The 57,671-nt window shown below is 71.0% G+C and carries 46 protein-coding genes, 1 tRNA gene and 1 pseudogene (2 of these 48 cut by a window edge); 18 read left to right on the top strand and 30 right to left on the bottom strand.

Translation table 11 applies throughout. The features are described from left to right. The 3 genes in view from DV20_RS41715 to DV20_RS41705 are tightly spaced (each overlapping or abutting the next) and all read left to right on the top strand, a layout consistent with a single transcriptional unit that may run on beyond the window. Positions 1–373, top strand: partial view of a TIGR04282 family arsenosugar biosynthesis glycosyltransferase gene (locus DV20_RS41715; RefSeq protein WP_043789337.1) — the 3' portion only. 308 nt of this gene lie to the left of the window's left edge; 373 of the gene's 681 nt are visible here — the last part of the coding sequence; the start codon falls outside the window, past its left edge; its stop codon occupies positions 371–373. Beyond that, positions 373–1,005 carry a methyltransferase domain-containing protein gene (locus DV20_RS41710; protein ID WP_043789335.1) on the top strand — a complete coding sequence of 211 codons (633 nt, stop codon included), beginning with the start codon at positions 373–375 and terminating at the stop codon, positions 1,003–1,005. The genes DV20_RS41715 and DV20_RS41710 overlap by 1 nt, the downstream gene beginning before the upstream one ends. Then, entirely contained in the window at positions 1,002–2,117 is a 1,116-nt protein-coding gene (locus DV20_RS41705) for a molybdopterin-dependent oxidoreductase (RefSeq protein ID WP_043789333.1), read from the top strand. The genes DV20_RS41710 and DV20_RS41705 overlap by 4 nt, the downstream gene beginning before the upstream one ends. Before the next feature lie 842 nt (positions 2,118–2,959). Here DV20_RS41705 and DV20_RS41695 read toward each other — a convergent pair. From DV20_RS41695 to DV20_RS41665, 7 genes are all read right to left on the bottom strand, one after another. Beyond that, entirely contained in the window at positions 2,960–4,378 is a 1,419-nt protein-coding gene (locus DV20_RS41695) for a S1C family serine protease (protein ID WP_043789329.1), read from the bottom strand. 71 nt (positions 4,379–4,449) lie between these two features. Further along, the gene (gene galT / locus DV20_RS41690) at positions 4,450–5,532 is read right to left on the bottom strand and encodes a galactose-1-phosphate uridylyltransferase (RefSeq protein ID WP_043789328.1); all 1,083 of its coding nucleotides are present in this window, start codon (positions 5,530–5,532) and stop codon (positions 4,450–4,452) included. Beyond that, positions 5,529–6,329, bottom strand: a complete 801-nt coding sequence (locus tag DV20_RS41685) for a DeoR/GlpR family DNA-binding transcription regulator (protein ID WP_043789326.1) — start codon at positions 6,327–6,329, stop codon at positions 5,529–5,531. Before DV20_RS41685 ends, galT begins: the two co-directional genes overlap by 4 nt. A gap of 150 nt (positions 6,330–6,479) precedes the next feature. Beyond that, positions 6,480–7,889, bottom strand: a complete 1,410-nt coding sequence (locus DV20_RS41680) for a sensor histidine kinase (protein WP_043789323.1) — start codon at positions 7,887–7,889, stop codon at positions 6,480–6,482. Continuing rightward, complete coding sequence (locus DV20_RS41675) at positions 7,886–8,578, bottom strand: response regulator transcription factor (protein WP_043789320.1); 693 nt, start codon at positions 8,576–8,578, stop codon at positions 7,886–7,888. Before DV20_RS41675 ends, DV20_RS41680 begins: the two co-directional genes overlap by 4 nt. A gap of 66 nt (positions 8,579–8,644) precedes the next feature. Further along, positions 8,645–9,253, bottom strand: a complete 609-nt coding sequence (locus tag DV20_RS41670; protein ID WP_043789318.1) for a trimeric intracellular cation channel family protein — start codon at positions 9,251–9,253, stop codon at positions 8,645–8,647. After that, a complete protein-coding gene (locus DV20_RS41665) occupies positions 9,254–9,907 on the bottom strand; it encodes a response regulator (protein ID WP_003087851.1) in 654 nt (217 codons plus the stop codon). It lies immediately after the preceding gene. Between the two features lie 261 nt (positions 9,908–10,168). On the opposite strand from DV20_RS41665, the gene DV20_RS41660 reads away from it, so the two are divergent. Continuing rightward, positions 10,169–10,244: transfer RNA gene (locus tag DV20_RS41660), tRNA-Arg, on the top strand. Positions 10,245–10,684: 440 nt separating this feature from the next. Here DV20_RS41660 and DV20_RS41655 read toward each other — a convergent pair. Continuing rightward, positions 10,685–11,224: a hypothetical protein gene (locus DV20_RS41655; RefSeq protein ID WP_043789315.1), complete on the bottom strand. Its 540-nt coding sequence runs from the start codon at positions 11,222–11,224 to the stop codon at positions 10,685–10,687. After that, a complete protein-coding gene (locus DV20_RS41650) occupies positions 11,221–12,321 on the bottom strand; it encodes a helix-turn-helix domain-containing protein (RefSeq protein WP_200876612.1) in 1,101 nt (366 codons plus the stop codon). Before DV20_RS41650 ends, DV20_RS41655 begins: the two co-directional genes overlap by 4 nt. Before the next feature lie 81 nt (positions 12,322–12,402). On the opposite strand from DV20_RS41650, the gene drmD reads away from it, so the two are divergent. The 5 genes from drmD to drmC are packed head-to-tail and all read left to right on the top strand — an operon-like array spanning position 12,403 to position 25,900. Continuing rightward, positions 12,403–15,582, top strand: coding sequence for a DISARM system SNF2-like helicase DrmD (drmD, locus tag DV20_RS41645; protein ID WP_043789313.1), 3,180 nt, complete (start codon positions 12,403–12,405; stop codon positions 15,580–15,582). Positions 15,583–15,635: 53 nt separating this feature from the next. Next, positions 15,636–19,496, top strand: coding sequence for a DUF4192 domain-containing protein (locus tag DV20_RS41640; protein WP_235191161.1), 3,861 nt, complete (start codon positions 15,636–15,638; stop codon positions 19,494–19,496). Then, entirely contained in the window at positions 19,493–23,164 is a 3,672-nt protein-coding gene (drmA, locus tag DV20_RS41635; RefSeq protein ID WP_043789309.1) for a DISARM system helicase DrmA, read from the top strand. Before DV20_RS41640 ends, drmA begins: the two co-directional genes overlap by 4 nt. After that, positions 23,164–25,200, top strand: coding sequence for a DUF1998 domain-containing protein (drmB, locus tag DV20_RS41630; protein WP_043789306.1), 2,037 nt, complete (start codon positions 23,164–23,166; stop codon positions 25,198–25,200). The genes drmA and drmB overlap by 1 nt, the downstream gene beginning before the upstream one ends. Further along, complete coding sequence (drmC, locus tag DV20_RS41625) at positions 25,175–25,900, top strand: DISARM system phospholipase D-like protein DrmC (RefSeq protein ID WP_051736350.1); 726 nt, start codon at positions 25,175–25,177, stop codon at positions 25,898–25,900. The genes drmB and drmC overlap by 26 nt, the downstream gene beginning before the upstream one ends. A 182-nt stretch (positions 25,901–26,082) precedes the next feature. On the opposite strand, the gene DV20_RS41620 is transcribed toward drmC, so the two are convergent. The 3 genes from DV20_RS41620 to DV20_RS41610 all read right to left on the bottom strand — a co-directional run bounded on the left by DV20_RS41620 (position 26,083) and on the right by DV20_RS41610 (position 28,480). Beyond that, positions 26,083–26,757 carry an SWIM zinc finger family protein gene (locus DV20_RS41620; protein ID WP_160169784.1) on the bottom strand — a complete coding sequence of 225 codons (675 nt, stop codon included), beginning with the start codon at positions 26,755–26,757 and terminating at the stop codon, positions 26,083–26,085. 228 nt (positions 26,758–26,985) lie between these two features. Then, positions 26,986–27,831 (bottom strand): hypothetical protein, encoded by an 846-nt coding sequence (locus tag DV20_RS41615; RefSeq protein WP_051736349.1) that lies wholly within the window; start codon positions 27,829–27,831, stop codon positions 26,986–26,988. Next, complete coding sequence (locus DV20_RS41610) at positions 27,818–28,480, bottom strand: vWA domain-containing protein (protein WP_043789301.1); 663 nt, start codon at positions 28,478–28,480, stop codon at positions 27,818–27,820. The genes DV20_RS41615 and DV20_RS41610 overlap by 14 nt, the downstream gene beginning before the upstream one ends. Positions 28,481–28,626: 146 nt before the next feature. On the opposite strand from DV20_RS41610, the gene DV20_RS41605 reads away from it, so the two are divergent. Further along, the gene (locus DV20_RS41605) at positions 28,627–31,539 is read left to right on the top strand and encodes an AfsR/SARP family transcriptional regulator (RefSeq protein ID WP_235191160.1); all 2,913 of its coding nucleotides are present in this window, start codon (positions 28,627–28,629) and stop codon (positions 31,537–31,539) included. A 41-nt stretch (positions 31,540–31,580) separates the two neighbouring features. On the opposite strand, the gene DV20_RS45705 is transcribed toward DV20_RS41605, so the two are convergent. Together DV20_RS45705 and DV20_RS41600 are read right to left on the bottom strand one after the other, a co-directional pair. After that, positions 31,581–31,757, bottom strand: a complete 177-nt coding sequence (locus DV20_RS45705) for a hypothetical protein (RefSeq protein ID WP_160169783.1) — start codon at positions 31,755–31,757, stop codon at positions 31,581–31,583. Positions 31,758–31,839: 82 nt separating this feature from the next. After that, positions 31,840–33,114 (bottom strand): MFS transporter, encoded by a 1,275-nt coding sequence (locus DV20_RS41600; protein WP_043789297.1) that lies wholly within the window; start codon positions 33,112–33,114, stop codon positions 31,840–31,842. Between the two features lie 83 nt (positions 33,115–33,197). On the opposite strand from DV20_RS41600, the gene DV20_RS41595 reads away from it, so the two are divergent. Continuing rightward, a complete protein-coding gene (locus tag DV20_RS41595; RefSeq protein ID WP_043789295.1) occupies positions 33,198–34,100 on the top strand; it encodes a LysR family transcriptional regulator in 903 nt (300 codons plus the stop codon). Here the strand turns inward: DV20_RS41595 and DV20_RS41590 are convergent. After that, on the bottom strand, positions 34,028–35,023 hold the full coding sequence (locus DV20_RS41590) for an aldo/keto reductase (protein ID WP_235191159.1): 996 nt from the start codon (positions 35,021–35,023) through the stop codon (positions 34,028–34,030). The two genes, DV20_RS41595 and DV20_RS41590, sit on opposite strands and share 73 nt — an antisense overlap. 47 nt (positions 35,024–35,070) lie before the next feature. Here DV20_RS41590 and pdxR point away from each other — a divergent pair, with 47 nt between their 5' ends. Both pdxR and DV20_RS41580 read left to right on the top strand, forming a co-directional pair. After that, positions 35,071–36,393: a MocR-like pyridoxine biosynthesis transcription factor PdxR gene (pdxR, locus tag DV20_RS41585; protein ID WP_235191158.1), complete on the top strand. Its 1,323-nt coding sequence runs from the start codon at positions 35,071–35,073 to the stop codon at positions 36,391–36,393. 92 nt (positions 36,394–36,485) lie between these two features. Beyond that, positions 36,486–39,725, top strand: a complete 3,240-nt coding sequence (locus DV20_RS41580; protein WP_043789286.1) for a GH92 family glycosyl hydrolase — start codon at positions 36,486–36,488, stop codon at positions 39,723–39,725. Here the strand turns inward: DV20_RS41580 and DV20_RS41575 are convergent. The 4 genes from DV20_RS41575 to DV20_RS41560 form a co-directional block, all read right to left on the bottom strand. Then, positions 39,712–40,638: an RNA polymerase subunit sigma-70 gene (locus DV20_RS41575; RefSeq protein ID WP_043789284.1), complete on the bottom strand. Its 927-nt coding sequence runs from the start codon at positions 40,636–40,638 to the stop codon at positions 39,712–39,714. The two genes, DV20_RS41580 and DV20_RS41575, sit on opposite strands and share 14 nt — an antisense overlap. Positions 40,639–40,701: 63 nt before the next feature. After that, positions 40,702–41,760, bottom strand: a complete 1,059-nt coding sequence (locus DV20_RS41570) for a glycosyltransferase family 4 protein (protein WP_043789282.1) — start codon at positions 41,758–41,760, stop codon at positions 40,702–40,704. 124 nt (positions 41,761–41,884) lie between these two features. Next, on the bottom strand, positions 41,885–43,363 hold the full coding sequence (locus DV20_RS41565) for a serine/threonine-protein kinase (protein WP_043789280.1): 1,479 nt from the start codon (positions 43,361–43,363) through the stop codon (positions 41,885–41,887). Between the two features lie 138 nt (positions 43,364–43,501). Continuing rightward, positions 43,502–44,302 (bottom strand): inositol monophosphatase family protein, encoded by an 801-nt coding sequence (locus DV20_RS41560; protein WP_043789279.1) that lies wholly within the window; start codon positions 44,300–44,302, stop codon positions 43,502–43,504. A 28-nt stretch (positions 44,303–44,330) separates the two neighbouring features. Between DV20_RS41560 and DV20_RS41555 the strand changes: the two genes are divergently transcribed. Then, positions 44,331–45,029, top strand: a complete 699-nt coding sequence (locus DV20_RS41555; protein WP_043789277.1) for a creatininase family protein — start codon at positions 44,331–44,333, stop codon at positions 45,027–45,029. Here the strand turns inward: DV20_RS41555 and ribA are convergent. Genes ribA through DV20_RS41525 form a run of 6 tightly spaced genes read right to left on the bottom strand, consistent with a single transcriptional unit; the run spans position 45,018 to position 49,965 of the window. Continuing rightward, positions 45,018–45,671 carry a GTP cyclohydrolase II gene (gene ribA, locus DV20_RS41550; protein WP_043789276.1) on the bottom strand — a complete coding sequence of 218 codons (654 nt, stop codon included), beginning with the start codon at positions 45,669–45,671 and terminating at the stop codon, positions 45,018–45,020. The genes DV20_RS41555 and ribA overlap by 12 nt on opposite strands. A gap of 12 nt (positions 45,672–45,683) precedes the next feature. Next, entirely contained in the window at positions 45,684–46,682 is a 999-nt protein-coding gene (locus tag DV20_RS41545) for a lysylphosphatidylglycerol synthase transmembrane domain-containing protein (protein WP_043789274.1), read from the bottom strand. Next, positions 46,679–47,512: a class I SAM-dependent methyltransferase gene (locus DV20_RS41540; RefSeq protein ID WP_043789271.1), complete on the bottom strand. Its 834-nt coding sequence runs from the start codon at positions 47,510–47,512 to the stop codon at positions 46,679–46,681. The genes DV20_RS41545 and DV20_RS41540 overlap by 4 nt, the downstream gene beginning before the upstream one ends. Further along, positions 47,509–48,576: a glycosyltransferase family 4 protein gene (locus tag DV20_RS41535; protein WP_043789268.1), complete on the bottom strand. Its 1,068-nt coding sequence runs from the start codon at positions 48,574–48,576 to the stop codon at positions 47,509–47,511. Before DV20_RS41535 ends, DV20_RS41540 begins: the two co-directional genes overlap by 4 nt. Then, positions 48,573–48,971 carry a 6-pyruvoyl trahydropterin synthase family protein gene (locus DV20_RS41530; RefSeq protein WP_043789265.1) on the bottom strand — a complete coding sequence of 133 codons (399 nt, stop codon included), beginning with the start codon at positions 48,969–48,971 and terminating at the stop codon, positions 48,573–48,575. The genes DV20_RS41535 and DV20_RS41530 overlap by 4 nt, the downstream gene beginning before the upstream one ends. Before the next feature lie 31 nt (positions 48,972–49,002). Then, entirely contained in the window at positions 49,003–49,965 is a 963-nt protein-coding gene (locus DV20_RS41525; RefSeq protein ID WP_043789263.1) for a zinc-dependent alcohol dehydrogenase, read from the bottom strand. Positions 49,966–50,032: 67 nt separating this feature from the next. Here DV20_RS41525 and DV20_RS41520 point away from each other — a divergent pair, with 67 nt between their 5' ends. Beyond that, positions 50,033–50,770, top strand: a complete 738-nt coding sequence (locus DV20_RS41520) for a CDP-alcohol phosphatidyltransferase family protein (RefSeq protein ID WP_043789262.1) — start codon at positions 50,033–50,035, stop codon at positions 50,768–50,770. Positions 50,771–50,850: 80 nt separating this feature from the next. Here the strand turns inward: DV20_RS41520 and DV20_RS41515 are convergent, their stop codons facing one another. Together DV20_RS41515 and DV20_RS41510 are read right to left on the bottom strand one after the other, a co-directional pair. Beyond that, on the bottom strand, positions 50,851–51,810 hold the full coding sequence (locus tag DV20_RS41515; RefSeq protein WP_043789260.1) for a DNA polymerase domain-containing protein: 960 nt from the start codon (positions 51,808–51,810) through the stop codon (positions 50,851–50,853). A gap of 76 nt (positions 51,811–51,886) precedes the next feature. Next, positions 51,887–52,771, bottom strand: a complete 885-nt coding sequence (locus DV20_RS41510) for a LysR family transcriptional regulator (RefSeq protein WP_043789258.1) — start codon at positions 52,769–52,771, stop codon at positions 51,887–51,889. A 70-nt stretch (positions 52,772–52,841) separates the two neighbouring features. On the opposite strand from DV20_RS41510, the gene DV20_RS41505 reads away from it, so the two are divergent. After that, positions 52,842–54,134: an FAD-binding oxidoreductase gene (locus DV20_RS41505; protein WP_043789256.1), complete on the top strand. Its 1,293-nt coding sequence runs from the start codon at positions 52,842–52,844 to the stop codon at positions 54,132–54,134. Positions 54,135–54,213: 79 nt separating this feature from the next. Further along, on the top strand, positions 54,214–55,374 hold the full coding sequence (locus tag DV20_RS41500) for an acyltransferase family protein (RefSeq protein WP_200876617.1): 1,161 nt from the start codon (positions 54,214–54,216) through the stop codon (positions 55,372–55,374). Between the two features lie 15 nt (positions 55,375–55,389). On the opposite strand, the pseudogene DV20_RS44600 reads toward DV20_RS41500, so the two are convergent. After that, positions 55,390–56,256: pseudogene (locus DV20_RS44600) on the bottom strand (IS5 family transposase). 185 nt (positions 56,257–56,441) lie between these two features. Continuing rightward, complete coding sequence (locus DV20_RS41490) at positions 56,442–56,864, bottom strand: nitroreductase family deazaflavin-dependent oxidoreductase (RefSeq protein WP_043789250.1); 423 nt, start codon at positions 56,862–56,864, stop codon at positions 56,442–56,444. 96 nt (positions 56,865–56,960) lie between these two features. On the opposite strand from DV20_RS41490, the gene DV20_RS41485 reads away from it, so the two are divergent. Beyond that, entirely contained in the window at positions 56,961–57,425 is a 465-nt protein-coding gene (locus tag DV20_RS41485) for a MarR family winged helix-turn-helix transcriptional regulator (protein ID WP_043789248.1), read from the top strand. On the opposite strand, the gene DV20_RS41480 is transcribed toward DV20_RS41485, so the two are convergent. Further along, positions 57,422–57,671: the 3' portion of a PLDc N-terminal domain-containing protein gene (locus tag DV20_RS41480; protein WP_043789246.1), read on the bottom strand. The gene runs 110 nt beyond the window's last position; only the last 250 of its 360 coding nucleotides appear in the window; its start codon lies off the right edge, out of view — the gene reads right to left on this strand; the stop codon is at positions 57,422–57,424. The genes DV20_RS41485 and DV20_RS41480 overlap by 4 nt on opposite strands.

Here is a 57,671-nt window from a genome sequence, read left to right as displayed (position 1 = left end):
GCACGCCGGCCTGCCGATCCTCCAGATCGGCATGGACACCCCGCAGGTCACGCCCGAGTCCCTCGCCGCGGCGGCCGCACCCGTCGTGCACGGCGGCCACGACGCCGTGCTCGGCCCGGCCGCGGACGGCGGCTGGTGGGCGCTGGGGCTCGCCGATCCGCGGCACGCGCAGGTCCTCGCGGGCGTCCCGATGTCCCGCGAGGACACCGGCGAACGCACATTGCGGGCCCTCACGGCGAGCGGTCTGCGGCCACGGCGAGGAGCCGTTCTGTCCGATGTGGACACCATGGCGGATGCCCGTTCGGTGGCGGAGTTGTGCCCGCACGGCCGCTTCGCCCGCGCCGTCATGGCCGTCGGAAAGGCGGTGGCGTGATGACGGCCCCCGTGATGACCGGCCACGAGTTCGACCGCGGCCTGCTCGGCCACCGGTGCTGGCTCGAGCTGGCGAACGGCGAGCGGATCGAGCTGGCGGTGGAACGCTGGGCGGAACCGTCCGAGGGCGACGACGTCCTGCTCGGCGCGTGCTCCGGCCCGACCGTCGACCTCGGCTGCGGGCCCGGCAGGCTCACCGCGGCGCTGGCCGCGCGCGGGATCGCCGCACTGGGCGTGGACAGCTCACGCACGGCCGTCGGGCTGACCCGGCGGCGCGGGGCGAGCGCGTTGCAGCGCGACCTCTTCGACCGCCTGCCCGGCGAAGGGCGATGGCGGCACGCGCTGCTCGCCGACGGCAACATCGGCATCGGCGGTGACCCGGCCGCGCTGCTGCGGCGCACAGCGCGGCTGATCGCCGCCGACGGTGACGTCCTCGTCGAACTGGACCCGCCCGGCCGGGGCCTGCGGCACGAGCGCGTCCGGCTCCGGCCCGGCCACGCCGACGTCGCCTGGTTCACCTGGGCCTGGGTCGGGGTCGACGCGATCGCCGAGGTCGCCGCGCGCGCCGGGTTGCGCGTCGACTGGACCACCCGGCGCGGGCACCGCTGGTTCGCACGATTGGAGCGACCGTGAAACTCCCGATCCCGGCGGAAGAGCAGTTCCGGGCCCCGGCGCACCACGAACGGGTGACGTCGAAAATCGGCCTGGCCCTCGCGGTCACGTTCACGACGTGCTTCGTGACCGGATTGCTCAGCCACCTCATCCAGCACCCACCCGGGTGGTTCTTCTGGCCCAGCCGTCCGATCGGGCTTTACCGCCTCACGCAGGGGCTGCACGTGATCTCGGGCGTGGCGTCGATCCCGTTGCTGCTGGCGAAACTGTGGAGCGTCTACCCGAAACTGTTCGGCCGGCCGCTCGTCCGCTCGCTGCCGCACGCGCTGGAGCGGCTGTCGATCCTGGTGCTGTCCGGTGCGGCGTTCTTCGAGCTGACGACCGGGCTGCTGAACGTCGCGCAGAACTACCCCTGGGGCTTCTACTTCCCTCAGGTGCACTACGCGGTCGCGTGGCTGGCGATCGGCTCGATCCTGGTGCACGTCGCGGTGAAGCTGCCGATCATCCGCCGCGCCCTGAGCCGGGCCACCATCGAGGAGCCGCCGGCTGAGGGGCTGTCGCGGCGGGGTTTCCTGATGACCACCGGCCTGGCGACCGGCGTCGCGGTCGTGGCCACCGCGGGCGCGACGGTCCCGTTCCTGCGCGGCGTCTCGGCGCTTTCCTGGAGGACCGGCAAGGGCACCCAGGACCTCCCGGTGAACCGCACGGCGGCCGCCGCGGGCGTCACGTGGTCGCCGGCCTGGCGGCTGTCGGTGGTGACCCCGCGAGGCACGACGAAGTTCTCGCTCGACGAGCTGCGCGCCCTGCCGCAGACGACGGCGGAGCTCCCGATCGCGTGCGTCGAGGGCTGGAGCCAGTCCGCCACCTGGCGCGGAATCTCCCTGCCCACGCTGCTGAAAACCGTCGGCGCGGCACCGGGTACGGCGGTCCGGGTGTCCTCTTCGGAGCGTGGCGGACTGTACGGCGTCAGCATGCTCCCGGGCGAACACACGGCCGACGAGCTGACGCTGCTGGCCCTGGAGCTGAACGGCGAGGTCCTCGCCCCCGACCACGGCTTTCCCTGCCGGATCATCGCGCCGAACCGTCCCGGGGTGCTGCAGACGAAGTGGGTCACGAAACTGGAGGCGCTGTGAAGACCGCCCGTGCGCTCCTCGCGCTGCCCGGCCTCGCGGCACTGGCGTGGGGCGTGGTGCTGTTCGCCGAGTACGCGCTGCCCCTGCGTCCCGACGTCTTCGGCACGGTCGGCTGGATCATCGGCGGCCCGATCGTCAACGACGCGGTCATCGCCCCGCTGACGGCAGTCCTCGGCGTCGCCTTGGCCCGCCTCCTCCCGTCTCGCTGGCGAACCCCCGTCATCGCGGGCACGGTCATCACCGCCGCGCTGGCCATCTTGGCGTTCCCGCTGCTCTGGCGGCCGTACGGAACCCCACCGATGCCCGGCCTCCACGACACCAACCCGGCCCCCGCCCTGGCCCTCACCTTGGCCGCGGTCTGGCTGGCCGTGGCCCTGACCGCCCTCCGCCCCCGTGTCGTCCCCCCAATCACACGTGATGCCCCTCCAATCACGAGTGATGCCCCGCCAATCACACGTGATGCCCTTCCAATCACGCGGGATACCCGTCCCGACACGCCAACCGACCCTCCAGACAAACCGGCCGCCCCATCAGACACACCGGCTGACCCTCCGGCCTCGCCGACCGCCCCTCTAGACACACCGGCCGACCCTCCAGACACGCGAGCCGACCCGCCGGCCTCACCGGCCTCACCGGCCGACCCTCCCGGTACGCGAGCCGACCATCCAGGCCCACCGGCCGACCGCCACCGTCCCGGTCCCTGACCCGGGCACAAATGCGGCCACGCGCGACCGGCATCGAGTGCCTGGTCGCGCGTGGCCTTGTGGGTCCGGCCCCGGGAACGGGGGTCGAGCCGAAGCTGGTCTCGGCCGCGCCGAGGCGGCCGAGCGTCTGGAACGGGATCAGTTGGGCTGGACCGGCTGTCCGCCGAACGTCACCTCGACCGTGCGGCCGTCGGCGAGCGTGAAGGTCGCCTTCTCGTCGGGGGCCCGGGTGCGGACCGCCGCGACCAGCGTGTCGGCCGAGTCGATCGGGCGGTCGTCGATCTTGGTGACGATGTCGCCCGCCTTCAGGCCGGCCTTCTCCGCCGGGCTGCCGGCCTTGATGGCACCGAGCTCGGCGCCGCCCTGCGGGGCGTCCTTGACCTCCGCGCCGATGTAGGTCTGCACCGCCTGGCCGGTCTTGATGATCGTGTCCGCGGTGCGGCGCGCCTGGTCGATCGGGATCGCGAAGCCGATGCCGACGTTGCCGCCTTCGGACGCGCCCTGGCCCTGTCCGCCCGCCGACTGCGGGCTGTAGATCGCCGAGTTGATGCCGATGACCTGGCCGGCCATGTTCGCCAGCGGGCCACCCGAGTTGCCCGGGTTGATCGCCGCGTCGGTCTGGACGGCGTCCATCACCGTCGTCTGGTCGCCGCTGCTGCCGCCCGCGCGCACCGGCCGGTGCAGCGAGCTGACGATGCCCGAGGTGACCGTGCCGGCCAGTTCGAAGGGCGAGCCGATGGCGACCACCGACTGGCCGACGCGCAGGTCGTCGGACCGGCCGAGCTCCACCGGGGTCAGGTTGCCGACGCCGTTGACCTTGACGACCGCGATGTCGGTCGTCGGGTCGCGGCCGATGACCTTGGCGGCGGCCTTCTTGCCGTCCTGGAACACCGCCTGGATCTGGCCGCCGTTCGCGCCGACCTCGACGACGTGGTTGTTCGTCAGGATGTAGCCGTCGGTGCTGATGACGAACCCGGAGCCCTCGCCCGCGCCCTGCTGGCCGCTGACCTGCAACTCGACCACGCTCGGCGACAGCTTCTGCGCGACGGCCTCGACCGAACCGGCGGGTGCGTTGCCCGTCTGCTGGGCCGGCTTCGGCGCGTTGAGCGCGTTGCTGGCCGGGCCGGACGACCCGCCGGTGAAGTACCCGACCGTTCCGCCCGCGATGCCACCGACCAGCAGCGCGACCAGCGCGACGCCGGCGAGCAGCTTCCCGCCGGACCGCTTCGGCGTCGGCTCCGGCGCGGCCGCGGGGTACACGCCCGTGCCGGACGGCCCGTACGGGTTCGCCGGCGGGTAGACGCTCTGCGGGTTCTGGCCGGATGGCATCTGCGCACCCGGGGCGGACCACGGGTTCGCGGTCTGCCCGCCGTACGCCGGATCGGCCCCGGTCACGGCGTGGTACGACGGCTCGGAGTACTGCGGCGCACCGCCGGACTCGGGCTTGGCCTGGTCACCGTACGGGCTGCCCGCCCAACCGCCCTGAGCCGGCTGCTGGCCGGTCTCGGGGTGCCGCGGCGCCGCGGGGTCGTGCGCGCTGGGGTCGTTCTCGGTCATGTCCTCACCTTGCGCGATGGTCCTGAGAGGTTCCTGAGCCGAACCTGTGCATCGGAGATGAGTATGGCCGCTCAGCCCGCCGCGCGGAGCCGTTCCGCGATCTGTTCCGGGGTCGCGTCGTTGATCCACACCGCCATGCCCGACTCCGACCCCGCCAAGTACTTCAGCTTGTCCTTCGCGCGCAGCACGGAGAACAGTTCCAGGTGGAGCCAGCCGAGCTCGCGGTCGCGGCGCACCGGCGCCTGGTGCCACGCCGCGATGTAGGGCAGCGGCCGGTCGTACAGCGCGTCGCAGCGGCGCAGCACGTCGAGGTAGACGTCGGCGAAGTCGTCGCGTTCGGCGTCGGTCAGCTCGGGGATGTCCGCGACCTGCCGGTGCGGCACGACGTGCACCTCGACCGGCCAGCGGGCCGCCGGCGGCACGTACGCCGTCCAGTGCTCCCCGGACGCGACGACGCGCGCGCCGGACTTCTGCTCCGCGGCCAGCACGTCGCCGAGCACCGGGCGCCCGTGTTCGGCCTGGTAGGCGCGGGCGACGTCGAGCATCCGCTCGGTCTTCGGCGTGACGAACGGGTAGCCGTAGATCTGCCCGTGCGGGTGCGACAGCGTGACGCCGATTTCCTCGCCGCGGTTCTCGAACGGGAAGACCTGCTCCACCCCGGGCACCTCGGACAGCGCGGCGGTGCGATCGGCCCAGGCGTCCACGACGGCCCGCACCTGCTTCGAGCTCAGCCGCGAGAAAGCGCCGTCGTGGTCGCTGGTGAAGCAGACGACCTCGCAGCGGCCACGTCCCGGCCGCGTCGGCACCAGCCCCAGGCCATCCACAGTGGACGGCGCGCCGACGACGTCCTCGGCGAAGGACGGGAACCGGTTCTCGAAGACGACGACGTCGTAATCGCTTTCCGGGATCTCGCTCGGTTTGCCGGGCTTGCTCGGGCACAGCGGGCAGAGGTCCGCCGGCGGCTTGTAGGTCCGCGTCTGCCGGTGCGCGGCCATCGCGACCCACTCACCGGTCAGCGGGTCACGCCGGATCTCCGACGCGGCCGAAACCGGCGGCAGGTCACGGGTGTCCTCGGCGACGCGGTCGGGCGCTCCGGGCTGGTCGAAGTAGATGATCTCCCGGCCGTCGGCCAGGTGTCGTACGGTTCGCTTCACGCTTCTTCGGCCTCGACCGTCTCCGCCGTTTCGGCGATCATGAGTTCCCCTGCCCTTTCGGCGAGTATTTCCTTGGCCTCGTCGGGAATCCCGTCATCGGTGACGACGACGTCGGCCTCGTCCAGGTCGGCGATCGTCGAGATCCCGACGGTGCCCCACTTCGTGTGGTCGGCGAGCACGACCAGCTTGCGCCCGGCCTCGACCAGCGCGCGGTCGGTCTCGCTCTCGGTGAGGTTCGGCGTGGTGAACCCCGGTCCGTCGGCCATCCCGTGCACGCCGAGGAAGACGGCGTCCAGGTGCAGCGACCGCAGGCTGTGCACGGCGACCGGCCCGACCAGAGCGTCCGACGGCGTCCGCACCCCACCGGTGAGCACGACGGTGCGGTCCGGCTGCGTCGAGGAGCGCAGCACGTCGGCGACCTGGATCGAGTTGGTCACGATGGTGAGCCCGGGGATGGCGTCGAGCGCCCGCGCCAGCGTCCACGTGGTGGTGCCGGCGGAGATGCCGATCGCGGTGCCGGGCCGGATCAGCGTCGCGGCGAGCTCGGCGATGGCTTCCTTCTGCGCCCGCTGGCGCACGGACTTGGCTTCGAAGCCGGGCTCGTCGGTGCTCTTGCCGACGACCGAGGTGGCACCGCCGTACACCTTCTCGACGAGCCCTCGCCCGGCGAGGACGTCGAGGTCGCGACGCACCGTCATGTCGGACACGCCCAGCCTGGTCACGAGGTCGCTCACGCGGACCGCACCGGTCCGGCGTGCCTCTTCCAGGATCACCGCCTGTCGCTGACGCGCCAGCACCGTTCACTCCGTCCGTCGCAGCTCAACCACACAAAATCCTACACGATTCAACACGGACTCCGCTGCGTAGAGGTGGGTGAACTTCGAAACACCAGGTCACGGCCTGAGCAACAACGCACGCACGATGTCCCAGACGAACATGGCTCAGCGTCAGCCGGGTGCCCCCGGCAGCCGGATCGTCATCAGCGCGCCGCCCTCCGGCGCCTGCGAGGCGTACACCGCGCCGCCGTGCCGCTCGGCCGCGTGCTTCACGATGGCCAGCCCGAGTCCCGAGCCCGGCAGGGTCCGCGCCTCCGACGAGCGGTAGAAGCGGTCGAACACCTTGGGCAGGTCCTCTTCGGCGATGCCCGGCCCGGCGTCCGCGACCTCGACGACGGCGGTCCCGTCCCCGAGCGGGTACAGCCGCACCCAGACCGTCGCGTCCGGCGGCGAGAACTTCACCGCGTTGTCGAGCAGGTTCAGCACCGCCCGCTCGAGCGCGCTGTTGTCGCCGGTGAGCACCCACGGCTGCAGCGAGACGTCGAAGTTGATCTCGCCCGCGCGCCGCCGCGCCCGGTCGAGCGCCCGCTCGACGACCTCCAGCAGCTCCACGCGCTCGAAGCGCTCGCGCGGCTCGTCCTGGCGCGCGAGCTCGACCAGGTCGCCGATGAGCTGCGTCAGCTCGTCGAGCTGGCCGCTGATGTCCGCGACGATGTCGATCCGGTCCTCGTCCGGCAGCGGCGGCGCGCCCGGCTTGCTCGCGGCGAGCAGCAGCTCGAGGTTGGTGCGCAGCGACGTCAACGGTGTTCGGAGCTCGTGCCCGGCGTCCGCGACCAGCTGGCGCTGGCGTTCCTGCGAGTCCGCGACCGTGCCGAGCATGGTGTTGAAGGTCTGGGTGAGGCGCGCGAGTTCGTCGTCGCCGCTGACCGGGATGGGCCGCAGGTCGCCGGTCCTGGCGACGCGTTCGGCCGCGGACGTCAGCCGGTCGACCGGGCGCAGGCCGGCCCGCGCGACCGCGGTGCCCGCCGCGGCGGCGACCAGGATGCCGGCGCCGCCGATCAGGAAGAGCACCAGGGCGAGCTCGTTCAGCGTGCGCTTGGTCGGGCCCATCGACTGGGCCAGCACGATGGCCTCGCCGTGCCCGGTCGGCAGGGCGACCACGCGGCTGTCGGTGCGGAAGTCCGTCCGCAGCGACTCCGCCGAATCGCCGTTCGCGACGGCCAGCTCGTCCTGCCCGAACGGCGGCGGCGAGCTCGACAGCGGGTAGGTCATCACGGCGTGCTGGACGTCGGGCGCCGCGTTGAGCTGCCCGATCTGCAGGTCGGCGCTGGCCAGGAAGGCGCCGGGGACCTGCCGGAGCTCGGTCTGCACCTGCGGCGAGTTGGCCGCCGCCTGCGCGCGGGCCAGCAGGCTGTCGTCGAGCTGCTGGTAGAGGTTGCTGCGCACGACCATGTACGCGCCGATCGACACCAGCGCGACGGCGCCGGCGACACAGGCGGCGGCCAGCAGCGTCACCCGGCCGCGCAACGAGAACCGGCGGGCTCCCCAGCGTGTGCCGCGGGGGTCGCCCGGTTCGGTCACGGCGGGGTTTCCCGCAGGACGTACCCCACTCCCCGCACCGTGTGGATCAGCCTCGGTTCGCCCTCCGCCTCCGTCTTGCGGCGCAGATAGCCGACGTAGACCTCCAGCGCGTTGCCCGACGTCGGGAAGTCGTAACCCCATACTTCCTCCAGGATCCGGCCCCGCGTGAGGACGTGCTTCGGGTAGGAGAGGAACAGCTCCAGCAGAGCGAATTCGGTCCGGGTCAGGCTGATCTCGCGGCCGCCGCGGCGGACCTCCCGCGTGCCGGGGTCGAGGGTCAGGTCCGCGAAGGACAGGACCTCCGACGCCTGGCCGTTCGGCCCCTCCGGGATGGCGCGGCGCAGCAGCGCCCGCAGCCGGGCGAGCAGCTCTTCGAGCGCGAAGGGTTTCGGCAGGTAGTCGTCGGCGCCGGCGTCCAGCCCGGACACGCGGTCGGAGACGGTGTCGCGCGCGGTGAGCACGAGGATCGGCAGGTCGTCGCCGGTGCTGCGCAGGCGGCGGGCGACCTCCAGGCCGTCGAGCCGGGGCATCATGACGTCCAGGACCATCGCGTCCGGCCGGTCGGCGATGATCGCCTCCAGGGCCTGCGCACCGTCGCTGGCCAGCTGGACCTGGTAGCCGTTGAACTCCAGGGACCGCCGTAGCGACTCACGGACGGCGCGGTCGTCGTCCACCACAAGGATGCGCATGGCGCTAGTTTTACGCAGCGTGCTGAGACCCGCCTAAGAACACACGGAGAACTCACAAAGGATTTGTCACTCGGGACCGCGCGCGACCGGCGCGTTCCAGCGCCGCCAGAGCGCAACCATCCGGACGCCGACCACCACAGCGGCCGCGGCGACGGTCACGGGCCCCGCCGGCAGTCGCACAGCGTGACCGGCGGCCACGAGCGCCGAGCCGGCCAGCGCGGCCACGGCGTAGATCTCCTTCCGCAGGACGAGCGGGATTTCCCGGAGCAGCAGATCGCGCACGGCCCCGCCCCCGATGCCGGTCGTCATCCCGATCAGACACGCGGCGTAGACGGTGGCACCGGCGTTGAGCGCGATGGTCGTCCCGGCGGTGGCGAAGACGCCGAGCCCGAGCGCGTCCGCGAGGAGGACACCCCGCCGCAGCCGCGCGACCTGCGGGTGGAAGACGAAGACGGCCAGCGCGGTCCCGGCGCAGACGGCGAGCGAGGGCCAGTTCCGCAGCGTCGTGGGCGGGTGGATGCCGAGCAGGACGTCCCGGATGACCCCGCCGCCGAGAGCGGTGGTGAGCCCGACCACGACAACACCGAAGACATCGAGCCGCGCCCGCACCGCGGCGAGCGCCCCGGACGCGGCGAAGGCGACGAGCCCGACGAACTCCAGCGCCGTGAGCAGCATTTACTGGTCGAGCAGCCCACCGCGGTAGGCCAGCAGCGCGGCCTGCACCCGGTTCGCCGCACCGATCTTGGAGAGCACGGCGGAGACGTACCCCTTGACGGTGGCTTCGGAGAGGTGCAGCCGACCCCCGATCTCGGCGTTGGACAGTCCCTGGCCGATCAGGGCGACCACCTCACGTTCGCGTTCGGACAGCGAGGCGAGCAGCTTCCGGGCGGGCTGAGCGGCGCGTTGTTCGTCCCGGTGCGACTGAACCATCCGCGCGGCCACACCCGGGTCCAGAACAGCCCCGCCCCTCGCCAGGTCCCGAACGGCCCTGAGCAGCGCGGCCGGGTCGATGTCCTTGAGCAGGAACCCGTTGGCGCCGAGCCTGAGCGCAAGGCTGACGTACTCGTCGATGTCGAAGGTGGTCAGCATGGCCACGGTGGGCGGATCGGGGAGGGCGAGGATGGCCCGGAGAGCGCGAATGCCGTCGTCAGGAGCCCGCATCTTGATGTCGAGCAGGGCAACATCGGGGTGATACCGCCGGGCGACCTCCACGGCGGATCTGCCATCGCTCGCCTCGCCCACGATCTCGATGTCCTGGGCCCCGGACATCATCGCGCGCAGTCCCGAGCGCACCAGTTCCTCGTCGTCGGCGAACATGAGCTTGATCAACGAAGCCCTCCGCAACAGCCGGTGGGAGCGGCTCCCCGCGTCCCGTTAACGAAGGTTACCTACTGTTGTTCAGCAGTTCGAAACCAGACACGACCAGGTGACGGGCTGGTCCGTCCAGGTCAGGTTCAGTAGAGCCCGCGCTGCGGTGTATCCGCCATGTGGGAGGCGAGTGAGAACCACTCACCTGGGTGACGACGAGAGTCGGGTCGCCCCAGGCGCCCGGTGCGGGTGAGGCCCGCTAAGCTGACCCGGTAGTAGCACGCCCTCGTAGCTCAGGGGATAGAGCACCGCTCTCCTAAAGCGGGTGTCGCAGGTTCGAATCCTGCCGGGGGCACCAACATGATCAAGGGCTTCCGCTGGTCAGCGCTGTTCCCTCGCGAGCCCAGCGCGGAGTAAAGCACATAAGCCCAGGTCAGCACTGTTCCCGTTGGTCTCCTACGGGGTACGACCTGTGCTAGACGTTCGCGCGACGTCGCTTGAACTTCTGCGCACGCGTTGGATTTCAGCACTCACTCGGTCGCTTATTGACTGGTGCCACGACCGGTGCCCGGCCAGGCTCGGTCGAGGTGACCGTCGGAGCGCTTTCTCAGCGGCCGCCACCCGGGTCCGGGCGTGGCTCACTCATGGCGTGCGTCCCGTCGGTCGCAAAGCCCGCCGCGTCGAGGAGAACACCCGGGCAGCTGGATTCGGTCCCGAGCGTGACCACCCGATCCCATGCCCGAACCCCACATCGGTGTCCTGCGGCGGCGGCACCTCACCGGTCCGCTCGCGGTAATGTCAGTGGCGAAGCTGCGCTGTTGTGCGTGGAAGGTGGGGGGACCTACCGGCCTGCACCATCTTGTGCATGAGGTCGAACGCTTGGGTTTCGGCGATGTCGCCTTGGGCCACCGCGATGGCGACGATGTCGATCGTTTCCCGGGTCGTTATGCCTTGGAACCGGGCGTAGCGCAGGGCCTCGCGGTCGTCTGATATCCACCACGAACCGGTGAACCGGTCATCGTTCAGGATGAGATGGCATGTCTCAGCCTCCCCGAGGTGCTTGAGAGGTTCATGATCCATGCCACCGAAGACCGCTCGTCGTAATCGGTTGACCTCCTGGATGTCGGACTCGGCATCGATCCTGATCGGCTCTCCGAGCCAGCCGTCGCTGACAACACTTGCCAAGACGGGGAGCGACGAAACAGACCTCGATGCCTCGTAGGCGACTGCTTCCGTCCACCTGCCACGGTGGTTCAACGCCGATTCGAGCAGGTCGAGGCGATCGACGGCGGCGAAGTTGCACAACACGGTGTTGTCCGGGAACAGGAACGTGGTCACAGGGCGCCGTCCACTGCTGTGTCGGCCTCGATCGAGTCGCGGAGGACGTCGACGTCGACGCCCAGGAGGTTCGCGTACGGCCTGAGCGTGGTCTTCCCGGTCTCGTAGGCGGCATAGGCGTCTCTCATCAAAAGGCCGGGTGGCCGGGGGGTGCTCGATGCGGCGACTTGTCGGGCGAACTCTTCACCACGACCCGCCATGTGCGCGGCCTTCGCGGCTGTGATCACCTTGTAACGGTCACAGGTCCCCGCGTCGATCAGTCTCAAGTGAAGCAGGCGGTAGGCGAGCGCGGAGGGGCTGACGACCAAGTCCCACGCAAGCGAGGCGAAAGCCGCTTCCGTGATGCCTGCTCGCGCGGCACTGCGGAGCACGGCCTCGGGCATGAGGAACGAGGAAGCGAAGGCGTTGGCTCGTGCCTCGCCTGGTTCTCTGGCTTGCGCGCGGTCGAAGACGTCCCGGTCGAGGTGGACGCCTTGGTCGTCGCCTGCGAGCAGGTGCCCGAGCTCGTGGGCGAGCGTGAATCGCTGCCTCGACGGAAGCGGGTTGGTGGCGAGCAGGATGAGCTTGACGTCCGCCGAGGAGACGGCAAGGCCGTCGAAGTCGGCGTCGAGGTCCACCACGGCCACATCGACGCCGAAGACCGCCTCGACCAGGCTGCTGAGGTCCTCGGAGGTGGAGGGAGAGCCGAACCCGTCGCACGCCTCGGTTGCCCAGTGCGCCAGGTCTCGGCCTTCGTCCGCGTACCGGTCCGTGACACGGCGGGACGGCGGGGTTCGCCACTGTTGGGAGTAGCCGAGCGTCGCCAGGTCGGTGCGGGTAGCGCTGAAGCCGGCTGCGGCGTCGAGGGCCGAACGCGCGCTGCCGCCGGTCGTCCTGGCGGCCATGCTTACCGCGGGCGTGTCTCCCGTGAGCAGCCAGTCCACGGTCACGTGGCAGGTCTCGGCGATACGGGCGAGGTCGACCGAGGAGAAGCGTCGTGTCCCGCTCAACGACTTGGACAGCTTGGACTCGTCGAGACCGATCCGCGCCCCGAAGGCACGGCGGGTCAGGCCCGACGCTTCGATCAGATCGCGTACGCGGTTCGGGACGCTCGTCACGGGGCCGAGCCTAGCTGACCTTGCGATAATCGCAAGAGAGCATGATGATGACTTCGAGCGACTTCCGGAGAGGGGAACCACGTGACGGTCGTGGCGGACGATCCACCCAGGTCGGCGGCGTTGCCGCCGGTGCCCGAGCCTGGGCAGGTCGTCAACGTCCGAGGTTCGACGTGGGCCGTGGCGTCGGTCCGTCGGCAGGGCCTGCCACGCAGCCCTGCAGACGAGGGGGTCGCCGGCATCACGCACGCCGTCAACCTCCAGTCGTTGGAGGAGGACCGCCTGGGGCAGGAGCTCACCGTGGTGTGGGAGCTGGAAGTCGGGCACACCGTCGCGCCGGACCAGGGGCTGCCGGAGACCATCACCCCCGACGGGTTCGACGACCCGACCACGCTGGCAGCCTTCGTGGACGCCGTCCGCTGGGGCGCCGTGACGTCGGCCGACGCGGATTCCTACCAGTCGCCGTTCCGCAGTGGCGCGAACGTGGAGGCGTACCAGCTCGAACCGCTGCGACGCGCACTCCAGTCGTCGCGGACGAATCTGCTACTCGCCGACGACGTCGGCCTGGGCAAGACCATCGAGGCCGGGCTTGTCGTCCAGGAGCTGCTGCTTCGGCACCGCGCGCGTTCGGTTGTCATCGTCTGCCCGCCCAGTCTCGCGCTGAAGTGGCAGGACGAGATGCGGGAGAAGTTCGGCCTGGAGTTCGTGATCGTCAACAGCGCCCTGATGGCGCGGGTCCGGCGCAGCCACGGGTTGGCAGCCAACCCCTTCCGGCTGTTCCCCAGGGTGATCGTCAGCATGTCGTGGTTGCCCACCCTCCGGGCGCAGCGCCTGCTGCGCGACGTGTTCGCCGATGTGTCGGACACCAGGTCGGCGCGCCGCTTCGCCTTCGACGTGCTGGTGGTCGACGAGGCGCACCACGTCGCACCCGCGAGCCCGACCACTGCCCCCGGAGGGCGGGGCTACGCCGTGGATAGCCAGCGCACCATCGCGACGAAAGCGCTGGCCGAGAAGTGCGAGCACCGCCTGTTCCTCAGCGCGACCCCGCACAACGGCTACTCGGAGTCGTTCACCGCGCTCATGGAGATGATCGACGGCCGCCGGTTCACCCGGGGCGCGACACTGGACAAGCGTGCGCTGCGGGAGGTCGCGGTGCGCCGGTTGAAGTCAGAGCTGCCGGAGAAGGGGTTCCGCGCCCGGGAGCTGAAGGAGATCCCCTTCACCCTCGACGAGCAGGAGGAGCGCCACTTCGCCCTGCTGGACCGCATCCTCGCCGACAGCGCCCGTGCGAACGGCCGAGGGCATTCCGGTGGGCTGGTGGCGATGCTGCTAAAGAAGCGCTTCCTGTCCAGCCCTTGGGCCTTCGCGCGCACGCTGGAACTGTATGAACAGGCTGCGGACACGGGGCGTCAGCTCGACTTCGACGACGAAGACCAGTACTACACGGAGGTGCTGGGCAGCGGACAGTCCGACGAGGAGGAGGGCGACGCCGAGCACCCCGAGTTCACCGCTCTACGGCAGAGCAAGCGCTCGGATCCGCTGGTCGCCGCGACCGGCCGGGAGGTCGAGACCCTGATCGCCTGGGGTGGCCGGTACGAGAAGCGGCCGGATTCGAAGCTGGAGGCGCTGATCGGCTTCCTCGACGCGGTGTGCCGCCCCGATGGCCGCACGTGGACCAACGAGCGGGTGGTGGTGTTCACCGAGTACGCGGTCACCCTGGAGTGGATCGCGGACGTGCTGACCCAACGCGGCTACGGCGATGTGCTGGCGACGATCCAGGGCTCCACGCCTACCGAAGAGCGGGAGCTCATCCGCGCCCGGTTCACCGCCCACCCGTCGAAGCACCCGGTGCGCGTGCTGGTGGCGACCGACTCCGCGGGCGAGGGCATCGACCTCCAGGACCACTGCCACCGGCTGGTCAACTTCGACATCCCGTTCAACCCGTCCCGGCTCGAACAGCGGATCGGCCGGATCGACCGGTACGGGCAGCGTGAGACGCCACAGATCTTCCAGTTCGTCCCCGACACCTCCGACGGCAGGTACGCGCGGGATGCCCGGTTCCTGGTCGAGCGGGTCGTGAACAAGATCGGGACGGTGGCCGCCGACCTCGACTCGGTCAACCAGGTCGTGCAGGACCATTTCGCGCCTGTGCCCGGCGGGCGCAAGGCGCGGCGCACGGCCCCTGACGACGGCAACGCCGTCATCAACTCCACGCTTGCCGGCGGGCAGGAGCTCAACCGCAGGCTCACCGAGCTTTCCAGGACGTACGACGCTCGGAAGACGGAGATGCACCTGACTCCCGCCAACGCCCGCCGCGTGGTGGACACCGCTCTCACCCTCACCGCCCAGCCTCCCCTGATGGAGGACTTCTCCTTCGCCGAGGACACCGACGCTCCGGTGTTCACGGTGCCGAACCTGGGTGCGGCATGGCAGGTCGCCCTGCGCGGTCTGGACACCCGGTTGGAGCCGGGCAAGCCCCGTCCGATCACGTTCGACGACACGGCCGCGCGGGGAAGGCCCAATCTGGTGCACGTCCACCTCGGTCACGGGCTCATGCAGCGCGCCACGAGGGTGCTGCGCAGCGCGCTGTTCGGCGTGGACTCGCCGGTAAACCGCGTGACCGCGGTCGTCGCCGAGGACCTGCCGGAGTCGTGCGTGGCCGCGGTGTCCCGACTGGTCCTGGTCGGCAGGGGTGGGCTACGGCTGCACGAGGAGGTCTTCCTGACCGGCATCCGAATGCACGGCAACGCGATGGCCGAGCAGAAGGTGGAGGACGTGCTCGACGCCACCCTGGACGCCGAGGACCTCTCGCTGGCCGGCGAAGAGGTGCGCGCGGCGCTGAGCGAGATGTGGAACGCGGAGGGTTCCCGGCTGCGCACGCGGTTGGAGGCCGCGATGAAGCGCAAGGCGGAGACGCGGCACACCCGGGTGACCGAGGACCTGGAACGCCGTCGGAGCTCCGACATCGCCCGCGTGCACGAGATCTTCGCCGCCTTCCGGGAAAACCTGCGGGAGTCCCGCGACCGACTGGCGGGCGAGATCCGCGCCGAGGAGCAGAAGCTGTTCACCGACGACCAGCAAGCCCAGCGCCGCCGCGACCTGCGCGCGATGGAGGACCGGCTCGCGGGCTTGGACGAGGAGGAACGGCGTGAGGTCGCCTCGATCGACGAGCGCTACCGGGACATCCGGCCGCACGTCTCCGCAGCCGCGGTCGTGTTCGCGCTGACCCCGGCGGACGCCGAGACCGGGTTGGTGCGGGCATGACGCGCCCCGCTCGCAAGTCGCCGCCCAACGGAGCCGACCTGCACCGCCGGTGGTTGGAGCTGGTCGACACCGACGGACCCTTCCTGGCGCTGCCCGCGTTGAAACGGGTCTGGCCGCAGGGGATGCCACGACCGGACGCGGGTGCGGTAGCGGCCTTGAAGGACGCCAAGCCGGCGTTCGAGAAGGCGTGGGAGGACTGGGACGTCCGGCGGGACGACCAGGCCACGTTGGAGCTGTACCGGAAAGAGCGCGACGTCTGGGTGGAGACCGTCCTTCGTGACGTGTTCGGCTGGGGCGAGTCCTACCGGGCGGACTCGACCGCTGAGGTGCGCTCCCCCGACCACAGCGTGACCGTGCGCGCCGGCGGCGAGCTGGTCCGCGAGGAGGCTGTCGGCGCGCTGGTGCTCGTGGTCGACCCGGTCGAGTCGCTGCGCGATCCGCTGGACGACGGGTGGGCCGCGTCTCCGGTCGATCGCATGGAAGAGCTGCTGCGTTCCTCCGGTGTGCCCATCGGTGTGGTCACCGACGGCCGCTGGTGGGCGATCGTCAGTGCCCGCAGGGAGACGATGGCCGCCTCGGGCATCGTGGACGCGCAGACGTGGATCGAGGAAGCCCAGACGCGCGACGCGGTGATCGCGCTGCTCCAGCGCCGCAGACTGGTCGGCGGCAAGCCCGAGGACCGGCTGACCGAGCTGTTCGGCGAGTCGGTCGCCGCCGCCGAGGAGATCACCGAGGCCCTGGGCACCCAGGTGCGCCGCGCGGTCGAGCTGCTCGTGCAGGCCCTGTCCGAGGCGGCGTTGAGCGCCGAGGACGACCCGCTGCCCGAGGATCGGGGCCAGGTGTACGAGGCGGCGGTGACTGTGATGATGCGGGTGGTGTTCCTGCTGTTCGCCGAGGAACGCGGCTTGTTGCCCCAAGGCGAACTGTTCTCCCTCGGCTATGGGATCAGCGAGGAGTTGGACGCGCTCGACACCCGCGTCCGCGAGGAGAGTGCCGAGGCCCTCGACAACACCTACCTGACCTGGCACCGCCTGCTCGCCACCTCCCTGGCGCTGTACCAGGGTGCTTCCTTCGAGGATGTCCGTCTGCCGTCCTACGGCGGCTCGCTGTTCGACCCGGGCCGCTTCCCGTTCCTAACCGCGCGGGGCCGGTCCGGTGGGCTTGCGATCACCGTGTCCGACCGGGTGATGTTGGAAGTGCTGCGGGCCGTGCAGGTCGCCAAGATCAAGGGGCAACCCGCCCGGCGCATCTCGTTCCGCGATATCGACGTGGAGCAGATCGGCTACATCTACGAAGGCCTGCTGGGCTACTCCTGCGCCGAGGTCGACGAGGTGATGGTCGGCCTCATCGGGAAGGAGGGGGAGGAACCCGAGATCCCGTTGGCCGTGCTGGAATCCCTGGCCGAGACAAAACACACCGACACGGCACTTGCCGAAGCCCTGCTCGCTTGGGCGAAGGAGAACCAGCCCGCCGCCACCCCGCCGTCCAAGGCCGCGCTGGTCAAGGCGATTCGGGAGAGCTCGCAGGTCGAGGACGCGGAGCGGGCACTGCGCGCGGTCACGACGGACGAGAAATTGCGCGGCCGGCTGCGGCCGTTCGTCGGGATCATCCGCCGGGACCTGCGCAACCGACCGCTGGTAGTCCTGCCGGGTGGTGTGCTGGTGGTGGAGACACCGTCGCGCGCTTCCGCGGGAGCGCACTACACGCCCAAGTCGTTGGCCGAGGAGGTGGTGCTGCACGCGCTGGAGCCGTTGGTCTACGACCCGGGGCCGCACCAGATGGCGGATCGGGACGCCTGGGTGCCGGTGTCGTCGGACCGCATCCTCGACCTGAAGATCGCCGACATCGCGTGCGGCTCAGGCGCGTTCCTCGTGGCGGCAGCGCGATACCTCGCGGCGCGGCTGGTGGAGGCGTGGCGGCGTGAGGGCGTCGCCATCGGCACCCCGCACGACCAGCAGACCCACGCCATTCGAACCGTGGTGGCCAACTGTCTGTACGGGGCGGACATCAACGGCATGGCCGTGGAGATGTGCAAGCTCTCGCTGTGGCTGGTGTCGCTGGACGCCAGGCTGCCGTTCTCGTTCGTGGACGACAAGATCCTGCATGGAAATTCGCTGCTGGGGATCACCGACGTGCAGCAGTTGAAGTTCCAGCACATCGACCCCGACTCCGTGCGCCAGATGCCGTTGTTCCAGCCCGCCGTGGACGGTGTCCTGAGCCGGGCGGTGCGCTTGCGGGAGAAGCTGGCCAGCGAGGTCGACAACGTCGACCCGCAGCGGTCCGTGACCACTAAGCGCCGCCAGTGGGGCGAGTACCGGGAACTGGTCGCCCGCCTGAACGAGATTGGTGACGCCGTGATCGCGGCCGGACTGCGGCACGGCGGCAAACCGGGCAAGAAACTAAACGTCGAGTACGAGAACCTGCGCCAAGCTCTCAGTGACGCCTACGCACCAGATGGTGACCGTGCCATGCTCGATAGCGTCCTGGAGGCTGGTCTTACACCGACCGAACACACTGACTACGACCGCTGGAAGCCGTTGCACTGGCCAGTCATGGTTCCGGATGTGATGGCACGCGGCGGCTTCGATGCAGTGGTGGGCAACCCAGCATTTCTTCACAGCAAAAAGATCACAACGGCCTACGGAAAGAACTATCGCGATTATCTTCGGAACGTTCTAGCGAAAGGGGTTGCGGGCGACGCCGACCTGGCAGCGTACTTCCTTCTGCGACAATTCGAGCTTCTTTCTGGCGATGGTGGAATTGGAATTGTTGTAACTAAATCGATCATTCAATCTCATACAAAAGAGGTCGGACTCGATCAAGCCCTAGCATCCGGCGCGACCTTGACAGAAGTCTCAAACACCTTCGACTGGGGGTCTAGTGGCGCTTCCGTTTCGGTAATCAAAATTTGGCTAACGAAGTCCGCTGCCACATATGGACGCAAGCCGTTGGTAGGTGATCCCGTCCGACCCGTAGGGCGACCTGTTCGATCCTACGTGGGCACTTACCCGAATGGTGACGGGTTTAGAGTGCCAGCGGATCGTGCACGTGAATGGCTCACCAGATATCCGGATTTGCAGTCATCGCTGATTCCCTATATCCGTGCAGTCGATCTCTCAATGGGCGACCCGAAATCGCCCGAAGAGTTCCTGATTGACCTCCACGGCTTGCCAGAAGATGAGGCTCGCCGGACAGGACCGCTATGGCAACACCTGGAGCGCACTCAGCGACTGTGGCGCGAGAAACCCACAACCAAGGGAAAGCGTGATAGATGGTGGGACTTTGAGCGTTCCGCAGATGCGCTCTATAGAGAGTTACGCGAAACGGATAGCGCCATTGCAATTCCGCGCACTAGCAACTTGTTGATGCCTCGGCGAATACCGGCCAGTTCGCGGGTCGACATGGGCGTAGTAGTGTTTCCGACTTCCGACTGGTCGGTGTACGCACAGATTGCATCTAGCCTTCATTATCATTGGACTCTTAGCTACGGTGCGACAACGCGGGACGACCCGAGCTATGCGCCTCGCCGACTTACGGACACCTTTCCATGGATTCTGGCCGGCTCGAATATCGAAGCAGTAAAGGAGTTTGAAGCGGCGCTAGAAAAAAATTGCCAAACCATGGGTGGGCTTAGGCCGGTGATGAATTCATTCAATGATAAGGGGAACCACGACTCGGCGATCTCGACGCTGCGTGAGTTGTTTATCGAATTGGACTCCGAGACGCTTTCGATGTTCGGATGGTCCGACGTCAAACCTGTCTATGACTTCCATGTCCGTAACAACTTGATGCGTTTCACCGTGGACTCGGCGTCGCGTGATGAAATCCTGTACCGATTGCTTGAAGAGAATTACCATCGCGCCGCTCAGGGCGAAGCCTCATCCTCCGCCGAGGACGTAAAGGACGACGAGTGACCGGGCCGCACGAGCGAGAACAGCAATACCGGTTGGCGCAAGAGCCGGATGGGACGTCGCTGATAGTTCGGGAGAACCTGGTCGACATCCTCAAACGGGAACTCCTCGGGCCTGCCAACGGCCCGGAGGAGGTGCTCGACGGCCCGCCGGACGTGGTGTACCTGGTCGGCCGGATCGCGCCGTTCAAGCTCAAGGCGGGCCGTGACGACCCTGCGGACGCCGACGAGGACGAAGCCGCCACCGATGTCGGCGACGCCTTCGACGCCGAGCAAGTGCAGGGCGTGCCGGTGACCGCCGTGGACGAGAGCGGCGCGGGCGCCGACGAGGACGAGGTCGAGGACCACCCGCAGCAGCGCGGTCTGATGATCCCGGCGTCGATGGGTCTGCGCTGCCAGATTCCCGTCGACCTCGCCGAGTTCACCGTCACCGCCTCGTGGGGCCAGTACGAACCGGTGAAGGACAAGGAGATCAAGGCCCGGCGGTACAAGCGCACGCCGATCGAGTTCGTCAAGAAGGTCGTCGTCGCGGACCTCGACCCCACCCGGACGACGACGATCCACCTCCGCGACACCGTGGTGCTGCGCATCGACCGGTACGACGACGTCACGGACGGCAAGCGGCTCATCGAGGTGGCGCTGTGCAACGACCGGGTGGCGCCGCGCAAGATCCCGGTCAACGCCTGGCTGTACCAGACGAAGGTGCGTGTCGACGCGGGTGGTGCGGAGGTGTTCCTGCCGGTGACGGACCGGCTCACCGACACCCGCGAGGAAAGCGACGACGAACTTCGAAGGCTCAACCTCCAGTACCGCGACCGGTTGGAGTTCGCGATCGGCCGCACCTGCTCCGTGGACTGGGCATCGTCCGTTGAGAGCAGGCGGGCGAGCGCTGTGTGGACGACCTGGCTACCGACCGCCGAGACGCCGCAGACCACCGCCGAGGAGATCGAGTCGGCCCTGCTGGACATGCGCGCGTTGAGCACCGCGACCGAGGACGAGTTGCGCGCCGGGCTGAGGCCCATCGTCAGCGGCTATGCGACTTGGCTCGACGGTGAACTTACCCGCGCGAAAGCACTGCCGGAGCACCTGCGCGAGGACGGGATCGAACTGGTCGAGGAGGCGCGGCAGGTACAGGCACAGCTCGCCGCCGGGCTGGAGCACTTGCTCTCCGACGAGGAGGCGCTGCGCTGCTTCCGGTTCATGAACCAGGTCATGGCCGATCAGCGAATCCAGTCGCAGGTCGCGCAACGGCGGGCTAAGAACCCGAGGGAGACGATCGAGCAGGCACGGGCCGCTGTGCTCGCGGAAGGCCCGAAGGCACACTCCTGGCGGACATTCCAGCTCGCGTTCGTGTTGATGCAGTTGCCGATGCTCAGCGACCCCGCCGCCGAGCGCCGCTCCGGCCGTGACCCGAAGGCGCAGTTGCTGTTCTTCCCGACCGGTGGTGGCAAGACCGAGGCGTACCTGGGGCTGGCCGCATACACGTTCGCGATCCGCCGCCGGCAGGGCGTGGTGTCCACTCCGGACGGGCCGTTGGACGGCAACTCCGGCGTGGCGGTCCTGATGCGCTACACGCTGCGGCTGCTCACCGCGCAGCAGTTCCAGCGCGCTACGGCCCTTGTCTGCGCGGCGGAGGTCGCCCGCCTCGCCGATGTGGGCACATGGGGCGCCGAGCCGTTCCGGATCGGGTTGTGGGTTGGGACGGACGTCAGCCCGAAGCGGTTCGACGAAGCCGAGGAGCAGCTCACCCGCGCCAACAACGCCGGTGCCGGGTACCGGCTGACGGTGTTGCAGATTCAGCGCTGCCCGTGGTGCGGAACCAAGATCTCGTCCAAGGACGTCGTGGCCAGGGCCGAGACGCGACGGGTGCACGTGTATTGCGGCGACGACCTCGCCGACTGCCCCTTCGCCGAAGGCGGCGACTCGCCCGAGGGTCTGCCGGTGCTGACGGTGGACGAGGAGATCTACCGCCTGACCCCGTCCTTCGTGATCGCGACCGTCGACAAGTTCGCACGGCTGGCGCGGGAAGGCGAGGCGGCGTCGCTGTTCGGGTACGTCTCGCGGCGGTGCGAGCGGCACGGGGTGGTGCACCCCGACTACAAGTACTGCGAGATCAAGGACGGCAACAAACACCCCGCCAAGGATGGTCTGCCGGCAGCGGCCGTGCGCCCCGCGAACCGTCTCCGCCCGCCGGACCTGATCATCCAGGACGAGCTGCACCTGATCACCGGCGCGCTCGGCACCACGGTCGGGCTCTTCGAGGTCGCGATCGACGTCATGAGCACGTGGCGCACGGCCGGAGGGCAACCGGTCCGCCCGCTGCTCGTCGCCTCGACCGCCACCGCGCGCAACGCCGCCGACCAGGTCAAAGCACTCTACGGGCGCGACGTGACGATCTTCCCGCCGCAGGTGCTCGACGCGGGGCGGACGTTCTTCTCCAAGGAGGAGGAGATCTCCGCCGAGTTCCCGGGGCGGCGGTACATCGGGCTCTCCACCGCGGGTGTGCGTCTCACCACCGCCGAGATCCGGGTCGCCGAGGTGCTGATGGCGGCGGGCCAGTTGCTGATCGACCGGTCCGGCGAGGCCGCCGATCCGTACATGTCGCTGGTGGGCTACTTCAGCGCGACCCGCGAGTTGGCCGGCATGGCGCGGTACATGGGAGACGACATCCAGACGGCGCTGTCGAAAGGCCGTCCGTGGTCGGCGCTGCCGAGGCGGTCCGGGACCAACTTCGGGGCGCTGCACGTCGCCGAGCTGACCTCGCGGGTGGCGAGCGCGGACATCACCGCCACCTTGGACCAGATGGCCGTGGGTTTCTCCACCGTGTTCGACTCCACCGCGGGCAAGCGGGAGATCGTGGCTCTGCGCGAAGCGAAGAAGCCCGTGCCGACCCGCGAGGTCAGCCCGTTCGACGCGGTGCTCGCGACGTCCATGCTGCAGGTGGGTGTGGACGTGACCAGGCTCGGGCTGATGCTGGTGGTAGGGCAGCCGAAGAACACCGCCGAGTACATCCAGGCGTCGTCCCGCGTCGGGCGCGACGCCGCTCGCCCCGGTCTGGTGGTGTCCCTGGGCAACTGGGCCCGGCCGCGCGACCTCGCCCACTTCGAGCAGTTCCGGCACTACCACGAGACGTTCTACGCCCAGGTCGAGGCTTTGTCGGTCACGCCGTTCTCCGCGACCTCCCTGGACCGAGGCCTGGACGGTGTCCTCGTCAGCGCCGTGCGCGTCCTCCAGGCGGCTGAGGCGCAAGGGCTCTCCCCCGAGCACAACGCCGGTGCTGTCGGCAGACGCCGGGACGTCGTCGCCGAGATCATCGACGCCTTGGTGGACCGGGTGCTGCGGGCCGCGGACGAGGAGACCGCGCTGAGGACGTCCCACCTGCTGCGCAACCGGCTGGACAACTGGGAGAAGCGCCGCCGGTTCCTGGCCGACCACCGCAAGGCCCTCGTCTACGAGCGGGTCACTGACGACACCAGGCACGACGCGTTGATGATGAGCGCGGAGAACGCCAAGTCCCGGACCGGCTCGCGAGACGCGCCGCCGTTCGTGGTGGCCAACTCGATGCGGGAGGTGCAGCCGGAGATCAACCTCCTGGTGAGCCCCGTGAAGGAGAACCTCGTCTACATCGCGCCGCCCGGAGCGCCGCGCTGGCAACCGCCCTCGGAGCCCTGATGACCACTGACACCAGGTTCGTCTACGACCCCGCGACGGCCGTCGACCCGTTGGGCGACGCCGAGAAGGAGGCCGAGAAGGCGACCAAGTACAACCGCGCCAAGGTCGGCTCCGGCCGCCCGTCGTCGTTGCTCTACACCTACGGCCCCGGCGCGATCATGGACCTGCCGCAGTTCACGATCATGCCCACCGGCTTGGACGACTGGGACCGGATCTGGAGGCGGCGCGACAACCCCCCGGAGATCCGCGCACCGCGCCTGCGCGACGTGGTGGCGAAGCTGCTCCGCTCGAGGGACGTGCGGCTGCGCCCGCACCCCAACCAGGCCAAGAAGATCAGCTTTTCCACCGAGGGCAACGACCTCGGCGTACCCGCGCGGGTCTTCCCGCAGTGGATGCGGTGCACGGGTTGCGACATGCTCGGCAGCCTGTCGCAGTTCGCCTACACCAACACCCACCCGTTCCGGGCTGACCTCGCGTGCTTCGAGCACGCCAAGTGCACCGGACGCGCGGGCAACCGCAGCCGCAAGCCTGTGCGGCGCACGGCCGTGCCGGCCCGGTACCTGCTCGCCTGCGTAGACGGCCACCTCGACGAGTTCCCCTACGACGAGTGGGTCCACCACTGGTCGCCCTGCCCGAACGCGGAGTTCCCCGCGCTGAAGATGGTCGATCGCACCGCGGGCAAGGGCGCGTCCGCAGTCATCGGCTGCGAGTCGTGCGGCGCGCGGCGACCGATGAACGAGGCCCAGGGCGAGGCGGGGCGCGCCAAGCTGCCCGGCTGTCGAGGTCGTCACCCGCACCTGGACGCGTTCGAGCCGAACGGTTGCCGCAACGAGACGCGGCTGATGCTGGTGGGCGCGTCGAACCTGTGGTTCCCGGCGACGCAGTCGATCATCGTCATGCCGGAGTCCCAGCAAGAGACCACGGGGGACCTCGCCGTCCGCATCCGCACCGTGCTCGGCGACAGGCTCGCCAAGTACGCCGACGACCTGGACACCTTGCGCGACGTGCTCGAAGGCAAGGCGGGCAGTCCGCCAGACCTCGCGACGATTCCCGACGACAAGCTCGCCCAAGCGGTCGCCGCCGCGCTGGCGCCTGGCGAGTCCGACGAGGAGCTGGACCGGTGGCGCGAGGACTGGGACCCGGTGGACCTCCTCGTCCCGGAATGGCAGTACCTGCTCAAGGATCCTCTCGGGTTGCGGCACGAGGATGAAACGAGCGGCCTGACACTGTCCCGGCGCGAGCGTGACCCGTCGCTGCGTCCGCAAATCACGCGGGTGCTGGCGGTCGAGCGCCTGCGCAAGGTCAACGCCCTCGTCGGCTTCACCCGCATCGACGACATGGACCGCGTCGGCGACCTCTCGCGACGGCTCGTCCCACTCACCAGGGCGGAGCGGCCCGCGTGGACGGTCGCCACCGAAGACCGGGGGGAGGGTGTGTTCCTCCAGTTCGACGAGTCCGCGGTGGCCGAGTGGGAGGCGAAGGTCAAGCGCGACCCGGTCTGGCTCGCCCACAGCGAGGCGCACCGGCGCAACTTCGAGCGCCGCTTCTCCGAGACCGCGAAGGTGGTCGACCCCGACACCCGCCTGCGACCGCCGCGCTACTGGCTCGTGCACACCTTCGCCCACGTCCTGATCCGCGAGATGGCGATGAAATGCGGCTACTCGGCCGCGAGCCTGTCCGAACGTCTCTACGCCTGGCCGGAGACGGACAGCCGCCCGGCGGCGGCCGGGCTGCTGATCTGCACGACAGCCTCCGACAGCGACGGAACCCTCGGCGGACTCGTGCAGCTCAGTGAGCCGGAGCGCCTGGAACGTGTGGTGTCAGGAGCGCTCTACCGGGCTCAGCGCTGCTCCTCCGACCCGATCTGCGCCATGCGCACTCCACAGGACGCGGAGGACTTCCTGCACGGCGCCGCCTGTCACTGCTGCGCGATGGCGTCGGAAACGTCGTGCGAACGAGCCAACCGGTTCCTGGACCGGCGATTCCTCGTCGACCTCCCCGGGAGCGGTCTTGGGTTCTTCGGCCGAGTGGATTGACCCGGCGTCGGCCCGCGAGCTGGGAGAACGGCTCACGGGTACAGAGGCCGGTCTGGTCGCCGACCGCCTCTCCCGGGGCGACACGCTGACCAGTGCTGTGCGCGCCGTCGCGCAGGGCCAGCGCGGACGTGTTCGGGAGTTGCTGCGGGAAGGGTCCACACCTGCCCGAATCGCCGTACTGCGCGCTGTCGAGGGCGCGCGGTCGGCACCGACCGCGGCGACGCCCCTGTGGACGATGCCAGGCCACCTGGCCCGAGTCGGGCCGCTCACCGCTTCGTCCCCGCATCTGGTGGAAGCCGCCCGTCATTCCGTGACGTGCTCGACGTACAACTTCCAGCGGACCTCCGGTCTGTGGGCGGCACTGCGCCGAGCGACGCAGCGTCCCGGCGTCGCGGTCCGGGTATACCTCGACGCGTCGGCCTCCGGCCGGGGCGCGCCGACCGCCGCCGAGGTGGCGGCCCACCTCGCTCCCGCCGTGATCCTGCGAACAGTCGAGTTCAGCGGCGCGGTGGTGCGCAACCACGCCAAGTTCGTCGCTGTCGACCACCGGTTCCTGCTGGTGTCCAGCGCGAACTTCTCGTGGAGCGCGGAGCACGGCAACGTCGAGTTCGGGGTCCTGCTAGACGATCGCAACCTCACGGAGGCTGTGGAGCGGCAACTGCATGATGTCGAGGACACCCTCTACGAGGTCGTGCGTTGACGGCCGTGCCCACGCAGAATCCTCTCCGTCCTACCGACCCGCGGACCCTGCTCCGGCCGCGAGGTCCGACAGCAGCAGGGCGAGCACCCGCTCCTCGTGCACCGGCGACCGTGCGAGGTCGTAGGCGACCCGTAACCCGGTGACAGCAGCCGCGAGATCACTGGGGGCGTCGTGGTGACCGCTCAGGCCGCACTCCTCGGCAAGCCCACGATCCCCCAGCACGTCCGCGTAAGCGGGAAGTGCCTCGAGGAACACCTCGTATTCGCTGTCGAGCGCGCGGCCGACCAGGCGCTCGGCCAGGGCGACGACGTCAGGCGTCCCGGTTTTGCAGGCTTCCAGGTGGATCTCCTCGGCATGCGCGATCGCCTCGCCGAGCCCGCCGTCGGAGTCGTCGACTTGCCCGGCTGCCCCCTCAGTGTGATCGCCGCGTCGGGGAAGCCGCCCTCGATCAGGCGGGCCACCGCTTCCAGGGCCGCTTCGACGTGCTGGAAGTAGCCGTAGGCATCGCCGTAGTCGACGTAGTCGACGATCTCGGTGGCACCTTCCAGCTGCTCCCGAAGCTCTCGATCGTCGAAGGCCACCGAGGGATCTGCGCCGGCTGCCACGTCCAGGCGGGCGCGCACCATGGCGTCCGAGCGTGCCGCCGCCATCAGCTGGTCCACCAGCCACGTCTGGTCGCACTTCAGCAGGAACGACCGCAACCGCCTGTCGGAAACCGGTTCCCGGCGTGGCTCACCCGGCTTTCCGCCTTCGGCGAGCAAGGCGAGAGCGGTTGCCGCGCAATGCTTGCAGAACACGCCTTCAGCGCCGTAGGGGCAGGAGCACTGGCCACGCAGACCACTCCGGAGGATCTCCAACCGGACTCGGTAGGCGTACGTGCCGTCCACCGTGGGCCGTCGATCCGCACACGCCGCACCCGGCCGGACGTGAAGTACTGCTCACCACACTCGAACGAGCTGGGGTCAGTCAGCTCCGCAGGAAACTCTCGCTCACCTGGATCATGCCATCACCGACCATTGTGCCAAGACGGTCCCGCCACCGGTCGGGGCAGCGTGCCGAGGGGGGGGAAACACGGCGGCCGCTGCTCACGGCTGATCCGCCCACCGGGCCCCGTACACCAGTCCCGGCGTGAGGTGGCGGAACTGCAGGTGGACCTCCCCCGCCGCATCCACCTGCAGTGTTCGGCCCCGGTACCGCGGGTCCGACACGTCCCTCTCGAACGCGCCATCCAGCGCCAGCACCTCCGGTGGTCCCTCCTTTCCGAACCGGAGGCGCAGGTTGAACGCCTCGCACCGGTGCCGAGGGACGTACACCAGGTGCGACGGCGGCTCCACCGGGAACACCGCCGCGAACTCCCACGATTCGCCGCGCGACAGCGGGGCCGGCAGCTCCACCGTGCCCTTCGCGAGCGTTCCTCCGTAGAGCACCATTCCCTCGGCAGCGCCGACCGCCAGGTCGAACGACCGGAAGCCGTCCTGGTCTGCCACTACCCGGTGCTGCTCGAACACGCACGGCTCGTCGAGGACCAGTGCCAGTGTCAACGACGTGACGTGCCAGCTGCCCGATGCCGCGGCCGGTAGTGCCAGCTCCGCCAGCAGCTCGATCGCCTCGTCGACGCGGCGGCGGACCGTCCGTGGATCACGGTCGGCGCGAAGGGCCGCCCACTTGACGCGGTCCTGGTACAGGGGGTGGCGGGCCTCCGGCGTTATCGCGAAGGCCGCCAGGGCCACCTCCCGCAGGTCCTCCGGGAGGTGGGCCGCCAGCTCGGACAGCCTGTCCGTCACCTTTGCCCGGATCGTCACCATTCCGTCCGACTCCGACACGTGGCACGCCGACCGGAGCGCCGGGCCCACCCGGTCCTCGACGCGGCCCGTCAAGGCCCGGCCCTTGCGCAACGCCTTCAGCTCCCGAACCAGCTCAGCGCGGTCCACCGGCTTCTCCTTCAGTGCGTTTCCATGGCAACCCCTTCGCGAGCCCCCGTGCCGACAGGGTGCGGTCGGCCGGTGGACGGGAAGTGGACAGAACGTGCATCACCGAGGCGATCAGCGCCGTCCCCATCCGGACGCCGTCGCGGCCCAGGTACGTGCGGAACGTTCCGATGCGGCCCAGCGCCTCCTGGTCCGCGTCGCCCAGGCCGAACGTCACCACCCGGGGGCAGAACGGCCAGGCCGGGTTCGCCAGCGAGGCGAACGCGGACGGCCAGGTCACCGGGTCCGTCGGCTGGCCGTCGGACAGGAAGAACACCAGGGGGCGGTGGACGACCAAGCGGTGGCGCTTCAATGCGGAAACATCGCGGTCGATCGCTGACCTGAGGAACGTGAACAGCGGGCCGAAGTTCGTGCCCGCGCACGGGCCCGGTTCGGGCAGCTCGGCCAGGTCGTCCATCGGCAGCAACGACTGGATGACCTGCGGATGCTCGCCGAAGCCCACCACGCTGCAGAACACGCGGCCGGCCACCGACGGGTCCGCGTGGACCGCGCCGCGGAACTCGCGCAGCCCCGTGTTCAGCTCGTCCATGTGGTCGGTCATCGACAGCGAGACGTCGCAGGCCACGTAACACGGCAACACGTCGGACCCCATACTCGTTTCTCCTTCACCCCTGAACGACCGGCGGAGTGTGCCGAGCCCGTGTGCACCGAACGTGGAAGAAATGCGGATTCGCGAAACCCGGACGGCCGATTGCGCGACATCAAAAGAGGACAGCAAGCTGACGCCGGGGAGGCCGCGTGGAGTTTCGGATGCTCGGCCCGCTGGAGGCGTGGCACGACGGCGTGCCGGTGCCGCTGGGCGACCAGCAGCAGCGGTTCGTCCTCGTCGTGCTGCTCCTGCACGCGAACAAGCCGGTCACGCCCGCGCGGCTGGCCGAGATCGTCTGGGCCGATCGCGAAGCCAAGCCCACCCTGGTGCGCAGCTACATCAAGCGGCTGCGGGACGTCCTCGGGGACGCGACCATCGAAACCACCCCGACCGGCTACCTGCTGCGGGTCGGCGAGGACCAGCTCGACACCATGCGATTCGATCGGCTGCGTGCCGAAGCCGCGGACGCCCGCGCCGACGACCCGCGCCGGGCGATCGCGCTGCTGCGCGAGGCCGCCGGCCTGTGGCGGGGGAAGTTCCTCGAGGACATCGACATCGACCGCGTCGGCGGGCCCGAGGTCATCTCGCCGGACGAGAGCTACCCCGACGTCGTCGGTGACCTGGCCGAGCTGGAGATCGAAGCCGGTGCGCACCGGTCGGCCCGCGACCGGCTGCGGCCGCTCGTCCAGGCCGATCCGGCCAGCCAGAAGCACGCCGAACTGCTGATGCGCGCGCTGCTCGCCGGCGGCGACCGGGTCGCGGCCCTGCGCGTCTACCACGGCACCCGCGACGCCCTCGCCGCGCTGCGCATGGCGCCCGGGCCGGTGCTGCGCAAGCTCGCCGCGCGCGCCGAACAGGGCGATCCGCCCAGCTCGCTGCCGTTGCGGCCCGGCGAATTCACCGGCCGGGCCGCGGAGATCGCCACCATCGAGGCGGCCGCCGCGGCCGGGCGACGGGCGGTCTGGATCAGCGGCGCGCCGGGCGCCGGCAAGACCGGCCTGGCGATCGAGGCGGCCCACCGGCTGCGCGACCGCTTCCCCGACGGCCAGCTCCTCGCCCGCCTCAACGGCTTCACCCCCGGCGTCGACGCGACCGACGTCGGCGACGCCCTCAGCGAGCTGCTCGTCGAACTCGGCGTGCCCGCCGAGCAGATCCCGGCCACCGTGGGCCGGAAAGTCACGCTCTACCAGGCAACCCTCTGGGGTACGCGGACGCTGGTCGTGCTCGACAACGCCGCGTCGCCGGAGCAGATCCGGCCGCTGCTGCCCGAGGCGGACGGCTGCCTGGCCGTCGTCACCAGCCGGCGGATGGGTGACGCCGATACCGGCGAAAACATCCGGCTCGCGCCCCTGTCGCCCGAGGAGGCGGCCGAGCTGTTCCACGCGCTCGCCGGGCCCTCGCGGCTGCGTGGCCGGGCCGCCGACGTCGCCGCGGTGGTCCGGCGGTGCGGCTACCTGCCGATGCCCGTCCGGGTGGCGGCCGCGCTGTTCCGGCGGCACGACCGGTGGCCGCTGGAGCACCTGCTGCGCCTGCTGGAGGAAAACGGTCCGTGGGGCGAAGACGACGGGATCGCCGCCGTCCGGGTGTCCTACCGGCAGCTCGGCGAGCCGCAGCGCGCCCTGTTCCGGCTGCTCGGCAGCCTGCCCGGCCCGGACGTCGACGTCGCCGGCGGGGCCGCGCTGGCCGGCTGCGACGTCGCCGAGGCGCGGTCGCTGCTCGACGACCTGCACGAGGTCAGCCTGCTGGAGGAGGCCGCCCCCGAGCGGTACCAGATGCTCGACCCGCTCAAGGAGTTCGCCGCCGACGAGCCCGCGCCCCGGCCCGCGCTCGTGCGGCTGCTCGACTACTACCTCGTGACGCTCGCGGCCGCGGTCCGCGCCGCGTACCCCTTCGACCGCGCCCAGCTGCCGTCGACGGCGGACCGGTCCTGCGCGGTGACGCCGGTCTTCGCCGACGCCGACGCCGGGCTGCGGTGGATCGTCGCCGAACGCGACAACCTCGTGGCCGCCATCCGCTACGCCGCCGCGCACGCGCTGCCCGAGCACACCTGGCGGCTGGCCGTGCTGCTGTGGCGGTACTTCAACACGACGAACCAGTTCGAAGACTGGATCGGCACGCTCGAGCTGGCCTGGCGGATCGTCTCCGCCGACGCGGGCAACGACTACGGCCAGGCGCACGTCCTGCTGCGGCTGGCCACCGCGCACGACCGGCGCGGGCAGCTCGCCGAGGCGCTGGAACTCGCCGCCAAGGCGCTGCCCAAGTGGCGCCGCCTCGGCGACCCGCGCGGCGAAGCGGCGACGCTGTGCGCGCTCGCCATCCCCACCATGGAACTGGGCCGGCACGAGCAGGCGATGGCCCACCTCGAAGCCGCGCTGGCCAAGTACGAGCAGACCGAGGACCGGCGGGGCGAAGCCCACGCGCTGAGCATGCTCGGCTACCTCAACGAGCTCCACGGCAACCTCCGGATCGCGTTGGCGCAGCACGAATCCGCCGCGCGGATGCTGCGGGAGATCGGGCACGTCCAGGGCCTGGCGCACACGCTGAACAACCTCGGCTCGGTGCAGGAAAACCTGGATCTGCTCACCGAAGCGCTGGCCAGCTACACCGACGCGCACGCCCACGCCGCCGAAGTCGGCGACCACTGCGTCGAGGCCTACGCGCTGAACAACATCGGCAACGTGCACCGGCAGCGCGGCCGGTACGCCGAAGCCGTCCGCTACCACGACAAGGCCCGGGAAGTGGCGGCGAACGTGCCGGACGCCGACCTGCGCACCCAGCTGTACCTCGACCGCGGCGCGACGGCGCTGGCCGGCGGCGCGCCCCGGGAAGCGCTCACCGCCGGCAAGGCCGCACTGGACCTGGCCGAGGGCAGCGGCAACCGCGCTTACCGGGCGCGGGCCCACCGCGGTGTCGCGGAGACGCTGCACGCGATGGGCGACCACGAAGGCGCCGTGACGCACTGGGCCGCGGCCGAGGCCGAGTTCGCCGCGCTCGACCTGCCGGAGGCCGGTGAGGTGCGCGAAGAACGTTCGGCGCTGGGTTGCGCCTGCGGCCCGCGGTGAGCCGTGAGCGGCAGCGAAGGCTGCCGCTCACGGCGGGGCCGTCAACCGTGCCAGGGGTTGCCGTCGGTGGTGGGGGTCGGCGTCGGCGTGACGACCGGAGCGGCCGGCGCCCCGCCGTCGTCGCTCGCGTACGCGGTGGTGGAGCCGATCACCGGCAGCGCGGCGAGCGCACAGATCGCGAGCACCGGGCCGCCGATTTTGGCCAGCTTTTTGAACATGGCGAATTCCTCCTCGGAAATGGTTGTTTCGAGCGCTTCGGATGATTTCCGCGCCCACCACCGAGGATTCGCTTCACCACATTCAGCGACAAGGGGTTTCCTGTTTCATAAACGAACAGGAAACAGTGACCGCCCCGGCCAGCAGCACGCCGGCGGCCGCGACCAGCGCGATCGACGTCGTCGCGTGGGCCAGGAGGGCACCGAGGATCGCCACCCCGAGGGCCGCGCCGGTCTGGCGGGAAGCGTTCAACGCCCCGCCCGCGATGCCGGTCAGCTCCGGCGGGGCCGCGGCGACCACCGAAGCCAGCAACGACGGGATCGCCAGGGAAACGCCGAAGCCCAGCAACGCCAGTGCGACCACCGAGAGGGCCGCCGAGGCCGAGGCCGCCTGGAGCAACGTGCCGCCCGCCATCACCACGAATCCCGTTACCGCCGGGATGCGCGGCCCGATCCGGGCCACCAGCCGGCCGGTGAAAATCGGGTTGAACGCCGTCGGGATCGTCAGCGGAAGGAAGGCCAGGCCCGTCGCCGACGGCGGATAACCGCGGCTTTCCTGGAAATACAGCGACAGCACGAACAACACCCCGGACAAGCCGAAGTTCACGATCGCGCCCGCCGCCAGCCCCAGCGGGAACGCGCGGTCGCGGAACAGGCGGGCCGGGAGGATCGCGGCCGGATGACGCTGGGAGCGCACGAACACCGCGGCCGCGGCGGCGGAGAGCAGCAGCGCGCCCCACGACCTCTCGATCAGTGCGTACGTCAATGTCGACAAAGCGACTACCGCCGAAAGCCGGCCCACGACGTCGATGCGGCCGGGCCTCGCCGGGCTCGGCGGGGCCGAGCGGGCCAGCGCCCACGCGACCGCGGCCACCGGGACGTTGGCGAGGAAGATCGCCCGCCAGCCGAACGCCTCCGTCAGGAGGCCGCCCAGCAGCGGGCCCGCCACCAGGCCGGTTCCGCTCACCGCGGCCCACACCCCCATCGCCTTCGCGCGCGCGGCGGGCACCGGGTAGGCCGCCGCGATCAGCGCCAGTGAGGAGGGGACCAGCAGTGCGCCCGCGACGCCGAGCAGCGCCCGGAGCGCGATGAGCAACGGCGTCGAGAACGCCAGCGCCGACAAACCGGACAGCACCGCGAACGAAAGCAGGCCGGCGGCGAACACCCGGCGGGCGCCGAAGCGGTCCGACCACGCTCCCGCCGTGAGGAGGAAGGCCGCGAACGTCAGCGTGTAGCCGTTCGAAATCCATTGCTGCGCCGGCAAAGACGGCGAGAGGGCCGGAAGGGCGACCGTCACGATCGTCGTGTCCAGCATGACCAGGAAGTAGCCCAGCGAAAGGCCGATGAGGAGTCTTGCCACACCGAAAAGCCTGGACGTTGGGTGACTTCGGCGAAAGCAGGCAGTTACGATGACGGGTATCGGGACCGCCGATGGGGGATGCCATGGAACTGCGCCACCTGCGCACCTTTCGCGTCGTGGCGCGGACGCTCAACTTCACCCACGCCGCCGCCGAGCTGCACTACGCGCAGTCCAGCGTCACCGAACAGATCCAGGCCCTGGAAGCCGAACTCGGCGCGAAGCTGTTCGAACGCGGGCGGCGGCTGCGGCTCACCGGTGCCGGGGACAGGCTCGTCGGGTACGCGGACCAGGTGCTCGAACTCGTCGAGGAAGCCCGGGCCGCGGTCGACGAGGAACGCGGGGAACCCGAGGGCGATCTCACCATCGGTGCCCTGGAAACGCTGTGCGCCCAACGGGTTCCCGGAATCTTCGGCGCGTACCGGACGCGGTGGCCGCGCGTGCGCGTCACCCTCGAAGAGAGCGGCCGGGGCGAGCTCTACCAGGCCGTGCGGCAGTCCCGGATGGACGTTTGCTTCACCTTCGGCGCCCCACCGGCCGACCCGGCGCTGGCCAGTGCGTCACTGGGCACCGAACCGCTCGTCGTCATCTTCCCGCCGGGGCATTCCCTGGCCCGGCGGGAAGAACTCCGGCCCGCCGACCTCAAGGGCGTCGGCTTCCTGGCGACGCCGAAGGGCTGCGGCTTCCGGGAGATGCTGGACCGGATCGACGGGCCCGTCATCGAGGCGGAGGTCGGCAGCCTCGCCGCCCTCGCGCGGTGCGTGGCCGCCGGCCTGGGGTGCGGGCTCGTGCCCGCCCTCGTCGAGCACGCCGGCGCGGTCGCCGTCCCCCTGGCCGGGGCCACCACCGACGTCACCATGACGTGGCGGCGGCGCGACGAGCACAAGCCGGGCATCGCCGCGCTGCTCGCCACTGCCTACGCGTTGTCCAGCACGGACACCAGTTCGTCCGGCAGCTCCAAGGTGAAGGCCGGCGCGATCGACTCGTAGTGCTCCCACGTGCGCGGCCCGATCAGCGGGATGACGCCGTGGTGCAGCAGCCACGCCAGCGCCACCTGGTTGCCGGTCGCTCCCAGCGATGAGGCCACTTTAGACACTGCGGCCAAGCGCGCCTCACTGTCCGGACCCGCGTACGAACGCCAGATCGGGGTCGACTCCCGGTAGGCGGCGTCGTCGTAGATCCCGCGCAGCAGCGAGGAATACGCCGCCAGGGAGACGTCCGGGTGTTCGGAAAGCCAGTCCAGCAGCTCGGCGCCGGCGGTCGAGGACACGTCGGCACCCGTGGGGCGCAGGTACGAGTGCTGGACCTGGACCGCCACCGGCGAGGCCCAGCCGTTGACCAGTGCCAGCGAGCGGATGCGCTCCAGGCGCCACGTCCGGACGTTGCTCCAGCCGATGTACCGCACCTTGCCCGACCGGACCAGAGAGTCCAATGCGGACAGTGTCTCCTCGAGCGGGGTGCGCCGGTCGTCGACGTGGACGTAGTAGAGATCCAGGTGGTCGGTGCCCAGGCGGCGCAGGCTCGCCTCGGCCTCGCGCTCGATCACCGCCGCGCCGGCGCCCTCGAACTCGCGCTCCATCGCGTCCCAGTCCGTCGTGCCGTCCGGCCGCCGGGCGGCGCGGGCCGCCGGGAGGTCCGTGATGCCCGCCGACACCTTCGTCGCCAGGAAGACGCGGTCGCGCCGGCCCCGCAACAGCTTGCCCAGCAGGGTTTCGCTCTCCCCGCCCGAGAACTGCTCGCCCACCCACCAGGCGTAGCAGTTCGCCGTGTCCAGGAAGTCGCCGCCGGCGTCGAGGTAGGCGTCCAGGATGCGGGCGGACGTCGGCTCGTCCGTCGACGTGCCCATCAGCATGCAGCCCAGCGACACCTGGCTCACGTACTGGCCGGTCCGGCCCAGTTCCACCTTTTTCATGCCGACCACGCTAAGCCCGGATCGGTCCGGTACTACAGTCCAATACCGTGGCTGGATCACAGACCGATTGGGGTGTGCTGCTGGAACTCGCCGGGTCCGGCCCGAAACACGAACAGCTGGCCAGGGCCCTGCGCAAGGCGATCCGGGACGGCGTCCTGGACGGCGCTGTCCCGCCGAGCCGACGGCTCGCCGCCGACCTCGGGTGCTCGCGGTGGGTCGTCACGCAGGCCTACGCCCAGCTGGTCGCCGAGGGGTACCTGGCCGGGCGCACCGGCTCGGCCACCCGGGTCCGGCGGGTGGGCGACGCGGTGGCGGCGCAGGAGCCGGCGCACCCGGCGCCGCCGCGATACGACCTCGCGCCGGGCCTGCCCGACCTGCGGAACTTCCCCCGCCGTCCGTGGGCGGAAGCGGTGCGCGAAGCCCTGGCGACCACGCCACACCCGGACTTCGGGCTGCCCGAGCCCGGCGGCCACCCCCGGTTGCGGCGGGTCCTTGGCGACTACCTCCGGGGGGTCCGCGGCGCCGCGCCCGGCACCGTGGTGGTCTGCGGCGGCGTCACCGACGGCGTGACCAGTGTGTGCCGCGCCCTGGTGGAGCGCGGTCGCACGCGGCTGGCCGTCGAAGATCCCGGGTGGACGCGGTTGCGGCGGGCGGCCGAAGGCGCCGGGATGACCGTCGACCCGGTGCCGGTCGACGACGAAGGCATCGACGTCGGGCGGATCCCGGCGGGCGTCCGCGCGGTGCTCGTCACGCCCGCGCACCAGTTCCCCACCGGCTCCGTCCTCTCGCCGCGGCGGCGGGCCGAGCTGCTGGCCTGGGCGCGCGACGTCGACGGGCTGATCCTCGAAGACGACTACGACGCCGAGTTCCGGTACGACCGGCGGCCCGTCGGCACCGTCCAGGGCACCGACCCGGGACGGGTCGCGCTCTTCGGATCGGTCAGCAAGACCCTCAGCCCCGCGCTTGGGCTCGGCTGGGCCGTCCTGCCTCCACGGTGGACAGTGCACGCGCACCCGCCACCGGTCGTCGACCAGCTCGCGCTGGCCGGCTTCGTCGAGAGCGGCGGCTACGACCGGCACCTGCGCAGCGCCCGGCTGCGCTACCGCGCCCGGCGCGACCGGCTCGTCGCCGCACTGGGGCCCGTGCGGCTCTCCGGTGTCGCGGCCGGGCTGCACCTGGTGCTCCACCTCGACCAGGACGCCGCGGCGGTGGTCCGGCGGGCGAAGGCGGCCGGCGTCAAGGTGACCGACCTCGACGACTACCGGACCGCGCCGGGCGAGCCCGCGCTCGTCCTCGGCTACGGCAACCTCGCCGACACCGGCGTCGAGGCCGCCGCCCGGCTGCTCCGGCGGGCGATGACAACGGTTTGACCTGGATGCCGCCTTCTCAAACGGCCGCCGATGTGAAAAGCTGCTGGACAGTCCGCTTTTGACAACGTTGTCACGTGGGAGGTGCGCGCCCCATGGGGTCGCCAAGCAGACAACTGATCGCCGCGGCGGCCGTCGGGCTCGTGGTCGCCGCCACGACCCAGGCCACCGCCCACGCCGCCACGCCGGTCGACCCGGTGAGCCTGGTCAACCCGTTCGTCGGCACCCAGAACTTCGGGAACACCTTCCCCGGCGCGAGTGCGCCGTTCGGGATGGTGCAGGTCAGCCCGGACACCGGCGGGCAGGGTGGCTACGACTACCTGCAGAACGCGATCTACGGCTTCAGCCAGACGCACCTGTCCGGCGTCGGCTGCGGCGTGATGGGCGAGCTGCCGATCATGCCGACCACCGGCGCCGTGGACAACGTTGACAAGGACGCCTACAAGTCCGGGTACAGCCACGACGACGAGCACGCCGAGCCCGGCTACTACCGCGTCGGGCTCCAGAAGTACGGCGTGAACGCCGAGCTGACCGCGACCGCGCGCACCGGCTGGCAGCGCTACACGTTCCCGTCGACCGGGCAGGCGAACGTCCTGTTCAACACCGGCCAGGCCAACCAGTCCGTGAAGGACTCCGAGATCCACGTCGTCGGCGACCGGACCCTCGAAGGGCGGGTCAAGGCCGGCGGGTTCTGCGCCGGCCACGACGAGCACACCGTCTACTTCACCGCCACCTTCGACCGGCCGTTCAGCTCGTTCGGCACCTGGCGCGGCTCGGCGCGCACGCCGGGCGGCCGCGACGCCGCGGGCACCGGCGGCAACGGCGCCTGGGCGAGCTTCGACGCGACCACCGACCACGACGTCGTGCTCAAGGTCGGCCTGTCCTACACCGGTCTCGACGGCGCCCGGAAGAACCTCGCGGCGGAGACGTCGGACAGCTACGACTTCGACGCCACCCGCGCGGCCCTGCACCGGCAGTGGGCCGACCGGCTCGGCGCGATCCGGATCGCCGGCGGCACCACCGAACGGCAGACGGCGTTCTACACCGCGCTCTATCACGCGCAGCTGCACCCGAACCTGGCCGGCGACACCGACGGGGCGTACACCGGCTTCGACGGCAAGGTGCACACGGCGAGCGGCTACACGCCGTACCAGAACTTCTCGCTGTGGGACACCTACCGGCCGCAGAACCAGCTGCTGGAGATGCTGGAACCGCAGGTCGCGCGGGACGTCGCCCTGTCGGTCGTCGCCATCGGCCGTGACGGCGGGTGGCTGCCGCGGTGGGCGCTGGCCGAGAGCGAAACGAACATCATGACCGGCGACCCGGTGACCCCGTTCCTCGTCGAGGCGTGGTCGAAGGGCCTGCTCGCCGGCCACGAAGAAGAGGCGTACGCGCTGCTCAAGAAGAACGCGACGAGCACGCCGCCCGCCGACTCGCCGTACAACGGCCGCTCCGGCGTCGGCTACTACAACGAGCGCGGGTACATCCCGAGCGGGCTAACGCTCGGCAAGGACTGCGCGGACAAGGGCGGCGACAACGACTGCACGCACCCGGCGTCGGCGACCATGGAGTACGCCGCGGCGGACGCGTCCCTCGCACTGATGGCCCGCGGGCTCGGCCACGGCGCCGACGCGCGGATGTTCGCCGACCGCGGCCAGTGGTACCGCAACCTCTGGGACTCCTCGATCCAGCAGTTCCGCCCCCGCACCGCCGAGGGCACCTTCGTCACGCCGTACAACCCGGTCGACGCGGGCCACCAGTTCCACGAAGGCGGCGCCTACCAGTACCAGTGGCTCGTCCCGCAGGACCCGGCCGGCCTCGTCTCGCTGATGGGCGGCCGGGCGGCGACCGAGAAGCGGCTGGATTCGTTCTTCGCGTACGGCAACCTCCTGAAGGACCCGGCCGGCACCGCGCGGACCGACTGGATCGCCAGCCCGTACGACTACTACGGCAAGGCGACGTACAACCCGAACAACGAGCCCGACCTGCTCGCGCCCTACATGTACAACTGGGTCGGCGCGCCGGCGAAGACCGCGACCGTCGTCCGCGCGGCGATGACGTTGTTCACCACCGGCCCCGACGGCATGACCGGCAACGACGACCTCGGCACCATGTCCGCCTGGTACGTCTTCTCGTCGCTGGGCCTGTACCCGACGATGAGCGGCGCGAACTTCCTAGCGGTGTCGAGCCCCCAGTTCGAGTCGGCGACCGTCCGCATCGGACAGTACGGAGCTTCGCAGGGCGGGACGCTGACGGTGTCGGCGCCGGGCGCGAGCGACACGAACCGGTACATCCAGAGCGTGTCGCTCAACGGCCGGGACGTCCGCCGGACGTCGCTGGACTGGTCGGCGCTGGCGCACGGCGGGACGCTCTCGCACAAGCTCGGCTCGCGGCCGTCGTCGTGGGGCACCTCGCCGTCGGCGACACCGCCGTCGGTGAACGACGCGGCGGGCGACCAGCGGCGGCACGTCGACGCTTCGCTGCGGCAGACGTCCGTGGTGATCCCGGCCGGCGCGGCGCAGCAGGTGCACCTCGACCTCGACGTGGTGGCCCAGAACCCGGGGCTTCAGCCGGTGACGGTCTCGATCACGGCGCCGTGGAAGAGCCGGGTCCAGCCGTTGCTCGTGCTCTGGTCCGGACGGCTGCCGGTGCAGCAGACGGTGCCGATCACGGTGAACGTGCCGGCGGACACGGCCCTCGGGACGTACCCGGTGCAGGTCAAGGTGTCGGGTCTCGGCGCGAACACGGTGACCCGCTCGGCGACGGTCGAGGTCCGGACGCCGTCGACGTGCGTGTCGCCGGGCGCGCAGTGCGCGGTGGACCTGACCCGCGACCGCAACCACGACGGCACGGCCACGGTGGCGGCGTCCGATCAGGGCAACTTCGACGGCGGCGGCTGGAGCTACGACGCGGCCCTGCTCCCGGCGGCTGGCCCGGTGGTCTGGGACGGCGTCACGTACGCGGCGCCGGACGCCTCGGGAACGGCCGCGAACTTCGTCGAGGCCCGCGGGCAGTCGCTGCTGCTCCCGGCGGGTCAGCACACCGCGCTTCGCATCGTCGGTGCCTCGCACAACGGCCCGGTGTCGACGACGGTGACGGCGCACTACACGGACGGGACCAGCGCCGACCTGGCCGTGACGTTCGGTGACTGGGCGGGGTCCGGCAGCCCGGTGGTGCTGGAGATGCCGCACCGGATCAAGGCCGGGAGCGGGGTCGACGGGCCGCCGGTCCGGTTGTTCGGGATCTCGGCCGCGTTGGACGGCGGGAAGACCGTGCAGTCGGTGAGCCTGCCGAACGACCCGCGGGTGGAGGTCTACGCGCTCACCCTGGCGTGACGGTCCGGTTCGCCGGTTCCCCGGCGAACCGTTCCGCCAGGTCAGGGAAGCCGAACACGGTGATCCGCGCGATCCCGCCGTTTTCCACTGTCAGCACCGCGACCCCGAAGGGGTCGCCGCGGTACCAGACGGCGGCCGCGGGTTGGCCGTTCGCGCGGCTCGGGGTCATGCGCCACTCTCCGGGCTCGCCGATCACGTGTCGCAGGAATGCGACGCAAGTGCGCTTCCCGGCGAACCACGTCCGGGACGGCAGCGCCTCGATCACCGCGTCCTCGCGCAGCAGCTGTTCCAGCGCGGCCAGGTCCGAGCGCTCGAACGCCGTCATGTACCGCTCCAGCAGCGCGCGCTGCTCCGGCTCGGTCAGCTCGCCGGCCGCCGGGGCGTCGCGGAGGGTCGCCCGGGCTCGCTGGAGCGCGCTCTTCACGGCAGCCACGCTCATCCCGAGCATCTCCGCGACCTCGGTCGCCGGGAACGCCAGGACCTCCCGGAGGATCAGGACCGCGCGCTGCCGGGGCGGGAGCAGCTGCAGGCCGGCGATCAGGGCCAGCCGGACGCCGTCGCGGGCTTCCGCGATCGCGGCCGGGTCCGCCGACTCCGGGGTGATCAGCGCGTCCGGGATCGGGAGCGGCCAGTCCTCGGCCAGGACGGCCGGGGCGTCCGGGTCCGTCGACGGCGGGCCGAGGCCCGAGGGGAGCGGAAGCCGCCCGCGCTGCCGGAGAGCGGTGAGACAGGCGTTGGTCGCGATCCGGTAGAGCCACGTCCGCAGCGACGCGCGGCCCTCGAAGCCGTCGTACGCCCGGAACGCCCGAAGGTAGGTCTCCTGGACGACGTCCTCGGCCTCGTCGGGCGTGCCGAGCATGCGGTAGCAGTGCGCCAGCAGCTCACGCCGGTACGGCTCGAAGTCCACGCTCATACCTTGGCCGACCCGCGCGGGCGGTGAAAGGAATCGGTCAGGTACGAACTTCGGGCGGCTGCTTCAGGCGACGATCCGCGGTTCCGACGCCAGCCGCGACAGGACGTGGGTGAGGCGGCGGGCCGCCACCTCCCACTCCTCCAGCGCGCTGCCGCGGCCGAGCGCCGCCGTGCGCAGGGAGCGTCGGAGCTCCGGGTCCGCGTACCAGCGGTGGAGCGCGTCCGCCATGGCGAACGGGTCGTCCGGCTCGACGAGCACGCCCGGCATCTCGCCGTCCGCGTCGACGCCGAGTGCGTCGTACACCCCGCCCACCTCGGTGGCCAGTACCGGAATGCCGCGGGCCAGCGCCTGGGCCACGAACATGCCGGACGTCGCCGCGCGGGCCGGGATGACCAGCAGGTCCGCCGCGTTGTAGGCCGCTCCGAGGTCGACCGCGTCGCCCGCCAGGGTGATCCGGTTGCCGAGGCCGAGGCGCTCGATCGTCCAGCCGAGCTCGTCGACGTACGCCCGGTCCACCTCCAGCGAGCCCGCGAAAACGCAGGACAACGCCAGGTGGTCGACCTCGCCGAGGGCCTGGACCAGCACGTCGTGGCCGTTGCGGCGGGTCACGTCGCCGACGCAGAGCAGCCGGGACACGCCGTCCGCGCCCGCCGCGAGCGGGGCCGCGTCGGTGCCGGGCTTGGCGACGTAGACCCGGCTCGGGTCCAGGTCGTGGCGGTCGATCAGCAGCCTCGCGAGCCACGGGCTGGTCGCGACGACCATGCCGGCCATCCGCAGCGTCTCGCGCTCGCACGCGTCCAGCTCCGCCGCGTGCGCCGGGGCGAGCCCCGGCTCGTCGGCCAGGGCCTGGTGCACCAGGATGGCCAGGCGCAGCCGCCGCGCGTGCGGGACGACGATCTCGGGGACGCCGGCGGCGATCATGCCGTCGAGCAGCACGACCGTCCGGTCCGGCAGCGCGGCCAGCGACCGCGCCAGCCGACGGCGGGACGTCGCGTCCGGCTCCGGCCAGTCGCCGGCGATCGGCAGCTCCAGGACCGGCTGGCCGACGGCAGGCAGGGTCTGGCACATCCGCTTGTCGTAGGTGTCGCTGCCCGGCGGGGCGGCCGGGAGGATGAACACCATCGGGTCGGCGGGCCTCATCGCGCACGCCGGAGCAGGTCGGGTTCGGGAACAGACACGGCTACCTCCAGCGTGGGTCGACGGCGGTGACGGCTCATACGTCACACGCACCCCAGGCCGGGAAGGTTCAGCTCTGCGCGTCGATCATCCAGATGCCGTTCTGCTGGACGAGCGTGAAGGTGTCGTTCTCGGGGTTCCCGCCGTCGTAGGTGACGTGCGCCGTGACCCGGCCCGGCCCGACTTCCCTGGGGTTGCTGACCTGCACCGACTTGTACCGTCCCCAGAAGCTCTTGTAGGTCTCGTAGGTCTGGTTGCGCGAAGCCTTGAAGTGGGGCGTGAGCAGGTTCCAGGCCGCCGCCGGGTTGCCCGGCAGCAACCCGTAGTAGGCGACGAGGGCGTCGACGGCGGTCTTCGACGAGGCCACGGTCGACACCGTCGGCGAGGTCGACGGAGCCGAGGTCGCCGAGGTCGGCGGCGTCGGCGAGGGGGAAGAGGACGGTGCCGTCGAGGGCGTCGCGGACGGGGACGCCGAGGTGGACGGCGTCGGCGACGGCGGGGCGGCCGCGTTGTCCTGCGGCGGCTTCTGCCGCACGATCAGCAGGATCGCCACGACGACCGCCACGCACAGCAGCGCCGCGCCCGCCCCGACGGCGATCAGGCCCTTGCGCGCGCCCGGCGACACCGTGGTGACCTCGCCCGCGGGCACGGCGACCGCGGCCGGCACGGTCGGGACCGCGGGAGGCTCGGTTTCGGGCACCGTCTCCGCCAGCACCGAGTCGCCCGGTTCCGCGTCCTCCAGCAGCGCACGCAGCTCCTGCTCGACCTCGTCCATCGACGGCCGCTCGGCCGGCTCGGTGGCGAGCATCCGCAGCAGCAGCGGCGTCAGCCTGCCCGCCTTCTCCGGCGGCACGATCTCGCCGCTGGAGGCCTTGTAGAGCAAGGCGATCGGGTTGTCGGCGGTGCCGTAGGGCGACTGCCCCTCGACGGCGGCGTACAGCGTGGCGCCGAGCGAGAAGACGTCGGCGGCGAAGTCCGCGTCCTCCCCGCGGGCCACCTCGGGCGCGAGGTACGCCGGCGTTCCGGCGATCTCGCCGGTGGCTGTCAGCTTGACGTCACCGATCGCGCGTGAGATGCCGAAGTCGGTGATCTTCGCCGTGCCGTCCTCGGAGACCAGGATGTTGGCCGGCTTCACGTCGCGGTGCACGACCCCGGCGCGGTGCGCGCCGGCCAGCGCCGAGCTGATCTGCACGCCGATGCGGATGGCGTCGTCCACCGTGGCGGGCTGCTCGCCGAGCACGAGGGCCAAGCTCTTCGACGGCAGGTACTCCATCACCAGCCACGGCCGGTCCTCCTCCTCGAGGACGGCGAACACGGTGATCGCGTGGGAATGCTGCAGCCGCGCGGCGATTCGCGCCTCGCGCATCGCGCGGTTCTTCGCTTCCTGGGTGCGTTGCTCGTCGTGGTCGTGCGGCAGCAGGAGTTCCTTGATCGCCACGGTGCGGTCGAGCTTTTCGTCCTGGGCCCGCCACACCGTGCCCATCGCGCCGCCGCCGATCGGCTCGAGCAGCCGGTACCGATCGCGGATCCGGCGACTTTCCACGAGCATCCACCATTCTCCGAAGTGGCCGACGAGATCCGGTCAGCATGCCAGGCTGGGCGGCCGACCGGTACCAACGTAACCGAAAACCTTGCGCGGACAGCGCAAACAAGCGCTGTGGCGCCGCCCACGGTGTACCCCGGAATCCTAACGAACAACCCCGTACGCACGATCAAGTGCGTCCACGATCTCCTTGCGCAGCCCGGCGCCGACGGCGATCGTCGCCGCGGAACCGACCGTGTGCTCGCTGCCGTCGCGGTCGACGACGGCCCCGCCCGCCTCGCGCACGAGCAGCACGCCGGCCATGGTGTCCCACGGGTTGTTGGACAAGATCAGTGCGGCGTCGAGCTTTCCGTCCGCCACCCAGGCGAGGTCGATGGCCGCCGTCCCGAGCATCCGGATCTTCTGCGCCCGCGCGCCGAGGTCCGAAAGGAGCAACAGGCGCGCGCGGTTCTTCTCCTCGGCGAGCTCGCCGATCGCGAAGTCCCCGACGGCGATCATCGCGTCGGACAGTTCCGTCGCGGTGGAAGCGCCGACGCGCTCTCCGTTCGCGAAGGCCCCTTCGCCGCGCGCGGCGGTGTAGGTGACTCCGAGGTACGGCAGCGTGATCGCGGCGACCGTGCTGTGTTCGCCGTCCACGAGCGCCAGGGAGATCCCGCAGAGTGGAATGCCGCGGGCGAAGTTCGCCGTTCCGTCGATGGGGTCGAGCGCCCACCAGCGGCCGCCGCCGGCGCCGCTGCGGCCGCGCTCCTCGCCGAGCACGCCGATCTCCGGCGTCTCGGCGGCGAGGAACTCCCGCAGCGCGTCCTCGACCGCGGTGTCGACATCGGTCACCAGATCGCGATCGCCCTTCGCGGAAACGGAAAAATCCGGACGCGACCTGACGATCTCCGTCGCCTTGGCCACGGCCTCGCGCGCGACGTCCAGTAGTGCGGCATGCTCGGTCATGCCACCAACCTAGTGAAGGGCCGCGCCCATGACCGATCTGTTCCCGCTCGCCACCACCGCCGACGAGCAGGAGCGGCGGGCGTCGGTGGCGGTGCTGCCGGTGGGCAGCTTCGAGCAGCACGGCGCGCACCTGCCCCTGGCGACCGACACGGTCATCGCGGCGACGCTCGCCAAAGCCGTCGCCGGGGCGTACCCCGTCCTCCACCTGCCGCCGATCACGATCTCCTGCTCGCACGAGCACGCGGGGTGGGCGGGCACGGTGAGCATTTCGGCCCGCACCCTGCACGCGGTGGTCACCGACGTCGCCGCGTCGCTGAAAGCGTCCGGGGTGGACCGGCTGGTGCTGGTCAACGGGCACGGCGGCAACTACGTACTGTCCAATGTGGTCCAGGAGGCGGCGGGCGCGATGGCGCTCTTCCCGGGCGTCGCCGACTGGCAGGCGGCCCACACCGCGGCCGGCCTGCGGACGTCACTGGACGACGACATGCACGCGGGCGAGCTGGAGACGTCGATCCTGCTGCACGCCCACCCGCACCTGGTCCGCCCGGGTCACGAGACGGCCGACCACGTCACCGACCGGGAACACCTGCTGACACTGGGCCTGCGGGCGTACACGGAGTCGGGGGTGGTCGGCCGTCCTTCGCTGGCCAGTGCGGCCAAGGGGCACGTCCTGCTGGACACGCTCGTCCAGCGCTTCGCCGCGGTGCTCGAGGTGTTAGGCGCCTGAGTAGGCCTGGCCCAGGTGCGGCAGCAGGTGGGCCATCCGCTCGGCCTTCGTCCGGAGGTACCGCAGGTTCTCCGGGTTCGGCGGAACCAGCAGCGGAACCTGCTCGCTGATCCGGATTCCGTAGCCGGTGAGTTGTTCGACCTTCTGCGGGTTGTTGGACAGCAGCCGGACCGAGCGGATGCCGAGGTCGGTGAGGATGCCCGCCGCCGCGTGGTAGTCGCGGGCGTCGACCGGCAGGCCCTGCGCGACGTTCGCGTCGACCGTGTCGAGGCCCTCGTCCTGCTGCAGCCGCATCGCCTCGAGCTTCGCGAGCAGGCCGATCCCGCGGCCCTCGTGGCCCTGGACGTAGACGAGCACGCCCGAGCCCTCCTCGACGATGCGGTCCAGCGCCACCGCCAGCTGGTCGCCGCACTCGCAGTGCGTCGAGCCGAAGACGTCGCCGGTCAGGCACTCGCTGTGCACCCGGACCAGGGCGCCCAGCGGGGCGACGTCGCCGTACACCAGCGCGACCTGCTCGGTGCCGGTGCGGTCGAGGTACCCGAACGCGCGGAACGTCCCGTGCCGGGTCGGCAGCCGGGTCTCGACCACCCGCTCGACCACGGCCCGGCGCGGCAGCTCCCCCACGATGTCGCTTGCTGTCATGCCTCCACCTCTCTATCCCGGCACTTTCACGTGAAAGTGCCGGGCCGTTCGTGCGGCACTTTCACGTGAAAGTGCCGTCCGGTGCACCCCGGCGACGCTCCGGACGAGCAGGACGCCGGCGCCGGGCAGGCTCGCGACCAGCGTGAGCACGCCGTAGACGACGGCGACGGTGACACCTTGGGCGGCGCCCAGACCGGCCGCGCCGAAGAGCAGGGCGCAGACGCCCTCGCGCGGGCCGAAGCCGCCGACGTTGAGCGGGAGGCCCATCGCGAGCAGCGCGAGGACCATCAGGGGCACGAGCTGCCACACCGGCGCGCCGACCCCGGCGACCCGGGCGGCGACGACGAACAGCGCCAGGTGCCCGGCCAGGGTCGCGACGGACAGGAAGCCCACGCTGGGCCACGTCTCGCGGGTCAGCAGGCCGAGCCGGAGGTCGGCCAGGGTGACGGCGAAGCCGCGCCGGAACTTCGACGGGCTGTGGATCCACCGCCCGCCGAGCAGGCGGCCCACGACCAGCGCGGCGACGGCGGCCAGCACGACGACCACCCCGGCCACCACGACGACCTCGCGGAACGCCCCGGGCACGACCGAAGGCGACGCCAGCACGACGGCGACGGCGGAGGCGATCAGCACGATCTGGCCGGCGGTGCGTTCCAGGACGACGGCGCGCACGCCGCGCGGCACGTCACCGCTGTCGCGGCCGTGCTGCACCGCGCGGTGGACGTCGCCGAGGACGCCTGCGGGCAGCACGCCGTTGAGGAACAGCGCGCGGTAGTAGTCGGCGACGGCGGTGCGGAGCGAAAGCCGCAGGCCGAGCCGGGTGGCGACGATCTGCCAGCGGCCCGCGCTGAACAACGTCGTCGCGAAGCCGACGGCGAGCGCGGCCAGCACGCCGGGCGCGCTGATCCGGCCGAGCCCGTCGAGGAAGGCGGCGCTGCCGAGCTGCCAGACGAGGACCGCGAGGATGCCGACGGCGCCGAGGATCCGCAGCCAGGCCAGTGCGCGCTTCACGCCGCCGCCTCCAGGCTCGGCGGCAGGACCAGCAGGTCGCCGTGGTGGATCACCGCGTGCAGCTCGCCGGCCGCCGCCATCTCCAGCCGTCGCCGCAGGTAGACGTCGGCGACCGGGCGCAGCTGGGGCAGCTGCTCGACGGCGGCGCCGACCCAGCCCTCGAGCCACTGCCGCTGCAGTTCCGCCTGGTCCGGGCCGAGCCGCCAGGCGCTGTCCGCGCGGACGACTCGGGCGCCGAGCCCGGCGAACGCCGTCGCGGCGACGTCGACCGCGTTCGGGCCGAGCAGCCGCCGGCCGTCTTCGGCGACCCGGCGCTGGTGAGCGTTGAACGCGGCGGCGAGCGCGGGGTCGAGCGGGTCGGCGGGCGAGAGCTCCACCTTGCCGGTGACCGACAGCATCAGCAGCGCCGCGCAGCCCGCTTCGACGACCGCCGTGGCCAGCGTCGTGAGCTCGTCCCCGGTCAGCAGGTCGAGCAGCGCGGACGCGGTGACCAGCGACGTCCCGGCGAGGTCGGCGGCCCGCAGCGCGGTGATGTCGCGCTGCTCGGCGACCACGTCGACCGGGCTGCCGTCAAGCGCGGTGCCCGGGAGGCTCGCCTGCGCGTGGCTGAGCAGCTCGGTGTCGTGGTCGTGCAGGATCCAGTGCTGGGTGCCGGGCAGGCGGGCGGCCAGCCAGCGGCCGAGCGAGCCGGTACCGCAGCCGAGGTCGCGGATGACGACCTCGTCGCCGGTCCCCAGGTGGGCGCGGAGCGGGTCGAGCAGCTCGGTGGCGCGGGCCGCGGCGTCCGCGGGTTCGCGCAGGTAGAGCCAGTCCGGGGCGAACGCGGTCATGCCGCCGCCTCCTGCCGGAGGAGGATGTCGGCGATCCGGCGGGCGGTGTCGTCCCAGCCGGTCAGGGTCTCGCGGCGCAGCTTCGCCGACGCCCGCAGCCGGGTCCGCAGCGCCGGGTCGGTGAGCCAGCGGCGCAGGGCGGCGCCGAGCGCTTCGACGTCGTCGCCGGGGACGAGCATCCCGGGCACGGAGCCGTCGGGTGCGACGCCGACCGTGTCGGGCAGCGCGTCGACGTCGGTGGTCAGCACCGGCACACCACGGGCGAGGGCCTCGGTGACGACCATGCCGAAGGTCTCGGCGCGCGAAGGCAGCACGAGCAGGTCGGCGGTGTGGTAGGTCGCCTCGAGCGCCCGGCCGGTGCGCGGGCCGGTGAGCGTGAAGCGGGCGCCGAGCCGGTGCTCGCGCAGCCGCTCGACGTACTTGGTCTCGCGCCGGATGCCGCCGACGCATTCGCAGGTCCAGCGCAGGTCGGCGACGGTTTCGAGGGCCTGGGCGAGCACGCCCTGGCCCTTGCGCGGGGTCACGTTGGCCACGCAGACCAGGCGGGACACGCCGTCGGTGCCGACGGCGAGCGGGGCCGGGTCGACGCCCGGCGTCACCGAGTGCACGCGGTGCGGGGCCAGGCCGTGGTGCGCGATCAGCCGGCGCGCGGCCCACTCGCTGGTCGCGACGACCGAGCCGACCGCCCGCAGCGTCTCGCGCTCCAAGGCGTCGAGCTCGGCGGCGAGCGCGGGCGGCAGACCGGTCTCGTCGGCCAGCGGCAGGTGCACCAGCACCGACACCGACAGCCGCCGGGCCTGCGGGACGACGACCTCGGGCACCCCGCAGGCGACCAGGCCGTCGAGCAGCACCGCCGACCCGGTGGGCAGCGCGGAAAGCAGGTGGCCGAGGACCGCGCGGGCCTCCGTGTCCGGCCGCGGCCAGCTGCCGGCGACGGCGATCTCGTGCACGTCGAAGCCGGCGGCGCCGAGCCGGTCGCACATCCGGCGGTCGTAGGTGTTGCCGCCACTGGGGACGGACGAGTCGTCGACGTCGCCGGGGAGGACCACGTAAAGACTGTTCACAGTGCACGCTCGTAACTCGCCCACGCGATGTGCGATTCGTGCAGCGAGACGGCGATCCCTTCGAGGCCGCGCGCGCCTTCGCCGAGGCGTCCGGCGTGGACGGCGTCGGCCAGGCGGTCGGCGATGACCTTCGCGAGGAACTCGGTCGAGGTGTTGATCCCCTTGAACTCCGGCTCGTCGTCGAGGTTGCGGTAGTTCAGGTCGCTCAGCACCGCCCCGAGCTCCTCCGTGGCCTTGCCGATGTCGACGACGATGTTGTCCTCGTCCAGCTCGGCGCGGCGGAACGTCGCATCCACCACGAAGGTCGCGCCGTGCAGGCGTTGCGCGGGGCCGAAGACTTCCCCGCGGAAGCTGTGGGCGACCATCACGTGGTCACGGACGGTGATGCTGAACACCAAGACCTCCGATGCGTTCGGGTGGACGTGGTCACTGCGGCTGATACATGACACGGAGGCAGAGGGCGGAAAGTTCATTCGCGGCCAGGCGGGGTAACACGGACGGGAGATCTTCAAACCCGCATTCGCCACTGACCAGCGCTTCGAAGGCCGGATCGGCCAGCAGATCGAGCGCGACGGCGAGGCGCTCGGCGTAGCCGCGGTCCGGGCGCGCGACCGTCCCGACCTGGCTGCTGCGGATCACCAGGCGCCGCGAATGGAAGTTCTCGCCGAGCGGGACGCTGACCCGGCGATCGCCGTACCAGGACAGCTCCACGACCTCCCCTTCCGGCGCGAGCAGTTCCAGCGCGCGGGCGAGCCCGGCCTCGGTGGCGCTCGCGTGCACGACGAGGTCGCAGTCACCGAGCGCGTTCTCCGGAGCCGAGAAGTCGACCCCGAGCGCCGCCGCGGTCTCCGCCCGCGCCGGATCCACGTCGACCAGCTGAACTCTCGTCGCGGGGAAGCCACTGAGGAGCTTGGCGACGCTCGCGCCGACCATCCCGGCGCCGATGACGGCGATCCGGTCGCCGAGCCGCGGGCGCGCGTCCCACACCGCGTTCACCGCGGTCTCGACCGTGCCGGCGAGGATCGCGCGTCCCGGTGGGACGGACTCCGGCACCGGCGTCACCGCGGTCGCCGGGACGACGTACGCGGTCTGGTGCGGGTAGAGGCAGAAAACGGTCTTGCCTTCGAGGTGCGCCGGGCCACGTTCGACGACGCCGACGTTGAGGTAGCCGTACTTGACCGGGCCGGGGAACTCGCCCTCCTGGAAGGGGGCGCGCATGACGTCGTGCTGGCTCGCCGGGACACCACCGCGGAAGACGAGGGTTTCGGTGCCGCGGCTCACCCCGGAGCAGAGCGTGCGGACGAGCACGTCGTCCGGTCCGGGGGTGGGCAGCCGCACTTCGCGCAGCTGTCCCGAGCCGGGACGTTGAACCCAGAAAGCCTGTTCCACGTGTTTCTCCTCAGCGGGCGACCGGAGGCTGGTGTCGCCACCCTATGAGCAATTCGCGGAGTCGACGATGATCAAACACGACCTTCTCCTGCGCGCGGTGGTGCCGGCGCCGGTGCTCGCCGCGGGGGTCTTCGCGGGTGGTTTCCCGCTGCTCGCGTGGGCGACCGGCGTCGTATACGGCCTCGCGCTGGTGCTGCTCACCGAGTGGGGGCTGCGCCGCAGCGGCCGCGGCACCTTCGGGCCGGCGGACTGGATCACGTTCGCCCGCGCGATCCTCGTCGGCTGCGCCGCGGCGCTGATCGCCGAAGGTGATTTCTCCCTCGGCTGGCTCGTCGGGCTGGTCGGCGTCGCCCTGCTCCTGGACGGCCTCGACGGCCAGGTGGCTCGCCGCACGGGAACGGCGTCGGAGTTCGGCGCGCGGTTCGACATGGAGGTCGACGCGTTCCTGATCCTGCTGCTGTGCATCCAGGTGTCCCGCACGCTCGGGCTGTGGGTGCTGGCGATCGGCCTGATGCGCTACGCGTTCGTCGCCGCCTCGTGGGCGATGCCCTGGCTGACCGCGCCGCTGTACCCGAGCATGGCCCGCAAGACGGTCGCGGCGGTGCAGGGCGTCGTGCTGGTGGTCGCGGTCTCGGAACTGCTGCCTTCGCCGGTGACGCTGGCCGCGGTGGCGCTCGCACTGGCGTCACTGGTCTGGTCGTTCGGCCGGGACGTCGGCTGGCTGGCCCGCCACCGCGTCGCACCGGCCCGGATCAGCACGCTCCCCCGCACGCCTCTCCGCTACGGCCACAACCAGGCCGCCTGAAGGGGCACTTTCACGTGAAAGTGACCCGGAGCGAAGACTCCGGAAGGGCACTTTCACGTGAAAGTGCCCTCCGCGGGGGGTCAGGCGGTGGATTCGCGGGCCGCGCGGGCCCGGCGTTTGCCCTCGTGCATCGCCGCCACGCGGGCGATCGGGATCGTGTGGCCCTCCTCGACCAGGTCCGCCGGCAGCACGAACGGCTCGGGCATCTCCTCGGTCCAGGGGTCGCCGGCGTCCAGCAGGCCCGGGACCGTGTGCACGGTGAAGTCGGCCGGCTTGACGCCGTCGAGGTCGGCCCAGCGGACCGGGAACGACACCGGTGCGCCCGGGCGGTGGCGCGGGCTGTAGACCGAGACGACCGTTCCGCCGCCCGCCCGCGTCGAATCCAGGAACACCTTGCCTTCACGGCGTTCCAGCACGAACTCCGTCGTGCCCAGTGCCGGGTCGATCCGCTCGGCCCGGACCGCCACCGCGCGGGTCGCCGCCGCGACGTCCTCCGCCGACTGCCCCGGCGCGAGCGGCACGAAGACGTGGACGCCCTTGGAGCCGCTGGTCTTCACCGCGCCGTCGAGGCCGTCCTTGCGCAGCGCCTCCCGCACCAGCTTCGCGGCGCCCACGGCCAGCGAGAACGGGGCGTCCGGCGGCGGGTCGAGGTCGAGGATCAGGTGCGTCGCCCCGTTCGCGGGCTCGCCGCGGAACAACGTCGTGTGGTACTCGATCGCGCGCTGGTTGCCGAACCACAGCAGCGTGCGCAGGTCGTTGCAGAGCGCGTAGACGACCTCGCGCCGCGACCGGTCGGCCCACAACGCCCGGCGCTCCACCCACTCGGGCGTGTACTTCGGCAGGTTCTTCTGCATGAACGGCCCCTGGCCGCGCAGCACCCGCACGACGCTCAGCAGCCGGTCGTGCAGCTCCGGCAGCATCCGGCCGGACACCGCTTCGAGGTAGTCGATCAGCTCACCCTTGGTGACTCCCGCGTCCGGGAAGACCTCCTGGTCGAGACTGCTCAGCTTGACGCCGTGCCGGATCTCATCGCCACTCATGGGCCCACCCTCGCGTCCCCGCGCGAGGCGGTCAACTCCCAACGAGCGGACCTCCGGTACGCGGCCGGCCGGCCCATCAGGAGTCGTAAGCCGCCCGGGCGAAGGCGATCAACGCCCGCGCGGCCGGGCTCAACGGCCCCTCCGTCCGCCACGCGAGCGCCAGCACGCCGCGCAACCCGGACCCGCGAAGCCCGATGACGGACAGCTCCGCCTGGTGGTACCGGCCAAGCGACTCCGGCACGATCGCCACCCCGAGTCCCCGCTTCGCCAGCTGCACCAGCATGTTCGGGTCGGCCGCCTCGAACGCGATCCGCGGCGTCAGCCCCTCCCTGGCGAACGCCGCGTCCAGCGCGGTGCGCAGGCCCGTTCCCTTCGGCAGCGCCATCAGCGGCAGGCCGTCGAGCTCGGGGATCTCGACCTCGGCCCGGCCGGCCAGTGGATCGGACGGCGCGGCGACGGCCAGGAACGGCTCGTCGAGCAGCACCTGGAGCCCGATGCCGGGTGGCGGGGCCGTCGAGAGACCGACGACGGCGAGGTCGAGCCGTCCCTCGCGCAGCGCCGCGAGCATCGTGTCGGAGTCGGCCTCCGACAGCGTGATCTCCACCGCCGGGTACCGCTCGTGGAACCCCGCCAGCAGGTCGGGCAGCCCGACCGGGCCCACCGAGGTCACCACGCCGATCGCGACCTGTCCGCGGACCAGCCCGGCGAGCTCCTCGACGGCTTCGCGCACCCCCTGCACCGCCGCGAGCGCGGCCCGGGCGTGCGGGAGGGCCGCGGCGCCGACGTCGGTGAGCCGGACCGTCCGGCCGGAGCGGTCCAGCAGCTCCTGCCCCAGCTCCCGTTCCAGCCGTTTGACCTGCGCACTCACCCCGGGCTGGGCGACGTGCAGCCGCTCCGCCGCGCGCGTGAAGTTACCTTCCTCCGCGACGGCGACGAAGTACGTGAGCTGGTGCAATTCCATAAGCACTGATTCTAGTCAGCAGAAAAATCAGATCTTGGACTTCTGGTCAGCTCCGCTCGAAGCTGGAGGCATGAACCTCCTCCACCCCGGCCAGGACGGGTACGCCGAAGAAATCACCGGATTTCAGACGTCGGTGCCGACCGCCCCCGCGGTTGTCGTCGCCGCCGAAAGCGCCGAAGACGTCGCCGTCGCCGTGCGTTACGCGGCCGAGCACGGGTTGCCGGTCGCGGTCCAGGCCACCGGGCACGGCCTGACCGCCGGCACCGACGGCGTCCTGATCAGCACCCGCCGGATGACCGGCGTCGAGATCGACCCCGGGGCCCGCACCGCTCGCGTCGGGGCGGGCGTCCGCTGGGAAGCGGTGATCGAAGCCGCCGGGAAGCACGGCCTGGCGCCGCTCAGCGGCTCGTCCCCGGACGTCGGCGTCGTCGGCTACACGCTCAGCGGCGGCTTCGGGCTGATGGCCCGCCGGTACGGTCGCGCCGCCGACCACGTCCGCGCCCTCGACGTGGTGACCGCCGACGGCGAGCTCCGGCGCGTCGAGCCGGGCACGGACCTGTTCTGGGCGCTGCGCGGCGGCCGGGACGGCTTTGGCGTGGTGACGGCGATCGAATTCGGCCTCCTGCCGGTCCGCGACCTCTACGGCGGCAGCCTCACGTTCGACAGCGCCGACGTGCCCGCCGTGCTGCGGGCCTGGCGGACGTGGTCGGCGGCCGCGCCGGACACGCTGACGACGTCCGTGGCCATGATCCGGTACCCCGACCTGCCGATGGTGCCCGAGCCCGTGCGCGGCCGGCACGTCGCCCAGGTCCGGATCGCCTTCCTCGGCGAGAACGGCGACGACCTCGTCGCGCCGCTGCGGGCGGTCGCCCCGGCACTGGCGGACACGCTGCGGCCGATGCCGTTCACCGAGTCCGGGTCGATCGCGGCCGAGCCGCGGCAGCCGCACGGCTACCACGGCACCAACGCGACGGTCTCCCAGCTGAACGACGCCATGCTCGACGCGATCGTCGAGCACGCCGGCCCGGGCGCGGCCGCGCCACCCGTGCTCATCATCGACCGGCTGGGCGGCGCGCTCGCCCGGACGCCGGAGACACCGGGCGTGGGCTGGGACTCCGCCGCCGAGTTCGCCGTCCGGGCGCTGTCGGTGGTCGGCGACGACGGCGTCGCGGCGATCCGGCGAGCGCACGCGAAGCTGTTCGACGCGCTGGCGCCGTGGGCCACCGGACGGCTGCTGCCGTTCGTCTACGGCGAGCACGCGCCGGAGGAGGTGGCGGAGAGCGTCTTTCCGGCCGCCGACCTGCGGCGGCTTCGGGAGCTGAAGCGCCGGTACGACGCCGGGAACGTCTTCCGGGCGGGGTGAGGCGCCGGATTGGCCCGGATTCGCGGGCCATATACTCGGCCGGCCTGATCACACCGTTAGGGGAACCGTCTTGCGCACGATGAGCCACGAGGACTACCTCGGCATGCGGCGGTTCCCGGGGCTCGACGGCCTGCGCGCGCTCGCCGCGACGATGGTCATCTTCTTCCACTTCGGCGGGCCGAACTGGACGTGGCTGTCGGGCTGGGTCGGCGTCTACCTCTTCTTCGTGCTGTCCGGGTTCCTGATCACGACGCTGCTGCTGCGCGAGCAGGACCGCACCCACCGGATTTCCCTGTCGAACTTCTACATCCGGCGCGTGTTCCGGATCCTGCCGCCGTACCTGGTGATCCTCGGCGGGATCGTCGCCTTCGTGATCCTGCGCGGCGAGTTCTACTCGCGCGACTTCCCGCAGGCGCTGAAGTACTACCTGACGTTCCTCAACGAGTTCCTGCCGGCGGCCACCACCGGCACGGACAACTTCTTCAGCGGCTCCTGGACGCTCGGGATCGAGGAGAAGTTCTACCTGGTCTGGCCGTTCCTGCTGGTCGCGATCGGGATCGGGGCGGCGAAGCGGAAGTTCCTGCTGGTCGGCGCGGCGATGGTGGCCCTGCTGGCGCTGGTCCCGCTGACCACCGGCGGCTGGGTGCTGGAGTACTCGCAGACGGCGATCTACCGCTCGACGATCCACTACTTCATCCTGGCGGGCGGCTGCCTGCTGGCCATCCTGCTGCACTACCGCCGTGGGTACACGCTGCTCAAGCCGCTGACGCACCCGCTGGCGGCGATCCCGATCGTCGCGGCGTTCGCGCTGCTGCACACGAACTTCGACGACCTCTGGCACGAGACGCGCAACAACCTGTGGCTGCTGGTGGCGTACGCGGCGCTGACGATGTTGCTGCTGATCGTGCTGGTCAGCCCGGGCCCGCTGCGCTGGCTGCTCAGCACGGCCCCGATGCGGTTCGTGGGCGAGCGCTCGTACTCGCTGTACCTGCTGCAGGGACCGGTGCACTTCGTCGTCGTCCAGGCCGTGCCCGGGCTGGGGCAGCACCGGACGGTGTCGGCGCTGACGGTGTTCCTGGTCGGCCTGGCGATCGCGGACCTGATCCACCGCTGGGTCGAGAAGCCGCTGATCGACGTGGGCAAGGGGCTGATCGCCCGCAAGGAAGCCCGGCGCGCGGAGCGTCAGGAAGCGGAGCGCCCCGCCGAGACGCGCGCCGAGCCCGCGCCGGTCGCTTCCTAGGAGCTGTCCTGTAAGTCATCGGAGCCAGAGGACGATCGCGGCGATGGTGAGTTCGGCCTGGTAGTAGGCGGCGCGTTTGGCGTAGCGGGTGGCCAGGTCGCGGAACTGTTTGAGCCGGTTGAAGCACCGTTCGACCACGTTGCGCTGCTTGTAGACCTCGGGATCGAAGGCCGGTGGTCGCCCGCCTCGGGATCCTTTGGCCGTGCGGCGGGCGATCTGGTCCTCGCGCTCCGGGCTGACAAACCTGATCCGCCAGGCCCGCATCGCCTCCCGGGTCGAGGGATGCGAATACGCCTTGTCCGCGATCACTGTCTCCGGCCGGCAACGGGGCCGGCCGGGTCCGATCCGGTCGACGCTGATGCCGTCCAGCAGCGGCAGCAGCTGCGGGTTGTCGCCAGCTTGGCCGGGTGTGAGCAGGAACCGCATCGGCAGGCCCCGTCCGTCGACGGCGAGGTGGATCTTGGTGCTCAGTCCGCCGCGGGACCGGCCGAGCCCTTCTCCGTCGAAGGCGAGGCCTTCGAACTCGCCTGCGCATCCCCCTTTTCCGAGCGCCAGCGGGATGCTGGTGCGCTCGGACCACGCTGGAGTCGACCGAGATGATCCACTCGAGGTCGCCGACAGCGTCGTCTTTGACGATCACCCGGTCGAGGATCCGATCCCAGGTGCCGTCCTTGGTCCACAGCCGCAGTCGTTCATGCGCTGTTTTCCATGGTCCGTAGCGGTCGGGCAGGTCACGCCAGGGGCGCCGGTGCGCAGTTTCCACAGGATTGCGTTGATCACCTGGCGGTGATCCCGCCATCTCCTCCCGCCGCCTTGCTGCGGCGGCAGCAACGGCTCGATCACCGCCCAGGCCTTGTCCGTCAGCTCACCGCGACCAACCACCGGACACGACTATCAGAGGTCCAGCTCCACCACTTACAGGACACGCTCTAGCCGCGACGGCTTGGGCGCCGACGCGGGTCCTTGCGCAAGACGCCCGAACACGAAGACCTCCGCGGCGACCGGTGCCGGCGTCAGCCACCAGCACCGTCCACGGAGGTCTTCGCCGAGCCCGCGCCGGTCGCTTCCTAGCGCTCCAGGACCACGATCGGGATGACCCGGTCGGTCTTCTTCTCGTAGTCGGCGAAGCCTTCGGCGTGCGCCACCATGCCCGCGTACAGGCGGTCGCGCTCGGCGCGGTCGGCGATCACGGTGGCCGTGGCCTCGAACTTCTCCGTGCCGACCTCGACCGTCACCTTCGGGTTGGCCACCAGGTTGTGGTACCAGGCCGGGTTCTTCGGCGCGCCGCCCATGGACGCGGCGATGACGTAGCGGTCGCCGTCCGTGGTGTAGACGAGCGGGGACAGGCGCTCTTCGCCGCTCTTCGCGCCGATGGTGGTGAGCAGGAGCACGTTCTTGCCCGCGAACATGCCGCCGACCTTGCCCCCGTTGGCCCGGAACTCGTCGACGACCTGCTTGTTGAAGTCGTTCATCTCCGCTGGCGTGGTCATGGGATCCCCTTGTTTCCGGCCGGTACGCTCGAGCGAGCGCGAGGTAGGCTCGTAAGTGTTTGCTTTGCAAACAAAGTTACCGACGGGAGGTGAGCGGTGTCAACGGAGCCGGGACCGAGTGTCGAGGACGGCGTGCGGCAGCTCCTGCTGCTCATGCCGCGCCTGGTCGGCCGGGCGAAGCGCACCCCGGTGCCGGCGGAGCTGGACGGCTGCGCGCTGGCGCCCAGGCACCTCTCGCTGCTGTCGTACCTGCTCTTCGACGGCCCGATGACGGTCACCGAGCTGGCGACCCGCCTGCAGGTGGCCCCGACGACGGCGAGCCTGATGGTCGGCGACCTCAGCCGCCAAGGCGTGCTCAACCGCGACGAGGACCCGACCGACCGCCGCCGCACGATCGTCAGCATCACCGAGGACAAGCGCCCGGCGGTCGACGCCTGGCTCGCCCGCGGCGCGAAGGCCTGGAGCGACGCCCTGACCCCGCTGACCCCCGCCGAACGGCAGCTGGTGATCGCGACGCTGGAAGCCTACGAACGCGGCACCTGCGACGGGCCTGCCTGCTAGGCGTCGCCGCGCTTTTCGCGGGCCAGCTTGCGCTGGGCTTCCGCGCGTTCCCGGCACTTGCGGAGGAATTCCTCGTCGTCTTCCGGGCTCGTCGCCGCGAACCGGCCCGGGCGGTCGTACTCCGGGAACGCCGGCGCGTGCCGCTCGTACGGGCCGCGCGCCCGCGTCACCTGCTGCGGACGCCCCGCCACCAGCCAGATGATCGAGCCGACCAGCGGGACCACCAGCACGAGCAGCAGCCACAGG

This window comes from Amycolatopsis rifamycinica (assembly GCF_000695625.1).
GTDB lineage: Bacteria > Actinomycetota > Actinomycetes > Mycobacteriales > Pseudonocardiaceae > Amycolatopsis > Amycolatopsis rifamycinica.
The sequence above is the reverse complement of the archived record's forward strand: the minus strand, read 5'-3'. Positions and strand labels throughout refer to the sequence as shown.

What these genes read in the sequence shown, in the direction of transcription:
- DV20_RS41710 (WP_043789335.1), top strand. Translation starts at nt 373, where the DNA reads ATGACGGCCCCCGTGATGACCGGCCACGAGTTCGACCGCGGCCTGCTC.
- DV20_RS41695 (WP_043789329.1), bottom strand. Translation starts at nt 4,378, where the DNA reads ATGACCGAGAACGACCCCAGCGCGCACGACCCCGCGGCGCCGCGGCAC.
- DV20_RS41675 (WP_043789320.1), bottom strand. Translation starts at nt 8,578, where the DNA reads ATGCGCATCCTTGTGGTGGACGACGACCGCGCCGTCCGTGAGTCGCTA.
- DV20_RS41670 (WP_043789318.1), bottom strand. Translation starts at nt 9,253, where the DNA reads ATGCTGCTCACGGCGCTGGAGTTCGTCGGGCTCGTCGCCTTCGCCGCG.
- drmB (WP_043789306.1), top strand. Translation starts at nt 23,164, where the DNA reads ATGACCACTGACACCAGGTTCGTCTACGACCCCGCGACGGCCGTCGAC.
- DV20_RS41610 (WP_043789301.1), bottom strand. Translation starts at nt 28,480, where the DNA reads ATGGGGTCCGACGTGTTGCCGTGTTACGTGGCCTGCGACGTCTCGCTG.
- DV20_RS45705 (WP_160169783.1), bottom strand. Translation starts at nt 31,757, where the DNA reads ATGTTCAAAAAGCTGGCCAAAATCGGCGGCCCGGTGCTCGCGATCTGT.
- DV20_RS41595 (WP_043789295.1), top strand. Translation starts at nt 33,198, where the DNA reads ATGGAACTGCGCCACCTGCGCACCTTTCGCGTCGTGGCGCGGACGCTC.
- DV20_RS41590 (WP_235191159.1), bottom strand. Translation starts at nt 35,023, where the DNA reads ATGAAAAAGGTGGAACTGGGCCGGACCGGCCAGTACGTGAGCCAGGTG.
- DV20_RS41580 (WP_043789286.1), top strand. Translation starts at nt 36,486, where the DNA reads ATGGGGTCGCCAAGCAGACAACTGATCGCCGCGGCGGCCGTCGGGCTC.
- DV20_RS41575 (WP_043789284.1), bottom strand. Translation starts at nt 40,638, where the DNA reads ATGAGCGTGGACTTCGAGCCGTACCGGCGTGAGCTGCTGGCGCACTGC.
- DV20_RS41570 (WP_043789282.1), bottom strand. Translation starts at nt 41,760, where the DNA reads ATGGTGTTCATCCTCCCGGCCGCCCCGCCGGGCAGCGACACCTACGAC.
- DV20_RS41565 (WP_043789280.1), bottom strand. Translation starts at nt 43,363, where the DNA reads ATGCTCGTGGAAAGTCGCCGGATCCGCGATCGGTACCGGCTGCTCGAG.
- DV20_RS41560 (WP_043789279.1), bottom strand. Translation starts at nt 44,302, where the DNA reads ATGACCGAGCATGCCGCACTACTGGACGTCGCGCGCGAGGCCGTGGCC.
- DV20_RS41555 (WP_043789277.1), top strand. Translation starts at nt 44,331, where the DNA reads ATGACCGATCTGTTCCCGCTCGCCACCACCGCCGACGAGCAGGAGCGG.
- ribA (WP_043789276.1), bottom strand. Translation starts at nt 45,671, where the DNA reads ATGACAGCAAGCGACATCGTGGGGGAGCTGCCGCGCCGGGCCGTGGTC.
- DV20_RS41540 (WP_043789271.1), bottom strand. Translation starts at nt 47,512, where the DNA reads ATGACCGCGTTCGCCCCGGACTGGCTCTACCTGCGCGAACCCGCGGAC.
- DV20_RS41520 (WP_043789262.1), top strand. Translation starts at nt 50,033, where the DNA reads ATGATCAAACACGACCTTCTCCTGCGCGCGGTGGTGCCGGCGCCGGTG.
- DV20_RS41515 (WP_043789260.1), bottom strand. Translation starts at nt 51,810, where the DNA reads ATGAGTGGCGATGAGATCCGGCACGGCGTCAAGCTGAGCAGTCTCGAC.
- DV20_RS41510 (WP_043789258.1), bottom strand. Translation starts at nt 52,771, where the DNA reads ATGGAATTGCACCAGCTCACGTACTTCGTCGCCGTCGCGGAGGAAGGT.
- DV20_RS41505 (WP_043789256.1), top strand. Translation starts at nt 52,842, where the DNA reads ATGAACCTCCTCCACCCCGGCCAGGACGGGTACGCCGAAGAAATCACC.
- DV20_RS41500 (WP_200876617.1), top strand. Translation starts at nt 54,214, where the DNA reads ATGAGCCACGAGGACTACCTCGGCATGCGGCGGTTCCCGGGGCTCGAC.
- DV20_RS41490 (WP_043789250.1), bottom strand. Translation starts at nt 56,864, where the DNA reads ATGACCACGCCAGCGGAGATGAACGACTTCAACAAGCAGGTCGTCGAC.